Raw genomic sequence first — 55,537 nt, 5'->3', positions numbered from 1 at the left:
TGTCGATCAACGCCGATTCGATGGACATGGATGCGCAATCTTGGCAGAGCTGTTTGACTTGCATGCATGGCTTTTGGACTGTTGTGCAAAAGGCGCTGGGCCATCGATTGTGTGGTCTGGGGCAGTTGTGTCTCGTTGTTGACCACAATGTGTACCAAGCCCATTTCCAATGCGTTATGGGCATCAAAGGTTTCGGCACTGATCATGTAACGTCGAGCATGTCGTTGTCCCAAACTTCGGCAGACATACGGCCCAATGGTGGCAGGAATCAACCCCAATTTTACTTCACTCAAACAGAAACGGCTTTCCGCGGTGGCGATGGCGATATCGCAACAACAAATCAACCCAAGCGCACCACCAAAAGCCGCACCTTGAACACTGGCGATGGTAGGAGCAGGGAAGTGGTCGAGGGTTTGCATCAACTTGGCCAAGCGTTTTGCATCTTCAAGATTAGTTGCTTCGTCTTGCTCTGCCATGGCACGCATCCAGTTGAGATCGGCTCCTGCTGAAAAGTGTGGCCCGTTGGCGTTGAGAATCAAAACCCGCAACTGAGCGTTTGAAGCGAAGGTCTCCAGTGCTTCAATCAATGCGCGGATCAGCTCGGCATCAAAGGCATTGTGCTTTTCAAGCCGATTAAGGGTTAACGTGGCAACCCCTTGCTCATCCATACTGGCCAATAACGCCTGACTAACCATGGGTTAACTCTCCAATTTGTCACTATTTACATGTTACATGCGGAAAATACCAAACTCACTGTCACCAATCGGCGCATTCAAGCTTGCGCGTAATGCACGACCAACGATGGCGCGAGTCTCGACGGGATCGATGATGCCGTCATCCCACATTCGCGCACTGGCGTAATAGGGATTACCTTGGCTTTCGTAGAGTTCAAGAATCGACTGACGATAATCGTGTTCATCTTGCTCTGGCCAGTGTTCCCCTTGGCGTGCTTTTACGTCACGACGCACTTGTGTGAGCACCCCTGCCGCTTGCTCGCCGCCCATGACCGAAATACGGGCGTTGGGCCACATCCACAACATAGTGGGGTCATACGCCCTACCACACATGCCGTAATTGCCTGCACCATAGGAGCCGCCGATGATCACGGTAAATTTAGGCACATCGGCGCACGCCACCGCCATCACGAGTTTGGCACCGTGCTTCGCAATGCCCTCTGCTTCGACTTTTTTTCCCACCATAAAGCCAGTGATGTTCTGTAAAAAGAGTAGTGGAATTTTGCGTTTTGCGCACAACTCGATGAAATGTGCGCCTTTTTGCGCCGATTCAGAGAAAAGAATGCCGTTGTTGGCCACAATTCCGATCGGGAAACCCAGTAAGTTCGCAAAACCACACACTAAAGAAGGGCCGTACATCGCTTTAAATTCGTCAAAGTCGGAGTCATCAACCATTCTGGCAATCACTTCACGAACATCAAAGGAGAGCCGCAAGTTCGCATTGACAATGCCGTAGATCTCATCGGCAGGGTAACGTGGTTCAAGAGCGGGTTTCGGCGCGCGTGGTAGAGAGGGGGCGTTGCAACTTTCGATGGCTTGGCGAGCCAGTTGCAGGGCGTGTTGCTCATCCAGGGCGTAATAATCCGCCACGCCCGATTTTTTGCAATGCACGTCTGCGCCGCCCAGCTCTTCTTCGCTGACAATCTCACCTGTTGCGGCCTTGACCAGCGGTGGGCCACCTAAAAATATCGTGCCTTGTTGGCGAACAATGATGGACACATCCGCCATGGCGGGGATGTAAGCGCCACCCGCGGTGCATGGGCCAAGGACAACGGCAATTTGAGGAATGCCAGCGGCCGACATGCGAGCTTGATTGTAGAAAATTCGCCCAAAGTGATCTTTGTCGGGAAAGACTTCCGCTTGGTGAGGCAGGTTCGCCCCGCCGGAGTCCACTAGATAGACGCAAGGCAACTGACATTTCATCGCGATCTCTTGCGCTCGGAGGTGTTTTTTTACCGTGAGTGGGAAATAGGTGCCGCCTTTGACCGATGGATCGTTGGCGATCACCATGCATTCGATGCCCTGAATCTGACCAATGCCCGCCACCACGCCCGCACAGGCGATGGGTTCGTCATAGACATTCCACGCGGCAAATTGGCCGATTTCAAGTAGTGAGGTGTTCTCGTCAAGCAGCTTTACGATCCGCTCACGAACCGGTAACTTGCCTTTTTCTCGCTGACGCTGCTGCGCTTTGCTGCCCCCTCCTTGCTTCACTAAATTGATATTCGCCTTCATCCGATGCACAAGCTCGGCAAGGGTTTTGTAGTTCGACTGGTAGAGCGCGTCTTCTTTGCGAGCTTTGGTTGGTAAAACAGCCATCTTCTTTCCTTAGCGGGCGTCACTTCGCCTCGCTGAAATTAGCGAGATTCATTAAACAGCTCTCTGCCGATGAGCATGCGGCGGATTTCCGAAGTCCCGGCGCCGATTTCGTAAAGCTTGGCGTCGCGCAGCAGGCGGCCGGTGGGGAATTCGTTGACGTAACCATTGCCGCCAAGCAGTTGAATGGCATCCAGCGCCATTCGAGTGGCCAATTCGGCGCTGTAAAGGATCACGCCCGCAGCGTCTTTGCGTGTCACTTCTCCGCGATCGCATGCGGCCGCGACGGTATAGACGTAACTGCGCGCCGCGTTCATTTGGGTATACATGTCCGCCAATTTGCCTTGCACTAATTGGAACTCGCCAATCGGCTGGCCAAACTGCTTACGATCGTGAATATATGGAATCACCGCATCCAAACAGCTGCGCATAATACCGAGAGGCCCTCCGGCCAACACCACGCGTTCGTAGTCCAAACCACTCATTAATACCTGCACGCCGTGGTTCAGTTCACCCAACACGTTCTCTTTGGGAACAAGGCAATCTTCGAACACCAGTTCGCTGGTGTTTGAGCCGCGCATGCCCAATTTGTCGAGCTTCTGAGCGGAGTGAAACCCCGGGAAAGCGCGTTCAATAATAAACGCAGTAATGCCATGAGCCTCCGCTTTGGGATGGGTTTTGGCGTACACCACCAATGTGTGCGCGTCGGGACCGTTGGTGATCCACATTTTGCTGCCGTTGAGCACGAAATGATCGCCTTTCTCTTTTGCTTTCAACTGCATGCTCACCACATCTGAGCCGGAGTTGGCCTCGCTCATGGCGAGCGCGCCAATGTGCTCGCCATTGATCAATGCGGGAAGGTATTTGGCTTTTTGCTGCGCGTTGCCGTTACGGTAGATTTGGTTAATGCACAAGTTGGAGTGGGCACCGTAGCTAAGTGCGACTGAAGCGGAGGCGCGACTGATCTCTTCCATCGCAACGACGTGAGCGAGATAACCCATCTCTGCGCCGCCATATTCTTCACTGACTGTGACGCCGTGCAATCCCATTGCACCCAGCTTAGTCCACAAATGCTCGGGGAAGTGGTTGGCGCGATCAATGTCTGCCGCCAGTGGCGCAATATGTTCGTTAGCAAAGGCATTGACCTGCTCTCTGAGCAGATCGATGGTTTCGCCAAGTCCGAAATTGAGGGGTTGAAACCTATCTTTCATAGCGCCTCCTGAGCAGCCATGTGGGCGTTCCTACAACTTAATTTCTGTTTGGTTGGGGCATATCGTCATGCCCGCTTAGCGTTTTGCTCGATCTCAATCAGGGCTTGTTGGCAGCGCTGTTTGGCTGCATCAAGCTCGCTCATAACCACGCTAATGTCATCGAGCTGCCGCTGCAAAATCGCTTGTTTCTCATCAATAATATTGAGCATTTTGACCAATTGAGTTTCGCTTTGGCGTAAATCATACAGTTCAAACAGTTCACGTATTTCCGCCAATGAAAAGCCGAGTCTTTTCCCTCGCAAAATCAATTTCAGCCGCGTTTTATCACGGCGCTGATAGATTCGGGTGTTGCCTTTGCGCTCCGGTTGCAACAAGCCAACGTCCTCATAGAAACGGATACTGCGCGTCGTGATGTCGAACTCTTTTGCCAGTTCGCTGATTTTAAACGTTTCCATTTCAGACCCCCTTAGAGGTATTTACGCGATGTTGAGGAGCCACTGCAGGTACGCGAGGTGTTCATGAAAATTGCCAATGTTAAAAAAATGCTTCTTTACGTTTACGTAAATGTTAGTGCTATGCTTACGTAAACGTCAAGAAAGCCGCCAGAGCGAATTTGAGTAAAACGTGTTTCTCGCGGCAGGGAGCAAATATGGCGAAATCGATTTGGATAGTGGCAGCAAAACGTACCCCGATAGGGCGATTCCAAGGGGCGTTGTCCACGCTGAGTGCACCGCAATTAGGCGCTGCCGCGATTCACGCAGCAATGGATGCCGTTTCGTTGTCCGCGCAACAAGTGGATGAAGTGTATATGGGGTGCGTATTGCCCGCAGGGTGTGGTCAAGCCCCTGCACGGCAAGCGGTGCTGAAAGCCGAATTGGGTTATTCCACCCCTTGTACCACAGTCAATAAAGTGTGTGGCTCTGGGATGAAAGCGGTGATGTTGGCCTATGATCAGCTCAAAGCGGGTGATAAGTGCTGCATGATTGCAGGGGGTATGGAGAGCATGACCAACGCCCCTTACCTATTGAAAGAGTCGCGCAGCGGTATGCGAATGGGGCATAAAACCACCTTCGACCATATGTTTCTGGATGGATTGCAAGATGCCTATGAAGGCCATTTGATGGGCGTTTATGCGCAGCAAATCGCTGACAAACTCAATTACACTCGAGATCAGATGGATGCTTGGGCCATTCAATCGGCTCAGCGTGCGCTTCAGGCGCAGCAAGAGGCACAGTTCAAAGAGGAAATTACCCCAATTTTTCTCGAAGGGCGCAGCAGCATGACGCTGGCTCATGATGAGCATCCAACCACTATTCAGTTCGACAAAATTCCCAAACTAAAATCTGCGTTTGCCGAAGCCGGTACGGTGACCGCCGCCAATTCCAGCGCAATTGCGGATGGCGCAGCGGCGCTGATATTGGCCGACGGTGATTGGGCCGAGAAGCAAGGCTTAACGCCACTGGCGATCATTCGCGGCCACGCAAGCCATGCTCGCTTGCCTGCCGAGTTTACCGTCGCGCCGGTTTACGCGATTGAGCAACTGCTAAGCCAGCTCGATTGGGGAATCGACGAGGTGGATTTGTGGGAGATCAACGAAGCGTTTGCCGTCGTGACACAAATTGCCATCCAGCAGCTCGGCTTGGCCGCAGACAAAGTCAACATCAAAGGGGGCGCCTGTGCGTTAGGCCACCCTATTGGTGCCAGTGGTGCCCGAATTCTAGTCACTTTGATTCACAGCTTGCGTCAGTTACAAGCGTTGGGTACCAATGGTGACGCTAAGTGCCGTCGCAGCGTCAAAGGTGTGGCTGCACTGTGCATTGGGGGCGGAGAGGCCACCGCGATTGGCATCGAAATTCCGGTTTAGTAAAGCGCTAAGCAGCGATGAAAAAAGTGAGAAGGAAAGCCAACATGACCCAATCAGTACCTCTTTTTATCCAAGGTTCGTTTGTTGAATCTCAGAGCAACGAATGGATTGATGTGACCAACCCCGCCACCGGCGAGGTGATTGCGCGTCTTCCTTGCGCCACGCCAGCAGAAATGACCAGTGCAATTGCCACTGCCAGTGAAGCATTCCAATCGTGGAAAGAGGTCGCGGTTTCAGAGCGGGCCAGATTGATGTTGCGTTATCAGCACTTGCTCAAAGAAAATCACGAGGCACTGGCGCAATTGCTCTCTCAAGAAACGGGCAAAACCCTTGCCGATGCCAAAGGCGATGTGTGGCGAGGGATAGAAGTGGTGGAACAAGCGGCCAATATTGCCAGCAATATGATGGGAGAGACGGTGGAAAATGTGGCCACTGATATCGACAGCTACTCGCTCATCCAACCGTTGGGCGTGTGCTGTGGTATTACGCCGTTTAATTTTCCTGCCATGATCCCGTTGTGGATGTTTCCAATTGCGATTGCCAGTGGCAATACGTTTGTACTGAAACCTTCTGAACAGGTGCCGCTGACGTCGGTGCGCTTAGCGCAACTGTTTGCCGATGCTGGTGCGCCGGATGGGGTGTTGCAGATCGTGCATGGGGGTAAAGCGCAGGTCGACTTTCTTCTCACGCATCCTGATGTGCGTGCCGTTTCGTTTGTTGGCTCGGTGCCGACCGCGCGATACATCTACCAAACCGCCACGCAAAACTTCAAGCGTGTGCAGGCGTTTGCTGGGGCGAAAAACCATATGGTGGTGATGGCTGACGCCAATAAAGCACAGGTACTCAGTAACTTAGTTGGTGCCTCGGTCGGGGCCGCAGGGCAACGCTGTATGGCGATCTCCGTGGCGGTGTTGGTCGGCGATGCCAAACATTGGGTGGCGGATCTCAAAGCGGAGTTGGCCAAAGTCAAACCCGGTGCGTGGGACGATGCCAACGCCGGTTACGGACCGTTGATCAGCGCTACCGCTAAGCAGCGAGTATTGGGCTTGATTGCGGAAGGCAAAGCGCAAGGCGCGGTGTGTGAGCTCGATGGCAGTCAGTGCCAAGTGGCGGGATACCCCAACGGCAACTGGGTTGGCCCAACGTTGTTTAGTGGCGTTACCACCGAGATGAGCATCTATCAGCAAGAGATCTTTGGTCCGGTGCTGGTGTGTCTGGAAGTGGATAGCTTGGAAGAGGCGATTGCACTGATTAACCGCAATCCGTATGGCAATGGCACCTCGATTTTCACCGCCAATGGCGCGGCGGCGAGAAAATTCCAACATCAGATTCAAGTGGGGCAAGTGGGCATCAATGTGCCAATCCCAGTACCACTGCCTTTCTTCTCATTTACCGGCTGGCGTGGCAGTTTTTACGGTGATTTGCATGCTTACGGCAAGCAGGCGGTGCGTTTTTATACCGAGACCAAAACGGTGACCGCGCGTTGGTTTGAAGAAGATCTGCCTAGCGGGCCAAATATGACCATTCAACTGCGTTAGCGCCCAATGAACGCCTTGAGGAATGAGGAAAAGAAAGATGGATTTTGAACTCAATGAAGACCAACGCGCCTTTGCTGACACCGCAGCGCAGTTCGCCCAAGAGAAATTAATGCCCAATGCGGCAGTGTGGGATGAGACGCAGTTTTTCCCTGTTGAAGTGCTCAAAGAGGCCGGAGAGCTTGGTTTTCTCAGCCTATATGCACCGGAAGAACAGGGTGGATTGGGCATGAGTCGGTTAGATGCGGCGATCATTTTTGAACAATTGTCGATGGGGTGCACGTCCACCACCGCCTTTATGACTATTCATAACATGGTCAACTGGATGGTGGGCAGTTTTGCCACGCAGGAAGTGAAATCGCTTTACTGCCAAGGGCTTAACTCAGGTACTTTGCTTGGCTCCTATTGTTTGACCGAGCCCAACTCGGGCTCTGACGCTGCATCATTGAAAACCACCGCCGTGCGCCAAGGAGATGAATATCGGATTAATGGCGCGAAAGCGTTTATTTCAGGGGCGGGTGAAACGCAAATGTTGGTTGTGATGGCGCGCACAGGAGGGGAAGGGGCTAAAGGGGTCTCAGCGTTTGTGGTTCCGGCGGATGCACAAGGAGTCAGCTATGGACGAAAAGAACCGAAAATGGGCTGGAATAGTCAGCCAACCCGTTCTATTACTTTTGATAACGTGCGAATTCCGCTCAATCACCGTTTAGGCGAAGAAGGCGAAGGTTTTCACTTCGCCATGAAAGGGCTTGATGGCGGTCGTATTAACATCGCGACCTGCTCGGTAGGGACCGCGCAACAGGCGCTGAACTTGGCCACGCAATATGTTCAAGAGCGAAAACAATTTGGCCACACGCTCGCCGAGTTCCAGACAGTGCAATTTCGTTTGGCGGATATGGCGACAGAGTTGGTTGCCGCAAGACAACTGGTGCGTTTTGCAGCCAGCAAACTGGATAAGGGCGACCCGGATGCGACAGCGTATTGTGCGATGGCCAAACGCTTTGCCACGGATGTCGGATTTAAGGTCTGCGATGATGCGCTGCAACTGCATGGCGGCTATGGCTATATCAAGGAGTACCCTTTGGAGCGATTTTTCCGCGATGTACGCGTGCACCAAATTTTGGAAGGCACCAATGAAATTATGCGTTTGATTGTGGCTCGTCGTTTGTTGTCACAGCAATCCAATCTGCTCTAGCGGCTAGGAATCTAAGGAGAAAAGGAATGTCTGAGATAATTCCACCGAGTGAAAATGGGATTTCACTCTCCCTCAATGGCCATGTGGCGACGATCACCATGGTCAATCCTCCTGCCAATACATGGACGGCAAACTCTCTGATAGAGCTAAAAAAGACGGTGTTAGCACTGAATGACAACAAGGCGATTTACGCCTTAGTGCTGACAGGGGACGGTGAAAAGTTTTTCTCAGCAGGGGCCGATCTTAAATTATTCGCTTCGGGAGACAAGGGCGTCGCGGTGGACATGGCGCGTATTTTCGGTGAAGCGTTCGAGACACTTTCTGCTTTTCGCGGCGTTTCTATAGCGGCCATTAACGGTTATGCCATGGGCGGTGGGCTCGAAGTTGCGCTGGCTTGTGATATTCGCATTGCCGAAGAGCAGGCGGCGCTCGCCTTACCAGAGGCGAAAGTGGGGCTGCTGCCTTGTGCGGGGGGTACACAAAATTTAACGGCCTTGGTCGGCGAAGGGTGGGCCAAGCGCATCATCTTATGTGGTGAGCAAGTGAGTGCGGAAAAAGCGCTGAGCATCGGATTGGTCGAAGAAGTGGTGGTCAAAGGGGAAGCGCTGAGCGCAGCACAAGCGTTGGCGCAGCAAGTGGCCAATCAGTCCCCCAGTTCGGTATCGGCTTGTAAAAAGCTGATTCAGAATACGCGCCAAGCGCCACTGTCGATGGGGCTGATACGTGAGCGCGAACTGTTCATTCAGTTGTTCGATACGCAAGATCAGCAAGAAGGGGTGCAAGCGTTCCTCGAGAAACGCGCACCACAATGGAAGAATCAGTAGTCACGCTGAATAGGAGGCACTATGACAGGCCGAGTCAGCTTTGAAGAATACCCTTGTAGCGAAGGCGATTATCGCATCGCCGTTGCCACACTCGAAAATACATCAGCCCTCAATGCGCTGAGCGAAGAGATGTTGGCTGCATTAAAAACCTCACTGGAAAAATGGCACGAAGACGAGCAAATCATTTGTGTGATCCTCAAAGGGGCGGGTGAAAAAGCATTCTGTGCGGGTGGCGATGTAAGAGCCATGCATCACGTGATGAGCAGCGAAAGCAAAGCGACGGCTCGCGCCTTTCTGACCGACTATTTCACTTTGGAATACCAGTGTGACTACCTTATCCATACGTACACCAAGCCAATCATTGGCTGGGGGGCGGGCATTGTGATGGGGGGTGGCATGGGGCTGTATATGGGCACTAGCCACAAAGTCGTGACACCGCACTCGCGTTTGGCGATGCCGGAAATCAGCATCGGTCTATACCCAGATGTGGGTGGTACTTGGTTCCTCAATCGTCTCGATCCGGGGATTGGCCTGTTTCTCGCGTTGACGGGCGTCATGGTTAACGCCAGCGATGCGTTGAAGATTCACTTTGCCGATCATTTACTGCTGCCAGAAGAACTGGATGTGCTGATGGATCAACTGCAACACGCGCATTGGTCGAGCGCAGAGGATCACTACGAAGTGGTGACCGAGCTTTTGGAAAACTTGGCGGAGCACGCGTTGAAGCATCGCCCTGCGTATCAATTGATGCCTTTTTTCGATCAGATCCAACATGCGATGGAAGGAGAAAGTATCACGCAAGTGGTAGAGAACCTCCTCGCCTTGCAAAGCGACAGTGATTGGTTGAAAAAAGCGCAAGATAACTTGGCGCAAGGTAGCCCAATTACCGCACACATTTGCTATCGCCAAGCGCGAGACTATCACGAATTGTCACTGGCGGATTGCTTTCGTCTTGAGCTTGGCATCTCGGTACAGTGTGGGTTGCTTGGTGAGTTTCAAGAAGGGGTCCGAGCGCGTCTGGTCGACAAAGATGGCCAACCGAATTGGCTTTACCCAACCGTGGCTGATGTGGACAGCAGCGTCATTGACGCGCTGTTTACCTCATTGTGGTCGGAAGACGCTCACCCACTGGCGCGACTGGGGAAATATTAGTCGCTCGTAACGCACAAAGCACCTCACTCAAAGCCTTGCTAATCAGGCATTGTAAACAGGCTGAGAATGCAGCACGCGTAGAGTGAAAGCCAAGGGCAAGAACATGGAGAACGTTATGCAAAACATCGGCTTTATCGGACTAGGTAATATGGGCGCGCCAATGGCGGAAAATCTGCTTAAAGCAGGCCATCAGGTCAAGGTGTTTGATCTCAACAAAGCCGCTTGTGAGAAGCTGGCACAGCAAGGAGCGAGCGTGTGCGCAAACCTTGAAGAGCTTGCCCAAGGCGTGAGTTGCATCATCACCATGTTGCCCGCAGGTGAGCATGTTCGCAGTGTCTATCTTGGCACCCACCAAGGCGACAAAGGACTGTTGGATCTGGTGGCCGAAAACAGCTTACTCATCGACTCATCGACCATTGATCCGCAATCGGCTCGATTGGTTGGGGAAGAGGCGGCCAAACGAGGTTTGGATTTTGTGGATGCGCCAGTTTCCGGTGGTGTCGCGGGTGCTCATGCGGCCACGTTGACCTTTATCGTTGGCGGCTCTAACAACGCGTTTGCTCGCGCCGAAACCATTCTCAAAGATATGGGTAAAAATATCTTCCACGCAGGCCAAGCGGGTGATGGGCAGATGGGCAAAATCTGCAACAACCTGATGCTGGGCATCCTCATGTCTGGGACGTGTGAGGCGTTAAACCTCGGCATTGATAACGGTCTCGATCCGACTGTGCTTTCCAACATCATGCTGCAAAGCTCTGGGCGAAACTGGGCATTGGAGCTTTACAATCCGTGTCCGGGCGTGATGGAAAACGCCCCCGCCAGCCGCGGTTATCAGCCCGGCTTTATGAGTAAACTAATGCTCAAAGATCTCGGTTTGGGATTGGATGCCGCAGCGAAGAGCCAATCTTCGGTGCCGATGGGGGCGTTGGCACGCAATCTCTACGCGTTTCACAACGCTGCAGGAAATGAGGAGTTGGATTTCTCGAGCCTATTTGAATTTTATGCCAAGAATAACAATGAGTAAGTGGGTTAAAAGAACGGTGATTTGTTTTATCGATTGAGGGAATCAAAATGCATCTAAAAGAGAGTGTGATTGCGATTACAGGGGCTGGGCAAGGGTTAGGACAAATGATGGCGGTGACCCTTGCACACGCAGGCGCTGAGCTGGCGTTGCTGGATTTAAACGAAGAAGGGCTACGTCATACTCAGGATCAATGCCACATGCTCGGCACCAAAGCGCTGATTTATCCAATGAACGTGACGGATGAAGGGGAAGTGGAACGTACCTTTGAGCAGATCGTCGAAGATTTTGGACAGCTTGATGGGCTGGTCAACAACGCGGGAATATTGCGCGATGGCATGTTAGTGAAAGTGCAAGACGGCAACATCAGCAAAATGTCACTGGAGCAGTTTAACTCGGTGATCAAAGTCAACCTCACTGGCACGTTTTTGTGCGGGCGTGAAGCGGCGGTCAAAATGATTGAAACCGGACGCAAAGGGGTCATCATCAACATTTCCAGCGTGTCCCGCGCGGGCAATATTGGTCAAACCAACTATTCGGCATCGAAAGCCGCGGTGGCGACGTTGGCCACCACTTGGGCCAAAGAGCTAGCACGTTACGGCATACGCGCTGCGGCCATCGCGCCCGGTGTGATTCACACCGCCATGGCGGATCAGATGAAACCCGAGGCGATCGCCAGACTAGAGAAAATGATCCCCGTGGGGCGAATGGGTGAAGCCAGCGAAATTGCACACACGGTGAAGTTTATTTTCGAAAACGAATACATTACAGGACGAGTGCTGGAAGTGGATGGCGGAATTCGGATGTAGCCAAAGTCGAGCGTTACGGCTAAATATCGATATGATTCACTTCGTTAACTTCGGCGATTTTCTCTCCGTCCCAGATCATTTCCAATAAATAGCTCTGGACGATGTCGTCGATAGGCTTCGGAGTGAACAATGCCGAAAAAAACACCCCAAGAGAAAACTTAGGGTGTAGGTGAGAGTTGATTGTCTAGGCGAGAGGCTATTCGCCCACTTGCTGCTTCCAAAGCTTAGCGTATAAGCCTTGCTGGGCAACTAACTCATCATGTGTACCACTTTCGGCTACTTGGCCTTTATCGAGCACAAAAATATTGTCGGCATGACGAATGGTGTTGAGTCGATGCGCAATACTGATCACCGTTCGGCCACGGCAAATTTCGTCCATATTGCTCATGATTGCCGCTTCAGAGTTGTAGTCTAGCGCGGAGGTTGCTTCATCGAGCAGCAAGATTCTCGGGTCCACCAGTAGGGCTCTTGCCAAAGCAATACGCTGTCTTTGACCACCAGACAGTGCCGCGCCTTTTTCACCCACTGGCTGGTTAAAACCGTGAGGAAGCCCTTCAATAAATTCTAACGCGCCTGCTAACTGAGCGGCGTGGCGAATATCTTCGTCGCTGGCTTGTGGTTTACACAAACGAATGTTGTCCGCCACACTGCCGGAAAAGAGGATACTCTCTTGCAATACCACGCTCATGTTGCGACGCAGAGAAACGGGGTCGGCAATCGCGAGATCCATTCCATCGACCAAAACTTGTCCATGTTGTGGAACGTATAAGCGCTGTAGCAAACGAGTGAGCGTGCTTTTTCCTGAGCCTGAAGGTCCAGTGACACCGATAAACTGCCCAGGTTGAATCTTGAGGGACAAATTGGCCAGCACTTCTGGTGCATCCTCGTGATAGCGAAAACGAATGTTACTAAACTCAATGCCGCCTTCAAGCTCGGGGACTGAGGCTAAACCTTGTTTACTGTTCTCTCTTGGTTCATCGAGAATATCGCCCACGCGTCTTAAGGCGATGAGCGTGTGCTGAAAATCTTGCCAAATTTGTGCCAGTCGTAAGACAGGTTGCGTTACATGGCCAGCAAGCATGTTGAATGCGACTAATTGACCGGGTGTGATCTCCCCTTTAAGTACTGCGCTCACGCCCCACCAAAGCAGTAGCGCGGCGGTGAGCTTCTGCACCAAAGCGATGGCTTGCCCGGCAACCAACCCCAATTTTTGCGCGTCAAAGCTTCGGTTTAATTGTTGGCTCAGAATACGTTGCCACTGTTCAAGAAAGCGATGTTCTGTGGCCGTGGTTTTGATGGTTTCAATGCCAGTCACAGCCTCGGTCAAAAACGTGGTTGCGTTAGCGTCGGACTCGTACTCCGATTCCACTTTTTTGCGGATCAGCGGCCCTGCAATGAGCCACAGTACAAAGTAAATCACCAAGGAGCCAATCACCAACCAAGTGAGCGTACTGGCGTAATGAAACATCACGGCAAGGAAGACGGTGACAAAAATCAGATCAAGCAGCAGCATCAATGTCGAACCCGTCAAAAACTGACGGATCTGCGCCATTTCACGTACCCGGGCAATGATTTGGCCGGTTTGACGTTGCTTAAAATAGGTTAATGGCAGGCCGACTAAGTGGCGATAAAGCCGACCTGAAAGCTCGGCATTTACTTGGCTGGCAAGGTGGCCAAATACCGTGTTTCGTAAGTAGCTGTATGCTGGCTCGGCAACGGCCAATGCCAACATCGCCAGCGCCAGCACGTGCAAGCTGGATAAACTGCGCCCAACCAGCACCTTGTCGATGACATTTTCAAACAACATTGGGCTAACGAGTGCAAACACCTGTAACGCGATGGCGTAAAGAAACACATCACGCAGTTGGCTCTTTTGCCGCAGAATCGAAGGCGCAAACCAGCTCAGACCAAATTTGACCTCTTTGCTAGTGAGCTGCTCATCGGCGAGCAGCATAACTTTGTGCTCTCGCTGAGATGGGTTTGTCGACAAAGCTTGTGTTTGCAACTGTTGTGTCGAGGGATCATAAAATGTCCAACCCCCTTCGCTGACTTGGGTAATCACTTTCCAGCCATGGTCATGCTCGATAAGGGCGGGAAGTGGCAAAGTATCGAGCGCTTGAGTATACAGCGTGGTGAGTTGGCTTTTGAGGCCAAGATAGTCTGCCGCTTCTCTCATCTCCATGTCACTCAGGTAGGCATGACTTACCCCTAATGCATGCCTAAGCTGCGAGCTGGACGATTTTTTATGGAATTGTTGGCCAGCGTAAACCACGGCTTCGATTCCCCAGTTATTACGTATGGTTTCTTCTGTTCGCGCTTGCCCTACGGTGTCGATATGCTCATTGGCTGATAACGTAGCAGTCATCTCTATCTCTCCCTCAATGCTTCAGCTTGGTACTCGCGAATTGGGCTGAGTAGGTAGTCGATAACGCGTCGTTTATCGGTCTTAATTTCAGCAACGACAGACATGCCAGGAGTGAGCTCAACCGTTTGACCATCGATGACGATATTGTTTTTCTTTAGTTGTACTTGAGCCGGGAAAACCAGCCCAAGCTGTTCGTCGGTGGTGGAATCGCGTGAAACACTCAGCAGTTCAGCGTCGATTGTTCCGTATCGAGTGTAGGGAAAAGCATCCACTTTCACGGTCACGGATTGGCCGGGGTAAATAAACCCCACGTCTTTATTGAGGATCTGAACTTCTGCCAGCTGTACGCTGTTTTCCGGTACGATGATCATTAAATTTTGCGCTGGTTGCAGCACTGCTCCAAGGGTATAGACGCTGAGTTGCTGCACGGTGCCATCCACTGGTGAGCGAATGATTTCCAACTGCTCACGCTCACGCACTTTAGAGAGCTCTTGGTTCAACGCGGCCAGCTGCAATTTGGCTTGTCGGCGTTTTTCCAACCACTCTCTTTGCTTTTGTGCTTTAAAGCCACTTAGTCTCTCTTCAAGGCTGCGATATTGGGATTTCAGAACCTGTAACTCAGCGCGTTGCTGGCTAACTTGTCGCTGCGCTTCGAGCAGTTCTTTCTCTTGTTCTAGATACTCGACGTGGCTAATGACTTTAACCTGATTGAGCGTTTTGCGCGCTTCGAGCCTTTGGCTGATGTTCTCTGTCAACTGAACCAAGGCGTTGATGTCACTTTGGCGAGCGGCTTGAGAGGTTTTATTCACCTGCATTTCCGCGTGAATACTGGCTAGTGTGGAATTAAATTCGCGCTGTTCGCTGAGATAGTTTTCAGTGATCAACGCTTGTTGCTCTGCTGGTAAGGCCGTAAACATTGGGTCCTGAACCAAAGGTTGGTCGTTGATTAAAGTGCGGTAACGAATCAGTTCATTGGTTTGAAACTCGGATTGAGTGATCAAACGCGTGATGTCTTGATTCACCCCAAGCGTATCCAAGGTCAGCAAGGGGGCGCCTTTTTCCACACGCTGGCCATCCTTCACATGAATGCTCATGACGCGGCTTTGCTCGTAAGATTGGATAACTTGTGAGCGACCAGAAACCACAAGACGGCCTGTGGCGGTGGCTTGTACGTCCAGTTTCCCCCAATACGCCCAAAGCAGCGCAGCCAGTACGCCAATACTCAGTGTTATAGCGGTTAACCGTGCAAAGGGTGATGGCGGTTTTTGAGCCAAAGCAAGATGCGCAGGCAGGAATTCATAATGGTGTTCGGCGCTTTGGCGAGGTTGCCCTTTGCCCAAGAAACGCTTAATGATGCTGATCATGCGGTGGTTTCCTCTTGTTTGAGCTCTTGCTGAAGCTGCCATAACTGTTTGTATTGTTTGCCATGGGTAAGTAATTGCTGATGCGAACCTTGTTCAACAATTGCGCCTTGATGAAGCACAATGATGCGATCGCAATCTCGCACGGTAGACAAGCGATGAGCGATAGTGATCACGGTGCGGCCTTGGGCGATGTTGGCCATGTTGGATTGAATTAACGCCTGAGATTCATCGTCCAGGGCGCTGGTGGCTTCGTCCAAAATCAATACTTTTGGATCCGACAGCAGTGTGCGTGCAATCGCGAGTCGCTGCCTTTGGCCGCCAGAGAGAGATTGCCCGCCTTCCGCTAAAATGGTGTCGTAACCCATTGGCAACTTTAAGATAAATTCGTGCGCGCCAGAGAGCTTCGCCGCTTCAATAATCTCTTCTAAGCTTGCTTCCGGCTTCGATTGGGCGATGTTCTCACTCACACTTTTGTTAAATAAGAAGTTTTCTTGTAGTACTACACCCACTTGTTGCCTCAACTGTTGAATGTGGATGTGGTTAAGTGGGATGCCATCAATCGTGATGCTGCCTTGCTCTGGACTATAAAGTCGCAACAGCAAGCGAGCCAAGGTGCTTTTTCCTGAACCTGACGTGCCGACGACGCCCAATGTTTCACCCGCTCGTATCTCCAACGACAAATCGTTGATGGTGGGGGGAATATCCGGTTGGTAACGAAAGAGGATATTTTTAAAAGAAACGGCCCCTTGCAGTGTGACGATGTCACTTCCGGTGTGTTGTTCTACTGGCAGGTTGAGCATATCCCCGAGTTTTTCGACGGCGACGCGGGTTTGGATAAATTGCCCCCACAATTCGACCATGCGCGCTAGCGGCTGGGCGATGTGATTGGTCATCATATTGAAAGCGATCAATTGACCGATGGTCATCTCAAGAGAGAGCACTTCCGTCGCCCCAAGCCACAAGATCGCGACACTGGTGATTTTTTGCAACAACTGAACTAGGTGGTTTGAGCGATTATTGAGCTGTTGAACATCGTAACCGGTTGAGACCATTTTTTCGGTTTGTTCATCCCAGCGACGAATAAAGCGCGGCTCAACCGCCAAACTTTTCAGGGTTTCACTGCCTGCCACCGTTTCGGTAAGAAAGGATGTGTTTGCCGCAGCATGTGAAAACTGCTTTTCAATCGCCGCCTGCATTCTTGGTGTTAACCACCAAGCAAGAAGGGCGTAACACGGTATTGTGGCGATGAAAAGCCAAGTGAGTGGGCCGGAAAGTAAGCTCATGACATACAGGAAGACGAACATAAACAGCAGTTCGACCGTTAGAGTAAACATGGAGCCAGTTAAAAACTCACGCACGGTGTCGAGTTCTCGCACACGTGTGACAATCGCCCCGACTTGGCGGGACTTAAAAAACATCAACGGTAGACCAAACAGATGCTTAACCAGTTTTAGTCCGAGTTGTATGTCAATGCGATTGGCCGTGTGGGCATACTGATATTCACGTAGACCACGAAGTACCACTTCGATCACCCCAGTAACGACGAGGCCAAACACCAGCACATCCAGTGTTGACCAAGCTTGGTGAACCAGTACTTTGTCCATCACCACTTGGAAAAAAAGAGGCGAAATAAGCGCGAGGATCTGCAGAACAAAAGAGAACAACAGAATCTCACTCAAGACTCGTTTATGTTGCAGAAACTCGGGAATGAACCAAGTGATGTCAAAGCGAGATTGTGCTTGTTTTATTTCTAGAGATTTTTTGTTCCAAGTCGAGTTAAGTTCGTGATAAGAGACCACTTCCGGACTTTCTTTATTAGGTCTTTGTATTAAACACTTGTCTTTATTAGCTTTTGCTAGAATAAATGGCGTGCCTTGTGAATCAAATAAAATGGCAGGTGTTTTTATTTTATCTATGTTTTTAAATTGTGAATGTTTTGTGGTTATTTTTACTTTGTTTTCTTTTTTTATTTTTTCGAGTTCTTCTTTGTAATTATTAGTTTTTGTTAAATTAGCATTTTCTTTAAATTGTTCTCTATTGCCGCTGATGATACTTAAATAAAAGTGAATACATATCAGCGTCAACCCTTCATTGTTGGACATAATTAAATTACTTAGCCGATGTTTATTGCAGCGTTTTTGAAGGGGCGGAATCCTATCACCGCTTGTTAACACGATCAATCATCAATTGCGGACGATTTTGCTCGTTTATTGGTCTTTGTTGTGTGTTTATTGCACAGATTTGATTCAAATGAATGATGCATGTCACGTTAATAGGTAATCACGGTGATTGTTACATGAATATGGTATTGAGTGAATAATGGACGATAAAAATAGAATAATTGCTCTAATATAATCAATTTAAGTCTATTGATGACCACTGTTTTACGATGTAATATTTCGACACAAAATAAAAATTAAAATTATTATTCATGGCTGAATTCTTATATTCTGCCTTTTAATTGAGCTTGCAGGCGAGAGTGATTCCTTTTAAAAGGAACGATTTTCGTCTTATCTATATAAAATAAGTAGGGGAAATTTATGACTGAGAAGTTTGTTCAAACAGTATCTAGCGTTAACTACAATAAAGGTGTTTTTTCTCTTTATTTCGTCGGTCAGGATCAAAAAAACATGGCGAACGGCGTCATGGCTGAAAGCGATAATGATCTTGAACTTAAGCAAGTTGTCCATATGCCTGCCTCTGGTTTTATGTATATGGTATCGATGATTAAGAACATGCTAGAAGATCCAAGAATGGAAGCTGAATTCGACAAGCTTGTTGCAGCCGGTTTTCTACCAGCAGGTGATGCTGCGGTAAATCAAGCGGAAGAATCACCAGCGGAAACTCTCGTGGAAGAGAAAGCCGCTCCGAAAAAACGCACTTCCCAAGCAAAAAAATAACAGCATATTGGTTGATATAGGGCAGATGTCTATTACACATCAACCAGCAAATCTCACATTAGCGCAAATGCAACAGATGATAGGTGGTGTCATGCTGCTCAGCCAGCACTCGCCCCTTCATCGCCGATACGTGGTTGCAGAATGGCAGCAGCGTATTTTGCCAGCTTTTGAGCTAAACCAGTTTTGCTACTACGAAGATGAGCACGGACGCCCAATTGCATTTTGTAATTGGGCGTTTGTCTCTGAGCAGATCCGAGATGAGCTGTTATCTGGAGTGCGTGAAATAACTCCATCCGACTGGCGTTCAGGCCAGCATATCTACATTCCAGAGATGATTGCTCCATTCGGGCATGGCAGAGAGGTCGTTAACGATCTTCGTCGCCGTGTATTTTTACCGTGGAAAGGGCAGAAAGTCTGCACTGTCCGCGGCAAAGTGGATGCTCAAAATGACCGCTGTATCAGAAAGATACAGTGGTTTTCTATTTAACTCCTAAAGAAGAGTTTGGCTTATGGGAAAACCATTTTGGAGAAGTGTTGAATACTTCTTCACAGGGAACTATTCCGCCGACGATGGCAACAACAGTATTGTTGCCATCGGTTTTGGTGGAGAAATCCATGCCTACGGTGGTGATGATCATGTCACTGTCGGATCGATTGGTGCAACGGTTTATACCGGCAGCGGCAACGATACGGTCGTAGGCGGTTCGGCATATCTAAGAGTGGAAGACACCACAGGGCACCTTTCTGTCAAAGGTGCTGCTGGGTATGCAGACATTAACAAAAGTGGCGATGGCAATGTGTCATTCGCCGGCGCCGCTGGCGGTGTGTCGATTGATCACCTAGGTAATCATGGTGATGTCAATTATGGCGGCGCAGCGGCTTATAATGGCATTACCCGCAAAGGTTTGAGCGGCAACGTCACCTTTAAAGGCGCTGGCGGTTATAATGCCCTTTGGCATGAAACCAACCAAGGTAATCTCTCTTTTGCTGGTGCAGGTGCGGGCAATAAACTAGACCGTACTTGGTTTAACCGCTATCAAGATTCTCGTGGTGATGTGACGTTTGATGGCGCTGGTGCGGCAAACAGCATCAGTTCACGTGTTGAAACTGGCAACATTACTTTCCGTGGTGCTGGTGCTGACAACCATTTGGTCCGTAAAGGCAAAGTAGGCGATGTTACCTTGCAAGGTGCGGGGGCATCAAACCGCATTGAGCGTACACGCCAAGCGGAAGATGTTTACGCGCAAACACGCGGTAACATTCGCTTTGAAGGTGTCGGTGGTTACAACAGCCTTTACTCCGATGTGGCACACGGTGACATCCATTTCTCCGGTGGTGGTGCTTATAACACCATTACACGAAAAGGCAGTGGCAGTAGCTTTGATGCACAAGGTATGGAATATGCCAAAGCGGAAGAGATCGTTCTCACCGCGGCGCAGATGCACGGCTTGTCGATTGATAACGGCAACAAGTTCCATGCGGTTACCGCTGTAAAGTCAGAGCGAGAGCCAAATACTTATCTGTTTGCTATCGCAGATGGTACTTACACCAAAATCAACAAAGTTCGTCTCTATAACGATCCAGAAACGGGCAAACTCAAATACTACTCTGAGGCTTGGTTTAAGCGCGGCAATCATTTAGCTGAGCTTGCTCGTTCCGATGTCTCTTCTGCTGGTGGTTTTGAAGTTAATCCAATCAATGGTGGTTACACCCTTGCTAATATTGCCGTTGAGCATCAGCAATCAGTGACGGTTCATGCCGTTGAAAAAAATCTGACTGAATATGAGTGGGTGACCTACGCCAATGGCACACTGATTGATGCGAAAGATGTGGCATTGTCAGAGGCGAAAATGGGCGGTCACGCCATCTCGACAGATGGGACGGCAGTCGATGTTCAAGCGGTGAAATCAAACCGCAAACCAAACACTTATGTTTACGCAAAAGTGCTTGGACCTTACACAAAAATTGTGGTGGTTGAACTTGCTAATGATCCCAAAACAGGGGCGCTTAAGTATCAAGCTCGCTCTTGGTACAAAGAAGGCAATCATACCGCAGACCTCGCCAATGAAGATATTTCGTCTGCAAACGGATATCACTCGATGGGCAAAGGTGGCTATTCACTCAGCGATCTGCATTACAGCGTAAACGCGGTAAGAAGCACCAGTGAAACCGTGGCCGATATCGACGAGTACACCGATCAAACCTTGTTTAAGCCAGCGACCGATAGCGGTGAAAGCTCTGGTGATGTGCATTTCAATGGTGCGGGTGGCGGCAACGTCATTAAGTCCAATGTGACTCGCGGCAATGTCTACTTTAATGGTGGCGGTATCGCTAACGTCATCCTCCACAGTTCGCAATTCGGTAATACCGAGTTCAACGGTGGTGGCGCAGCAAACGTGATTGTCAAAAGTGGCGAGGAAGGGGATCTTACCTTCCGCGGTTCGGGTTTGGCGAACGTGTTGGTTCACCAAAGTAAGCAAGGCAAGATGGATGTTTACGCGGGCGGCGCGGTAAACGTATTGGTTCGTATTGGCGATGGTCAATACCTTGCGCATTTGCTGGCTTACGGCAACATTTCCGTGCACAAAGGCAATGGTAACAGCCGTGTCGTCATGCTCGGGGGTTACAACACCCATACCCAAATTGGCTCTGGCAACGGCTTGTGGTTAGCGGCGGGCGGCTTCAACGTGATGACGCAAGTGGGCAAAGGTAATGTGGCATCGGTACTGGCTGGCGGCGCGAACGTGCTCACCAAAGTGGGTGACGGCGATCTAACCGCAGGTATGTTGGGCGGCGCAAACGTGATTACCCACATCAGCGGCGACAACGAAACCTCGAACACCACAGCGGTAGCCTTAGGCGGTGCCAACATTCTCACCAAAAAAGGCAAAGGGAATGCCCTTGCGGTGATGGGCGGTGGCGCAAACGTGCTGACGCATGTGGGCGATGGCACAACAACAGGCGTAATGGTCGGCGGTGCGAACATCCTCACCAAAGTGGGTAACGGTGACACAACAGGCATTATGCTTGGTGTGGGTAACGTACTCACGCATGTTGGTGATGGCCAAACTCTTGGTGTAATGGGCGCGGCGGGTAACATCTTCACCAAAGTGGGTGATGGAACCTCTATTGCGGTCATGATTGGTGCCGGCAACATCTTTACCCATGTGGGCGAAGGGAATGCTTGGGCGCTGATGGGCGGTTTGGGTAACGTCTTTACAAAAGTCGGCAACGGTGATGCGCTAGCCTTAATGGTGGCAGAAGCCAACGTCTTCACTCACATTGGTGATGGCATGTCGGTGGCACTGATGTTAGCCAAAGGCAACGTTGCGACAAAAGTGGGTAACGGAACCACACTGGCTGCAATGGTTGGTAACGCCAATATCTTCACTCACGTAGGCAGTGGCAGCACGTTTGCTGCAATGATCGGTCAAGCCAACATCATGACTAAAGTGGGCGATGATCTCACTGCGGCTCTGATGGTCGGTAAAGCCAACATCTACACCCATGTCGGTGATGGAACCAGCCTAGGAATATTCGCAGGCGAAGTGAACGTGATGACTAAGGTCGGTAACGGCACAACCTTAGCGGCGATGTTCGGTAAAGCCAACATCATGACACATGTCGGCGATGGTCTAACGGGCGTGTTAGCGCTGGGCGAAGCCAATATTGTTACCAAAGTGGGTGATGATTTCATGGGTGTTGTGGCGGCAGCAAAAGCCAACGTTGTGACTCATGTGGGAGACGCAACAACCGCGGCTGTCTTGGCTGGTAAAGGCAATATCCTAACCAAAGTGGGCGAAGGCACCACGGTAGGGTTGTTGATTTCCGATATCGGCAACGTGATGACTCATGTCGGAGATGGCACGACCATTGGTATTGCCAAGGGCAAGGCAAACATCATTACCAAAGTCGGCGATGGTTTGGGCGTCAACGTCGCTTGGGGGCAAGCAAACGTCTTTACCCAAGTGGGCGACGGTGATCGCTATAACTTTGCCAAAGGTGAAGCCAACGTCATCACCAAAGTGGGAGATGGCCAAGAAGTCTCCGTGGTGCAAGGTAAAGCCAACATCATTACTCATGTGGGCAATGGCGACGACTACACCGGAGCTTGGGGCAAAGCGAACGTCATTACTAAAGTGGGTAATGGCCGTAACGTGGTGCTGGCAAAAGGTGAAGCCAATATCGTGACCCAAGTAGGTGATGGTGACAGCTTTAACGCACTTTGGAGCAAAGGCAACATTGTCACCAAAGTGGGTGATGGTATGCAGGTGACGGCAGCAAAAGGCAAAGCCAATATCACCACCACCGTCGGTGATGGCTTGAGCGTGACAGCCGCCTATGGTGATGCCAACATCAATACCAAAGTCGGTGATGGTGTATCCGTTAACGTTGCTTGGGGCAAATATAACATCAACACCAAAGTGGGTGATGGCTTGAATGTTGCCGTGATGAAAGGCAAAGCGAACGCCAATATTCATATTGGTGATGGCCTAGGCATTAACGCTTCTTACGCACAAAATAACGTCGCAATCAAAATCGGCAATGGTGATTTCTACAGCTTGGCCGTTGCGTCAAGCAACACCAGCAGCAACAAGCTCTCGGCACTGTTTGATAATATCAAGCAAACCGTACTTGGTGTCGGTGGTAGCCAAGCGATAAACTACTTGGTTCAAGGTGATGAAGCATCGTCATCCGGTACGCAAAAAGGCCGTGGTGCGATTGCAACACCTGAAATCACTAAGTTGGATGGTTTCCAAATGGATGCCATTGAAGAAGTGGGCTCGGACTTGGGTGATAGCCTCACGGGCAGTGTCACTAAGGTAGATACCCCAGATCTCAACAAGATGCAAAATGCGCTCGACGTTGACGGCTCTTCTGATCAAACTCAAGCTCCGAATCTCATTGTGAATGGTGATTTTGAGCAAGGTGATCAAGGGTGGAAATCGACACACGGTGTTGAAGCTTCTCATTCGGGCAACGTCTATGGCGTGAATGGTGAAGGGCACGGCGCACGTGTGACGGAACTGGATACCTACACCAACACCAGTCTCTATCAAGATCTGACCGATCTTACGGAAGGCGAAGTCATTGGTGTGAGCTTTGATTTTGCAAAACGTGCAGGTCTATCGAATAACGAAGGCATTGAAGTTCTTTGGAACGGCGAAGTCGTCTTCTCATCGTCTGGTGACGCCTCTGCTTGGCAGCAAAAAACCTTAAAACTGACCGCACATGCCGGCAGTAACCGAATCGAATTCAAAGGCACAGGCCAAAATGATGGACTGGGCTATATCCTAGATAATGTCGTGGCGAAATCGGAATCGTCGCAACAAGCCAATGCAGTGAGTGAGCACGCGACACAAAATCAAGCGTCGCAGAATGCCCTATCAGATAAAGAGCGCGCAGAAGCGGATCGCCAACGTCTTGAACAAGAAAAGCAGAAACAGCTCGATGCTGTCGCGGGTTCACAAAGTCAGTTGGAGTCGACCGACCAAAAAGCCTTAGAAAATAACGGTCAAGCTCAACGTGATGCGGTGAAAGAAGAGTCGGAAGCCGTGACCGCCGAGTTGACAAAACTGGCGCAAGGTCTCGACGTGCTTGATGGCCAAGCAACGCATACTGGTGAGTCAGGCGACCAATGGCGCAACGATTTTGCCGGTGGTCTGCTCGATGGCGTTCAACGCCAGCTCGACGACGCCAAGCAGCTCGCCAATGACAAGATTGCTGCAGCGAAGCAGACGCAGTCTGACAATAACAGCAAAGTTAAAGAGTCCGTTGCGAAGTCTGAAGCGGGTGTCGCAAAAGGTGAGCAAAATCGAGCAGGCGCAGAGCAAGACATTGCTGATGCTAAAGCCGATGCAGAAACACGCAAAGCCGATGCTGTGGCGAAAAGTAACGATGCGAAACAGGCCGAATCTGACGCACACAGCGCAGCAAACGACGCGCAATCGCGTGGTGATCGTGATGCGATGAATGCCGAAAATAAAGCCAACCAAGCGCAAAACGATGCAAAAGGGACGAAGCAAAATGAAGGCGATCGCCCTGACCGCGAAGGCGTGACTGGCAGCGGCCTTTCGGGTAACGCTCATCGCGTAGAAGGCGCTGGCGAAACGGGCAGCCATGTCACCAATGACAGCCAAACAAACGCCGATGGTCGATTCAGTGAAGGTCTAAGCGAACAAGAGCAAGAAGCGCTGGAAGGTGCGACAAACGCAGTGAACCGTCTGCAAATTTACGCAGGTATTCGCGGAAAGAACAGCGGTAGCACAATCAGCTCAATGTTCACCGAAACAAACTCCGACAGCATTGTGGTGCCAACCGCTGCGTCTCAGGATGTGGTCCGACAAGAGATCCGCATTTCAGGGGTGAACTTAGAGGGGTTAAGTGGTGGACAAGGAAGTCAAACGACAGGGCAACATAGTTCAAAAAGTGTTCCAGGGTTTCAAAGTCATTTTGCTTCGACATCAATTGGTATAGAAAACGAACTATCTGGTCTAGTTGTGGTTCTGCCTAAGAATTCAGCGCAGACGTTTGGGTATGTGCATGATTCACAGGGTAACCCATTGTTCATGTTAACCAAAGATATGAATCAAGGCGGTTACAGCAATCCAGCTGGTATTACGGATATCAATGGACTGAACAATTGGCAGACGCACACAATTGAATTGGTTACGTATCCTAGTGAAACCAGTGATACGACGGCGATTGAAAGTCGTAAAGAAGCGATGCTTTGGTTAGCGAAAGAGTTTACAGGCCACATCAACCAGTCAAACCACCAAAGCTTGCCTCAATTGGTGAGTGAGGATGGGCGCTTTACGCTGGTTATATCGAATTCGAAGCATCTCATCGCGGCTGGTAACGGCACTGCAATCGAAGCTCAAGGGCAGACAATCGGGATGACCCCTAGTGGACAACAAGCCACGATGGCCATTAGTGCGAAAGAATTTGGTTCAAGTTCGTCACTGGAGGTCCGACTTCTAGAATCGGCACCTTGGTATCAGTCGGAACTTCGAGATGAGTTTTTAGCCAACTCTAATGAGCACAAGCTAGATGATCCAGAAGCAGCGCAAAACGTGTATGCCTATCTCACATCGGTGTATTCAAAAACGGCCGATCTAGCCAAAGAGTACGGTATCTACATCAATGATTGGGATCCTGCATCTGAGGGTTTCTCTCCAAACGCTCAAGGGTTAACCGATCCGAAAGTAAAAAATGCTTGGGAGATTTTGCCTAGAACTAAGCCTGTCAAAATGCTGGAGCTTCTAAGTGCAGATGATTCACGATACGTGAGACAACAAATCATTGAGAAGCTGAAAGGTTCACATTCAGAAAGTCTTGCTAAGAATGTATTTGAATACTTCCAGTATGGCGGTGAAGTGGCAGGGCATGGTATCAACAACGCCACAACAGGAAGTGCGCAGCAGCCTGAACCTGCGATCTTGTTTGAGTTCCGCAGTGTGCCAAGTGTTTTAAGTGAATTTGTGCCGAAAACAGAATCCACGGCAAAAGTTGATGTGAAAGCACTCGATCATTTTGATTCTGCAAGCCGTAAAGCCATCATTGTTGAAGTGAATGCTCTGGTTAGTGGTAGTGATGATTTCGATGCTTGGTATCAGGAGTATCGGGCAAGTAAGGGCCAGCCGCCAGTTAAAAATCCTAAATCCAGTGCTTCTGCGAATCACAAAGCCGAATGGTTGATGACGCAGTATGCTGATAAATGGGCGAAAATTACCGCGCCTTATATCGAAAGCAATGAGACGCTCACCTCCACCAAGCTAGCTTCTAACGATAAAGAAGAATTACATGCTTTGGGTGAAACGTCGAATCTAGAACACAACAAGCAGCAAGAAAACGTCATCATTAACAACATGTTAAATGACATACTGCCATTCTATTCACTTCGTACTGAGCGCAACCTCTTAGTGCAAGAAGGCGAAGAAGGTTTTGAAGTTCGCTCGTGGCCGGGAACCGATGGAAAGAGCAAGACCATTCTGCTTGATAATCCAGAAGATGCAGCTCAACAAAAATCCATTGAGCGCTTTATCTTGGCAAACTTTGACAACTTCGAGCAGATGCCAGATGAGCTGTTCTTAGTGGATAACAAGGTGCTCTCGCATCACGATGGCCGCACGCGAATTTTAGCGCAAAAAGAAGACGGTGCTTGGACGTACAATGCCAATGTAGAACTGATGTCTGTGACTGAGCTGCTCGATGCTGCTCATGTAAGCGGTAAAGTTCGCGGTGAAAGTTACCAACAAGTGATCGACGCTCTGACTGAGTATCATGCGAGTACGGCTGAACACGCAGACTATGAACTGGCATCTGTGGAAAAACTGCTCAACCTACGTAAACAGGTTGAAGGCTATGTGCTTGGGCATCCGGATTCTGGCCGTGTGCAAGCAATGAACGCACTGTTAAATCAGGTGAATTCCCGTCTAGAAGCCGTCTCTGTGCTTGTGGTCTCTGAGCAAAGCATCAAAGCTCATGATAGCTTTAGCCATCTGTATGACCAGCTTGATAACGCCAACTTGAAAGAGAGTAAACATCTGTATCTGGATGGAAACGGCGATTTTGTCACTAAGGGTAAAGGCAATCTTGCCAATATCGACAAGCTAGGCGGTAGCGATGCTGTACTTGAAAAAGTAAAAGCAGCCGTAAGTCATGAATATGGTCAAGTCGTTGCCGATACGATCTTCGCAGGGCTTTCTGCAAACGATCTGGCAAAAGATGGTAAAGGCATTGATATCGCTGGTTTAAACAAAGTACACCAAGCGATTGAACAGCACATGTCGCCAGTGAGCGCAACCATGTACATCTGGAAGCCGAGTGATCACAGCACACTAGGTCATGCCGCATTGCAAATTGGCCAAGGTCGTACGCAGCTTGAAGGTCAAGCCGCAGCAGACTTCAACAAGCAGAATTATGTGAGTTGGTGGCCACTAGGTAGCAAGTCATCCAATATTCGCAATATCTTCAACGTTGCAACAGAAGATCAGCCTGATATTAAATTGCGTTGGAGCGATTTCAGCCAACCAGCTCATCAAAATGACACACTTGAGCACGATATGGCATCGGAAGAAAACGACGGCTTTGGTTTGAATGATGGTGAAACTAAGCTGAAACGCTTTGTCGAGAAGCTCAACGCCGCGAAAGGTATCGATGCTTCATACAAAGACGCTTCTGAAGGTTATGCGAGTGTACTATTGGGCAATCCGGATATGCTTGCATCGACAGGCATTCCAGCGCATGTTTTCCAGCCATTCGTCGACCAATGGAATGACACCAGCTACGACATGATGGACGTAGCAAACCGTTTTGCTGAAGAGCTACAGAAACAAGCTCAGGCAAGCGGTGACCCAGCCCTTGTGGAAAAACGTATCGACAACGTGGTTCGTCTGTTTGCTGAAAGAGCGCTAGAAGAAATCGAAGCCTTTAAGGCCAGCCAAGCAGATGAAGGCCGAGTGTTCCGCATTAACCTTGAAGGGTTGGATGTGGCTGCGATGCAAGCTGAATGGAACCGTCTAAGCAACGATCCGGATGCTCGCTATCAGTTGTTGACCAAAAACTGCTCAAGTACAGTCGCAAAAGTGTTGAAAGCGGGTGGCGCTGACAAACTTATTGGCCACACATGGCGACCTAAGTTTGGTGTTTGGACGCCGACAGAGCTTTTCAACTTTGGTCAGGCGCTGCAGGAAGCTCAGCTTGAAATTGCCGCGAAGAAGCAAAGTCATCAAGTCACTGATGCCTTGTCAGGTAACAAGGTCAAGGTCGTGGTTGATTTAGCGCAAATCTTTACGGTGCAAGAGCTGAAAGAAAGAGCAAAAGTTTTTGCTAAACCGATTGGCGCATCCTACCAAGGTATTCTCGATCAACTCGACCTTGTGCATCAGGCTAAAGGCCGCGATCAAATCGCAGCGAGCTTTGAGCTTAATAAGAAGATTAATGCCTACATCGCTGAACATCCAACTTCGGGGCGGAATCAAGCGCTAACGCAGTTGAAAGAGCAGGTCACCAGTGCGTTGTTTATCGGTAAGATGCAAATTGCCCAAGCGGGTATTGATGCAATCGCACAAACAAGACCGGAGCTTGCCGCTCGTATATTTATGGTCGCGATTGAAGAAGCCAACGGTAAACACGTAGGTTTGACGGATATGATGGTTCGTTGGGCCAATGAAGACCCATACTTGGCACCGAAGCATGGTTACAAAGGCGAAACGCCAAGTGACCTTGGTTTTGATGCGAAGTACCACGTAGATCTAAGTGAGCATTACGCTGATTTCAAACAGTGGCTAGAAACGTCTCAGTCGAACGGGTTGTTGAGTAAAGCGACGTTGGATGAATCCACTAAAACAGTTCATCTTGGCTATAGCTATCAAGAACTGCAGGATTTGACGGGTGTGGAATCGGTGCAAATGGCATTCTACTTCCTGAAAGAAGCGGCGAAGAAAGCGGATCCGATTTCTGGTGATTCAGCTGAAATGATACTGCTGAAGAAATTTGCAGATCAAAGCTACCTATCTCAACTTGATTCCGACCGAATGGATCAAATTGAAGGTATCTACCGCAGTAGCCATGAGACGGACGTTGACGCTTGGGATCGTCGTTACTCTGGTAAAGGCTACGATGAACTGACGAATAAGCTTGCTAGCGCAACGGGTGTTGACGAGCAGCTTTCGGTTCTTCTGGATGATCGTAAAGGCCTCTTAATTGGTGAAGTGCATGGCAGCGACGTTAACGGCCTGCGCTTTGTTAATGAACAGATGGATGCACTGAAAAAGCAGGGAGTCACTGTTATTGGCCTTGAGCATTTACGCTCAGACCTTGCGCAACCGCTGATTGATCGCTACCTAGCTACGGGTGTGATGTCGAGTGAATTAAGCGCAATGCTGAAAACAAAGCATCTCGATGTCGCTCTGTTTGAAAACGCACGTGCTAACGGTATGCGCATTGTCGCGCTGGATGCAAACAGCTCTGCACGTCCAAACGTTCAGGGAACAGAACATGGTCTGATGTACCGTGCTGGTGCTGCGAACAACATTGCGGTGGAAGTATTGCAAAATCTGCCTGATGGCGAAAAGTTCGTTGCTATTTACGGTAAAGCGCATTTGCAGTCTCACAAAGGGATTGAAGGGTTCGTTCCTGGTATCACGCACCGCCTCGATCTTCCTGCGCTTAAAGTCAGTGACTCGAACCAGTTCACAGTTGAACAAGACGATGTGAGTCTACGTGTTGTCTACGATGATGTTGCTAACAAACCGAAGATCACGTTCAAGGACAGTTTGAGTGGCGCAAATACCGCTCTTCACAATCAAAATGTGAATGATTGGGAACGTGTTGTCGTGACTCCGACAGCAGACGGTGGTGAAACCCGTTTTGATGGTCAAATCATCGTGCAAATGGAGAACGATGCTGTTGCTGCAAAAGCGGCTGCGAACCTTGCGGGTAAGCACCCAGAAAGCAGTGTGGTGGTGCAGCTCGATTCTGATGGTAACTATCGCGTGGTGTATGGTGAACCATCAAAACTGGATGGAAAGCTACGCTGGCAGTTAGTGGGTCATGGTCGTGATGACTCAGAAAGTAACAACACGCGTTTAAGTGGCTACAGTGCCGATGAGCTGGCAGTGAAACTGGCCAAGTTCCAGCAGTCGTTTAATCAAGCGGAAAATGTCAGCAGCAAGCCCGATCATATCAGTATTGTTGGCTGCTCTTTGGTGAGTGACGACAAGCAAAAAGGCTTTGGTCATCAGTTTATCAATGCGATGGATGCGAATGGTCTTCGTCTTGATGTCTCTGTCCGCAGTTCTGAACTGGCTGTAGACGAAACGGGGCGTAAGCATACCAAGGATGCGAATGGCAATTGGGTTCAAAAGGCCGAAAGCAACAAAGTGTCGCTAAGCTGGAACGAGCAAGGTGACGTTGTTGCCAAGGATGAGCGTATTCGCAATGGTATTGCGGAAGGCGACATCGACTTATCTCGCATTGGTATCAGCGACGTTGACGAGCCTGCTCGTGGTGCGATTGGTGACAACAAAGATGTGTTTGATGCGCCAGAAAAACGCAAAGCGGAGACAGAGACCTCATCTTCTTCTGCAAACAACAAGCTCAGCTACTCAGGTAATATTCAAGTCAACGTGGGTGATGGTGAGTTTACCGCAGTGAACTGGGGCACATCGAATGTGGGTATCAAAGTCGGCACGGGTGGCTTTAAGTCGTTGGCCTTTGGTGACAATAACGTCATGATTCACATCGGCAATGGTGAGAGCAAGCACAGCTTCGATATTGGTGGTTATCAGGCACTAGAAGGTGCGCAAATGTTCATCGGTAATCGCAACGTGAGCTTCAACAAAGGTCGAAGCAATGATCTGATTGTGATGATGGATAAGTCAATTCCGACTCCGCCATTGGTCAACCCGTTTGACGGTGCCGCTCGTATTTCGGGTGTGCTACAAAGCATTGCCACTTCGGGTGAGGGCAAAGATTGGCTCGCGGCTCAAGAACAGCAATGGACATTGTCTGGTGCGAAAAAGTTCGTCAAAGATATGTCTGGTTTGGATCAGAGCAGCAGTGTTGATTACACCAGCTTGGTTGAACTGGACTCGCAGAATGAGCGCAGTAGCCGTGGCTTGAAGCACGATGCAGAAGCAGCTCTGAATAAGCAGTACAATCAATGGCTAAGCGGCAACGGTAATAATGACACCAGCAAGCTCAGCCGCGCAGATAAGCTGCGTCAAGCCAATGAGAAGCTTGCGTTTAACTTTGCCGTGGGTGGTCAAGGTGCGGATATCCAAGTGACGACAGGTAACTGGAACTTCATGTTTGGTGACAACATCCAGTCTATTTTGGATACCAACCTAGGTTCATTGTTTGGCCTCATGACACAGCAGTTCTCTGCCACGGGTCAGGCAAAAACAACCTTCACCTACACGCCAGAAGATTTGCCTCGTCAGCTTAAGAATAAGCTATTAGGTCAGTTAGCTGGCGTGGGTGCAGAGACCACGCTGGCGGATATTTTTGGCGTGGATTACACCGCGTCAGGTCACATTGTTTCGCGTAATGGTGAAGCTGTTGATGGCGTGGCGATTCTCAAAGAGATGTTGGAGGTCATTGGTGAGTTCAGTGGTGACCAACTGCAAGCCTTTGTTGACCCTGCTAAGTTACTGGATAGCTTGAAAGCGGGTATCAAAACGGGGGCAGATGGCATTAAGTCTTTTGCTGAAACTCATGGACTGAAAGAGAAAGCGCCAGAAGAGGAAGAGAGCAAGCCTTCGGTTTCTTACAATGGTGAGATCTTGAACAGTACGCAAGGTGCGACTGTGGCTGATGGCAGCACTGAAACAACAGAAACACCAGATCGTGCCTTCGGCTTTAACTCACTAAACCTGCCTAACTTGTTTGCCACTATTTTTAGTCAAGACAAGCAGAAAGAGATGAAATCGCTGGTGGCAAATCTCAAAGAGAATCTCACCGCTGATCTGTTGAACATGAAAGAGAAAACGTTTGATTTCCTTCGTAACAGTGGTCATCTCCAAGGTGATGGCGATATCAACCTCTCCCTAGGAAACTACAACTTCAACTGGGGTGGTGATGGTAAAGATCTCGGTGCGTATCTAGGAGACAACAACAACTTCTGGGGTGGACGAGGCGATGATGTGTTCTACGCAACAGGCACGTCAAACATCTTCACGGGCGGCGAAGGCAATGACATGGGCGTTCTGATGGGACGTGAAAACATGATGTTTGGTGGTGATGGCAACGACACGGCAGTGGTTGCAGGACGCATTAACCATGTCTTCCTTGGTGCCGGTGATGACCAGTCGTTTGTCTTTGGTGAAGGCGGTGAGATTGACACCGGCTCAGGCCGTGACTACGTGGTGACGTCTGGCAACTTCAACCGTGTGGATACGGGTGACGATCAAGACTACTCCGTGACGATTGGCAACAACAACCAAGTAGAGCTAGGCGCTGGCGATGACTTTGCCAATGTCTTCGGTAACTACAACCGTATCAATGCAAGCGCTGGCAACGATGTTGTGAAGCTAATGGGCTATCACGCGGTGTTGAATGGCGGTGAGGGCGAGGATCATCTTATCGCAGCGGCCATTTCTAAGTTCAGTCAATTCAACGGTGGCGAAGGGCGCGATCTGATGGTGTTGGGTGGTTATCAAAATACGTTCAAAGGTGGCACGGATGTGGACAGCTTTGTGGTGAGCGGTGATGTTATCGACAACCTTGTTGAAGACATTCGCAGCGAAGATAACATTGTCTTCAATGGCATTGATTGGCAGAAGCTGTGGTTCGAACGCAGCGGATACGACCTGAAGTTGTCTATTCTTCGTGACCCGGCAAGCGACAGTGACCAAGCGAAGTTTGAGCATATTGGCTCGGTGACGTTCAGTGATTACTTTAACGGTAATCGAGCGCAGGTGATCATCGCAATGGGTGACAAAGACGCGACGGGTGAACGTGAGTACACCACCTTGTCTGAGAGTGCAATTGATGCGCTGGTACAAGCCATGAGTGGCTTTGACCCTCAGGCAGGTGACAATGGATTCATCGATAACCTAGACAGCAAATCTCGCGTGGCGATTACCACTGCGTGGGCAGACGTTGTCCATAAAAAGGGTATAACGGTGTAATATTCACCTTCCATTAATATCAAAGCCGCCTGAATAAAGGCGGCTTTTTTATGGTAGCAACGTTATCTCATTTGTGGTGTTCAGCAAGAAACGAGCATAGAGCTTTAGTTGTTATGCCATTCTCTCTAATCAATCCTTTTTACCTGTGTCATTTCACATAGAAACGCGGATTGCTGGTGCCCCAAATGGTGTAAAGCTCCGGAAAAATCACCTCGGCGTTTTCTTCCATTTCACCGACAGAGATGTGCTGATTTTTTTCAGCGCCAAAGAGCGTCACCTCGTCGCCGGGCAGTACGCCTTTGATATTGGACACATCCACCATCGTAGTATTCATTGAAGCAACACCCACCACATTGGCGCGTTGGCCGTTGATCAGCACTTGCGCTTTATTGCCCATTTTTCGTGGGTAGCCATCGGAATAGCCGACTGTGAGGTTTGCCATCACCGCATCATTTGCTGTGGTAAATGTGCTGTCGTAACCCACGGTGCTGCCTGCCGGAAGCGAATGAAGTGAAGCAATGCGAGTCTTAAACGCCACAATAGAAGGGTATTCAGGGTTGGTCGGGAGATCGCCATAGAGCACGCCACCTGGACGAACCATATCCAACTGCGCTTCAGGGACATTTAACGCGGTGTAGGAATTGGCCACATGTAGGGTGATCTCTTCGCGTTTTAGCCCGGCGCTTTCCATTAACCATTGTGCATGTTGGTTAAAGCTCTTTAGCTTTGATCGTACGTCTTCTGCATTGTAATTCGGGAAATGGGTCATGATACCAACCACGGCAACGGAAGGGTGCGTTGCAATGGCGACCGCTTCTTTTTGTCCACGTTCGGTACTCATATCAATACCATTACGGCCCATGCCACCGTCATTGAGCGCAAGATGAACTTTAATGGTTTTGTTGTACTTTTCTGCCAAGCTTGCCAACTCACGAGCTTGTTGCTCACTGCCAATCAACTCTTCGATATCAAGAGAGAGAGCCTGTTCAATTTCACTCGTGCTAGCGGAGCGCACGCGGATTAACTCACCTTCAAATCCACTTTCTCGGACTAATTTCGCCTCCGCATTACTGGCGATAGCCACGCAGGGAATTTGTTGTTCAAGAATGGTTGGCATCAAACCACGAATTCCGTTGCCATAAGCGTCGGCTTTCATCACCGCGCAAATTTTGGTTTGTGGGGCAATGTGCGATTTAAATTGTTCAATGTTGTTTTTAAATTGGCCGAGGCTGATTTCGAGCCAAGCATTGGACCCGGCGATTTGGCTGGTTTGGTGAACCGTGTTGTCGAGTAAGAGAGGTGCGCTGTAAGAGAAAGCCGGAGTGAGACTGGCGCTAGCGATGGCAATGGATAGAAGGGTCTTTTTAAAGTTCATGTTATTTCCCTAAGAAAAACCCCAGCACTCAGGCCGGGGTGGTTGTATTAATTCAATTTGAAACGACTCATGACGTCTTGCAGCGAGACAGAAAGTTGAGTCAATTCACGGCACGCTTGCGCGGTTTGCTGCGACCCTTGCGCGACTTCTTGTGAAGCCATGTGAATGTTCTCTATATTGCGGCTGAGTTCTTCCGCAACGGAATCTTGTTGTCCACATGCGGTGGCAATTTGCGCGCCCATGTCTGCGATGTTCGCGATGGACTTTTCAATCGAGCCCATTAACTCTTGTGCGTTGTTACCTTGCTCAACACAAGCACCAATACTGGTTCTTGAATCTTCGGTTGCGTGTTTGGCTTGTTTTGCCAAATCCTGCAGTTTCTCGATGATCGACGTGATTTCACCGGTTGAATCTTGAGTACGGCCTGCCAAGGTTCTCACTTCATCGGCAACAACCGCAAAGCCGCGGCCAGATTCGCCAGCGCGCGCTGCTTCAATGGCTGCATTCAGTGCCAAGAGGTTTGTTTGGTCAGCAATACCACGAATCACATCCACCACAACGTTGATCTGGTTCGATTGGGCTTCAAGCTCGGCCACCGTGTCACCCGCTTTGGCAATGATGTCGGCCACCTCTTCGATCGACACTACCATTTGATGCGTCTCTTTCGCGCCATCTTGAGTACGGCGATTCGCGTCGTACGCTTGCGATGCAGAGTCTTCGGTATTGCGAGCTACGTCTGCCACTGCCGCTTTCATTTCAGTCATGGCGGTTGCAACTAACGTTACCTGCATTTGTTGATCTTTCATGCCAGAAGCGGACATTTCAGAAATCTGTGTCATCTCTTCTACTGCACTGCTCAATTGGGTTACAGCGGCAATCACGTTGTCGATCACTTGGCGCAAATCGTCTTGCATCTTAATGGTGGCGTCTGCCAGCTCACCCAACTCATCGTTACCGATCGCGTTACGGTCAAGATCTTGTGACAGATCACCACGTGCAATGGCGTTCGCCTGACGAACAACGATATTCAGTGGCCCACAAATGATACGAGTTAATAGCAGCGTCATGATCACCATCACAGCAAAGATAGCGATGTTGCTGATAACCGCAGTGGTGTTTAGGCCGTTAACAGACGACAGAATTTGATTCTTGTTGCTGTCCATTGCGCCTTTGAGAATCATCACCAACTTGTTCACTTCCGTCTCGATCGATTCAAAGGTCGACAGTGAGTTGGTGAGAATTGGATAAGCGGTGTCTTTGTCGCCAGCCAGCAATGCGTCGTTAAACTTACTCATGGTGTTGAGGTAACCATTCCAAAGTGACATTAAACGGTTGTAGGTTTGCTCTTCTTCACCTGGCCAGATGCTTTTTCCATACGCGGCGAGTTCCGTTTCGATCTCTCGACGGATGCTTTCGTTACGTGTAATAGTCTGCCTGATTTGGTTCTCGTCGTTCATTGCGAACACAGCAAATTGAGTACGACGCCAATATGAGATTTTATCTCGTACAGCATCCACTCTTTCCATCGCGGGTAGTGTATCTTCGGTGTAGTTTAATAGCTCGGACTTTACCGTATTGAGCTCTGTGGATAAAAAGATCCCGAACGCGATATTGATGACGGCTATGATTGAAAATGCTGCTGCGATTTTCTTGCCGATTGATAGATTTTTAATAAACATGAATGAGTTACCTTCTATGCTTGGTATCAATTATTGCCATTGCAATCTACATCCATATATTTAAAAGTGTGATTTCCTACCAAAATTTCGCGTAATTTATCATTTTTATCATTAGTTGGCGATATTTATTTTGAGCTCTAAATGAAACTTGGTGTTTATCACTTAATATTTGAATGATTGCTAGAGAAATCGGTTTGATTTCACATACCGCTTTAGCTTCAATTTGACTTATTGACATAAGCATAGAAAGCAAAGTGCGCTTCATCCAATCGAAGTGTGTTTAATTTTTGATTCGAAGCGGCTTCCGCTTCGAGCTTGGTACTTTCTAAGCAGGTATTTTCCAAGCAAGGTATTTTCCACCGATGCAATTTTTTAAGCCGAGTATTGTGTGGCAACTCAATTTACATATTCTGGTAGTTCGGTCCACCACCGCCTTCTGGCGGTGTCCACGTAATGTTCCCTGACGGATCTTTGATGTCGCAGGTTTTACAGTGTAAACAGTTGGCGGCATTTATTTGCAAATAGGGGCCGCTTTCGCCTTCAATAATCTCATACACACCAGCGGGGCAATAACGTTGTGCAGGCTCATCGTACAAATTCAGATGGCGCTTGAGTGCTGTGTCGAGATCGTTCACCATCAGGTGGCAGGGCTGATTTTCCTCATGTTGAGTGGCGGAAAGATAAAGTGATGAGGGTTTGTCAAAGCTCAATACACCATCCGCTTTTGGGTACGCAATGGGAGTGACAACGGCGCACTCATCCAAACAAAGGTGATCGGCTCTATCATCCACAATATGCCAACTGGGGGCTTGGCCGGTGAGAGGATACCAAAGATTTTGTTCAAAGGTATTCAGAGCCCCACCAACGAGCGGCCCATAGCGATGTAGGGCGGCAGAGAAGTTTTTCGTCTGCGCGAGCTCATCAAAAAGCCAAGAGTGTTCAAATTCACTTTGATAGTCCGCTTCAGTATTTTGCTCGGGCGATTGCCACGCTTTGAAAATGGCCTCAGCGGCGAGCATGCCCGATTTCATCGCTGTATGGCAGCCCTTAATTTTGCCACTATTGAGGGTGCCTGCATCGCAGCCAATCAGCAACCCTCCGGCAAACTGCTGTCTGGGCAGTGAATGCAGCCCGCCCTTGGTGATGGCTCTAGCACCGTAAGCGACGCGCTCCGCGCCTTGCAATAGCGGGGCGATAGCGGGGTGATGCTTCATACGTTGGAATTCTTCAAATGGACTGAGATAGGGGTTGCTGTAGTTCAGGTCGGTGATCAAACCAACGCAAACTTGATGGTTATCCATATGGTATAGAAACCCACCCCCTTGGCTATCAGTGTCACTTAAAGGCCAGCCAGCGAAGTGGGTGACGTGGCCTGCTTGATAGGCTGGGTTTTCCTGAGGCAGTTGCCAAATTTCCTTGATCCCCAAAGCGTAGTGTTGTGGTGGCTTACCTTGGTCGAGAGCGAAGTGCTCAATCAGCTGTTTACCCAAATGACCACGCGCACCTTCAGCAAATACGGTAAAGCGCGCTTTTAGCTCGATGCCTGCTTCAAATCCTGCTTTAGGCTGAGATTGCTTGTCCAGACCCATGTCGGTGGTAACGACTCCCGTGACAATGTCACTTTTATTGATCACCGCCTCTTTGGCAGGAAAGCCAGCAAAGACCTCTACACCAAGAGCTTCTGCTTGTTTGGCCAACCAGCGGCAGAGATTACCCAAACTGATCACATAGTTGTCACTGCTGTTGTGAAGTGATTTAGGTACCAGAAAGGCAGGCACTTCAATGTGGTTATGCGCGGTAGTGAGATAAAGCAAGCGATCTTGTGTGATGGGCGTGTCGACTGGTGCCCCTTGATCCTGCCAATCGGGAAAGAGCTCTGCCAATGCACGAGTTTCAAACAAGGCACCAGAGAGGATATGCGCGCCCACTTCTGAGCCCTTTTCTAACACACAAATGGAGAGGGTTTGATTGGAGGCTTGGGCGAGTTGCGCCAAGCGACAAGCGGCTGACAGACCGGCTGGCCCCGCTCCAACAATCACGACATCGAATTCCATGCATTCTCTTTCCATAATGTAAACCTGCCGCTACAGAGTCGTTCATTGGCTTAAATATAGTCCAGTTGACGTAAACGTAAACTTTACTAAGCTGAAATTACCATGTTGCACAAATGTTAACTCAATGAATCTTCGGACAGTTATTTGACGATATTGAAGTAAAGATGTTGGCTAAATAGCTTTTATTTCAAATGGTTGGTGATGTCCATTAAGGAGGCTGCGTGAAAGTATTGGTGGGTATCAAACGCGTGATCGACCCTTATCTCAAAGCGCGTGTAAAAGCGGACGGTTCTGGCGTTGAAATGGCCAATGTGAAAATGACGCTCAATCCGTTTTGCGAAATCGCGGTAGAAGAGGCCGTGCGCCTCAAAGAAGCGGGCCATGCAGAGGAAGTGATCGTTGTCTCCATTGGTGACGAAAGCTGCCAAGAGCAATTAAGAGCCGCGTTGGCGCTGGGGGCGGATAGAGCGATTCATGTCGATCTCTCTTCTGTGGTGGAGAATGCGCAAAATGTGTTGGTGGTAGAACCGCTCACGGTGGCAAAAATTCTCCATCGTCTGATGGAGCAAGAATCGGTTGGATTAGTGCTGCTGGGAAAACAGTCTGTCGACAGTGATAATAACCAAGTGCCGCAAATGCTGGCGGCATTGAGCCAAAGACCTTGCGCAACGTTTGCTTCCAAAGTCGTTGTTTCGGGTGAGCAGGTCAACGTGACGAGGGAAGTCGATGGCGGGTTGGAGGCGTTGCGATTAGTACTTCCTGCCATCATCAGTACGGATCTGCGCCTAAACGAGCCAAGATATGCTTCTTTACCCAACATTATGAAAGCCAAGCAAAAACCATTGGATGTGATCACTCCGCAGCAGCTCTCCATTGAGATTAAATCGCATCAGCAATTACTGACGGTGAGCACGCCAACAGAGCGCCAAGCCGGAGAGCGGGTGGCGAATGTGGATCAGCTCATCGAAAAATTGAGAAACGACGCCAAGGTGCTGTAATGCCAGCCGTGACAATGGAGAGAGTAAAGTGATGGAAATAAATGACGTAAAAGTGCTGTTTCTGACTGAGCATAATGACCGGAATATTTGTCCTGAAAGCTTACGAGCCATGAGCGCAGCGTTGCAACTGCAACCTAAGGGCATTACGGCGCTGATCATCGGCCATCAATGCGATGCCGTGATCGAACATGCGCAGCGTATCCAAGGAATCGCAGAGATCATAGTGCTGGATTCGCCAGCCTATCACCATCGTTTGGCAGAGAGCATGGTGCCTGTGATGGCGCAGTTGAGTGAGCCTTATACGCACGTGCTCGCAGCGGCAACCACCTTTGGTAAAAATATACTGCCTGGTGTCGCGGCACTGCGTGATGTTGGTCAGTTGTCCGATGTGGTGGCGATTGAATCGGACGATACCTTTGTTCGGCCAATTTATGCGGGGAATGCGCTGGCCACGGTTAAATCACTCGATGGAGTCAAAATGCTTTCCATTAGAAGCTCTGCGTTTGAAGCCTTATCTGACAAAGGCTTAGGTGAAAATAGCAGCAATCAGGTGCCGGTTGTGCGACTCGACAAGGTCGTGGCCGCCGAAAACAGCGAGTTTGTCGGTTTGGAGAAGGTAGAAAGTGAGCGGCCAGATTTGCCCAACGCGAGAGTCGTGGTGTCTGGCGGCCGTGGCTTAGGCAGCAAAGAGCAGTTTGCTATGGTGGAACAATTGGCCGATAAGTTAGGCGCTGCGGTGGGGGCTTCGCGAGCAGCGGTCGATGCGGGTTATGTGTCGAATGATCTGCAAGTGGGGCAAACTGGGAAAATCGTTGCACCGGAGCTGTATATTGCGATTGGCATTTCAGGCGCGATACAGCATCTTGCTGGCATGAAGGAGTCGAAAGTCATTGTCGCGATAAACAAAGACCCAGACGCACCAATATTTCAAGTGGCGGACTACGGTTTGGTGGGCGATCTGTTTGACATCCTGCCGGAACTGTTAGAAAAGGTGTAGAAAGACGCCGAGGTTTTTGAGATGCCCAGTTTGTCGAAACGTAGGGGATTTGTCAGGCTTCGTCGCCGATTCTTGCGTGTTTAACTTTGCATTTTCATCATCGATTCTCACCAAGCAATCTTAAGGGCTTCCTAGTGGAAGCCCTTAATTCATTAGCTTTTATGCACTGCCTGAGCAACAAGCTACACACTGGGCTTTCTTAAATGCTCTGCCAACGCCTTAGTAAAGCGCGCCGCTTCACCACCCGTACAAGCACGATGGTCAAAGGTGATCGACAAAGGCATTGCTTTGACGGCCACGGCTTTTCCTTCCCGAAGCACCACTTTCTCAATGATTCGACCCGCCCCCACAATCGCCACTTGCGGTGGCGACACCACAGGCGTGGCATAAATTCCGGCGATGGCACCAAAATTCGATAGGGTGATCGTAGCGTGTTGCAACTGCTCACGGCCAATTTTACGCTCGCGAATTCCCGAAACGGTTTGATTGATCCAAGTACGAATGTCGTCGGGTGAAAACTCATCGGCATGTCGCATCACAGGCACATACAAACCGTGGGCACTGTCCACGGCCACACCAATATTCACGGTATGATGCACACAGCGAGTGACGGTATCAGCATCAAACCATGCGTTTAATGCTGGTTCTTGCTGGCAGGCGTAAACGACCGCTTGAACCAAACGAACGGTAATGTCTTCTTGACTGCTCCAATGTTCTAATAGTGCTTCCTCGGTAATGGTGACTGCAGCCACTTGCAGATGAGATTCGGTCATCGTGGTCATCATGGTGCGTCGTGCGCCTTTGAGCACTTCCGTACCGGGGCGTTGTTTACCCGCTTCGTCGTAGACATCGTGATCCATAATCAACCCGGATGGGCCAGTACCAGACACCATATCCAAATTCACCCCGAGTTTTTGCGCCAGCAAACGAGCCGATGGTAAGGCAGTCACCCGTTTCTCTGTGGTGTGGTTTTGGTTGCCACCGATCCAAAAATCGTCCACTTTCACCTGATGCATCTGATTGGACACATGGCCCACCACCGTGGCGGCATCTTCGCGTTGTTGCACTTTTTTGTCTTGGCTAGTGGCGGCTTCGCCGTCTTCGATTTCCAGCAACGGCGCACCTATGTTAACGACATCGCCTTCGTTACCATGCCGAGTGACAACAGTTCCGGCCCAAGGGGCTGGCACATCAACCGTTGCCTTGGCGGTTTCCACGGTGAGGATCACTTGGTCGACTTCTACTTTGTCACCGACGCTGACGTGCCACTTAATAATTTCTGACTCAGCGAGCCCTTCGCCAAGATCCGGTAGGATAAAGGTTTTCATTTCCAGCCCTCCATAAGCTCACGAGCGGCGAGCACAATATCTTGCTCTTGAATCATGAAGTAATCCTCATTGCGGTAGTAAGGCATGATGGTATCCATACCCGTTACGCGTTTAGGTGGTGCTTTCAGCAAGCACATTGCCTGCTCAGCGACGCGGGCAATGATCTCACCACCGACGCCACCGCTGCGACTGGCCTCGTGCACCACCAATAAACGTCCGGTTTTTTCTAAAGATTGGAAAATGGTTGCCATATCAAGTGGCTTGATACTGGCTAAATCGATCACTTCCGCTTCAATGCCTTGTGAGGAGATCGTTTGAGCGGCTTGCAGAGATTCCACCACGCACGCGCCCCATGTCACTAAGGTTACATCGCGGCCTTTACGCAAGGTGAAACAGCTATCAAGTGGTAGAGCTTCGCCGTTATCCACCACCTCCGATTTAACGGTGCGGTAAATGCGTTTGGGTTCAAAGAACATCACAGGATCATCACTGCGGATGGCGGCGAGCAGAAGTCCGTAAGCGCGCTGAGGCGAAGAAGGAATCACCACCTTAAAGCCGGGAATATGGGCAAAGAGCGCTTCGATACTTTCAGAGTGGTGCTCTGGGGCGTGAATACCGCCGCCAAAAGGGGCGCGAAACACCGCAGGGCAGGTGAGTCGTCCTCGAGTGCGATTTCGCATTCTCGCCGCATGACAAATCAGGTGTTCCATCGCTGGAAACACAAAGCCTTGAAACTGAAATTCGGCAACTGGCCTCATTCCTTGTGTCGCCATACCCACCGCTACGCCACCAATTAACGCTTCGGCCAGCGGCGAGTCCATCACGCGCTTTAGGCCAAATTTCTGTTTGAGACCGACGGTTGCGCGAAACACGCCGCCGTTGTCCCCCACATCTTCACCAAGCACCACGACGTTTGCATCGCGTTCCATCTCGTGATGAAGGGCGAGGTTGACTGCTTCAACTAGGGTAAGTTCAGCCATGCTTGCCTCCCTGCATGCGCATTGCTTTATTAATTAACATGTCTCGTTGAGCATGGAGCTCGGTCGGCAGCGAGGCGTAGAGATAATCAAAGGCACTTTCGGGGGCTTGTGGCGGAAGCGAAAGATAATGTGCAACGGCTTGCTCCACTTGTTGTTTGCAATGGGCTAACCATTGTTGCTCGAGCTCTTCATTCCACAGCCCTTGAGCGGTTAAATAGGCTTGAAGACGTTTGATGGGTTCATACTGCCATGCTTGTTTTAACTCATCGGCGCTGCGATATCGGCTTGCATCGTCGGCAGTGGTGTGATCACTCAGACGATAGCTGATGGCTTCAATCAATGTCGCGCCTTTGCCTTTCCTTGCTCTGTCCAAAGCGTTGTTAACGGCATCGTAAACAGCGACTACGTCATTGCCATCCACGGTGATTCCGGGAATGCCAGCTCCTTTGGCTTTCTCTGACAGCAAATCTGCCGCACATTGCAACTGACGAGGAACGGAGATCGCCCACTGGTTGTTGTTAACGACAAACACTAAAGGTAAATGCCATACGCCCGCGCAGTTAATGGATTCCAAAAAATCGCCTTTGGAGGTTGCCCCATCGCCACAGGTCACCAAAGCGGCGTCATGATTACCTTGAATTTTGAGCGCGGAGGCAACGCCAACGGCGTGCGTGCATTGGGTGGCAATGGGAACACAGAAGGGTAAATCAGCGCAGTGTAAGTGACTTTCTTCGGGACAAAAATCGCTGCCGCGTTCATCTCCGCCCCAATATTGCAGGTTTTTCTCCATGCCAATACCACGAACCCACATGGCGGGCATGTCTCGATAGTAAGGAATGAATACGTCAGAAGGTTTGAGCGCGTGACCAATGCCAACCCCAAATGCTTCAGAGCCAAGGTGGGATGGGTAGGTGCCAAGTTTCCCCGTTCTTTGTAGCGCCACCGCTTTATTGTCGTACGCTCTGGTGATGAGCATGTCGCGGTAAAATTGGACAAGACGCTCCCCGCTAGCCCAAGAAGGGAGCGGGCTTTGCACATTCCCTTCATAGTCGAGGGATCGGTGCATTGGCAGTGCCTGAATATTCATCTCAAGCTCCTTTTGATTAGCCTACCGCCATAGGAGATAAGCTGACACAAGAATGAAAGAGAATGTCCAATTCACATCACATGAGATGCGCTAGATATGCGCAATTTCTTAAAATTGTCTCCTGTGAAAACGAAAGTGGCTATTTGATGCTTCTGCATTTACCAACTTCCACAGTGATCCATCTTGGGACATCCGATTTACTGTAAGTGTAATCAAAATGTTAAATTTCGCTAAGATTAGATTGTTTTCAAGCAGTAAACTCTGCCTTACACCGCTGAGAATTAGGACAATGTTTCAGCTTTGGCATTTGGGCTTGTTAAAATTTGAAGGAAATAACTAGGGTCTGTTGACCTTTTGCGGTTAAATTTTGTTCGAGAAAAAAGTGTTTTAATCGCGGCGAGAGGTTTGTCGCCTAGTCATTCTAAGCAAAACACCTCTCAACAAAGAGTAAAACGCTTTTATCCGAACCCTTCGGGCAGCGTTTGTGACTCCTTTTTGCTGCGTTATCGGCTTATCAGGTAGGGCAGCTACATTTCAAAGCCTCTGCCTTGCACAAAGAACCCACAAACTGCTGCAAAAATCAGCTCAAAAGGTCAACAGACCCTATGGTTGACAGAAAACATCTCAGAATATTCGTGAAAAAAGATGAGCGTTATTTATCTGTGGAAGAAAGAAAAACGCCTTCCGTTGGGAAGGCGCATTATCGATATCGGCTTGTGTAATGCTTACTGAGCGAAGCTCAATAGATGCTGTTTAACGGCATCAGATGTGAAGGCATTGTTGACACTGATGGTGTAGATATCGAAGTATTCCGCTTCTGTCAGCTTAAACGCCTCAACGACTTTACGCACTTCGTCGGTCATCGTGGTGTTCGACACGGTACGGTTGTCGGTGTTGATCGTCACGGCAATACCGTCTTTGTAGAACGCTTTAATTGGATGTTCACTCAAGCTGTTGACAGCCTTGGTCTGAACGTTACTGCTAGGGCAGGTTTCCAGAGCCACTTCTTCCCCTTTAACAAGCTGGTAAGCTTCTGGGTGGTTGTGGATGAAGATGCCGTGGCCAACACGCTCTGCGCCAAGCAAAGAAATCGCGTCATAGACATTTTGTCCTGCACCTTGCTCACCTGCATGAATAGTGATGCGGTAACCCAACTCTTTTGCATATTGTGCGTAAGGAACAAACTCGTGACAGAATCCAGGAACTTCAGAGCCAGCGAGGTCAAAAGCCACAATACCATCATTAAGGTGTTTTGCGCCTGCCTCTAAAACCGCTTTAATTTGGTCTTTTGGCATGGTGCGTAGAATAGACAAAATGTAGTTACCGTGGATGTCGTATTGCGCTTCTGCACGTTTCATTCCACGAACCACGCTGTCCATGATCTCTTCAAGGCTCAAGCCTTTTACTTGGTGTAAAAGTGGGCCAAAGCGAACTTCTAAATATTTGACGTTCTCGTTTGCAGCGTCTTCGAACAGCTCAAATGAAATTCTCTCTAGCGCTTCTGCCGTTTGCATGACCATACCTGGCAACTCAAAGCGTTTCAGATACTCATCCAAATTTGGGCAAGTTTCTGGTGCAACCATCATCTCTTTGATCACGTTGATGTCACGTGATGGCAGGGTGAGGTTCTGTTCGTCAGCAAGGTCAATAATTGTCTGCGGGCGTACGCTACCATCTAGGTGGCAGTGCAAATCGATCTTCGGCAGGTCAAAGTAATTCATGAGTCTTCTCTTTATAAAATTTCGGATAAAGCGACAGACTTCATAATCAAGAGTTTAAGGCTCTTGGTAGAAACTCCCAAACCATATCATTAGGATTATATGAAGCGTTGATCGCCGAAAGTCTAGCACCTGTTTTTCGCCTCAGCAATGTGACAAAAGGGGCTTTTTCATAGGGAAGTTCGATTTTTTTGATAGACTCTATCGATATCTGTTGATTGGAAACGCTCAACAAACCGCTAGAATGAAACAAATTATTTCAAAAGGTTACTCTGTATGTTTCACGCCCATGTTTATTACCCCCTGATTCGTCGTCAAGATGCGTTGAAGATCCATCAGCAGATCCGCAATGAACGCCAAGATGTCACAGCGATATTTCCGCTGGTCGATCGTCTCGTTGGCCCGCATAAGATGCCGATGTTTGAACTGCACTTTCACGATAATCAACACGGTTTGATTGAATGGTTAGATGCACATCGCGGCGATCTGTCCGTATTGATTCATCCGGTCAGTGACGAGCATTTGCTCGACCACACTGAACGCGCTCACTGGCTAGGCAAAGAACTTGGTATTTTTGAAGAAACGCTAAGCGATTGAAACTCATCATGCTGTTTTTGTGCTTTTGCTCCTCTTTCTCCGTTGAATTTGTGCTAAACCTAGAGTGTGAGTAACAAAAATGGAGAGGGTGACAAATGGACTTGTTTGCAGACCATCGTGCAGAAAATCAACCTCAAGAGCCTACACAGAGCCTTCGCCTATGTAAGCCATGGAAAGTTTTGCTGGTGGATGATGATGAACAAATGCATCAGGTCACTCGATTAGCGCTTAGTGGTTTTCAGTTCCAAGAGAGAAAGTTGGAACTTATTTCTGCGCTATCAGGACAAGAGGCTCGGCAGATTTTACAGCAGCAAACGGATATTGCCGTTGCTTTTGTCGATGTGGTGATGGAAACCGAGCATGCGGGCCTCGAGTTGGTTAAGTTCATTCGCGAGCAACTAAAGAACCGCTTGATTCGCCTCGTGCTCAGGACGGGGCAAGCAGGCCAGGCACCGGAAGATATCGTCATCAAGGAATATGAGATTGATGACTATAAAGAGAAAACCGAGCTCACCACGCAAAAATTGAAAACGGTTCTCTATTCCATGTTGCGTGCCTATCGCGACCTTTGTTTGATTGAAGAACAAAAAGAGGGCTTGAGTAAGGTGATTCAATCTTCTGCTTATGTGCAAAATACCACCTCTCTGCAGAACTACGCTTCAGCCGTGCTAGAACAGCTCACTTCATTACTCAAGTTAGAAAAATCCGCTTTTTATTGCATTGTTAAACCCGACCCTAATGGCGAGGTTTGCCGAGCCATGACGCTGGCAGCGACGGGTTCTTATGTTGATCTCTACTCAGAGTGTGCGTTTGAAAAACTGCCAGAGTTGGTGGCAGAACGCTGTCAACAAGTGTTGGAGAGCCGTCAAACCACACACTTTGGCGATGCGTTTGTGTTGTATAGCCACGATGAACAGGGCGTGGACAATTTACTCTATGTGAATCTCAACAAGCAGTTGTCTGAGTTAGATCGACAACTGCTTGAAATCTATATGCAAAATATTGGGCTCACCTTTGAAAATCTTAATTTGTTGCTTGATGTCCGAGAGACCTCCAAGGAACTGGTCTACAACCTTGCCAATGCGGTGGAAGCGCGCAGTAAAGAAACCGGTGCGCACGTACAACGCGTTTCGTTGATTTCAGAGAAACTGGCGCAGTTGTACGGACTCAGTGATTTCGAAGTCAATTTGATCAAGCACGCCTCACCGTTGCATGATGTGGGCAAAGTGGCGATTCCTGACAGCATTCTTCACAAGCCCGGTAAGCTGGATGCGCAAGAGTGGGAAATCATGAAAAAGCACGTCGAATATGGCGTCAACATCTTGAGTAAATCCAAACGACGCCTCTTCGCCATTGCGAAAGAAATCGCTGGGACACATCACGAAAAGTGGGACGGTTCAGGGTATCCGATGGGGCTGAAAGGAGAGTCGATCCCGATCAGTGGCCGAATTACGGGCTTGGCGGATGTGTTTGATGCGTTAGGGGCAAAACGCAGCTACAAAGAACCATGGTCTGACGAACAAATTCGCCAAGAAATCGAAGCGCAAAAAGGCAAACATTTCGATCCCCGATTAGTGGATTTGTTGTTCGAAAATTGGCAAGCGTTTATCGATATTCGTATTCAGCATCCTGACTAGCGAGTCCTTTGGGTATCCTTTCTTCTTTCTCAGCTCTTGCTTTTTTTCTGCGAACCCCGTGCTATTTAGCTCGGGGTTCTTGTTATTGAAATCAGGCACTTTTCTGAGCAAGCTCTATCTGCATTGGCAGTTCTTTGGGCAGTGTAATCACAAAATGCACACCTTGGTTTGGCTCTGAATGAAAAGAGAGGTCACCTTTGAGCTTTTGTTTGACTAAATTAAACACCAGATTTAAGCCTAATCCAGAACCACCTTTTCCTCGTTTACTGGTATAAAACGGCTCGAAAATCTTTTGATGTAACGACTCTTCAACGCCGGAGCCGTTGTCTTGATACTCCAATATGACGTTTTGTTCTTGTTCAGAAATGCGGACAAGAATCTCGGGGTTTGGTTGAGTACTGAAGGCGTGATTGACACTGTTGAGGACAAGATTTGAGACGATTTGAGTGAGAATACCGGGCAAACTGTTCATGACCACATCCTCTGGCGACTCCACGACGGGAGCCACAGGCACCTTGCGTGTTTCGGGATGCAGGCTGGCCATTAACGCATCAAGCACTTGTTTGACATTGAACTCGCTGCGGCTTTCAGAGATTTGATCGACCGCCGTTTGTTTGAAATCTCGGATCAGTTTCGCTGCACGGTTAAGGTTGTTTTCCAGCATTTGGCTGCTGTCAGAAATTCTCTGCATGACGTCGGCAAATTGCGTGCTGGTTAAAGTTTGATTGGAAAACGCTTGATTGAGTTCAATGGAGGCATCTCGAATAATCGAAGAGGCGGTCACGGCGATACCAAGTGGGGTGTTGACTTCGTGTGCAACACCAGCAACAAGCCCGCCCAATGCTGCCAGTTTTTCTGATTCCACTAGCTGTTCTTGTGTGGCTTTGAGCTGTTCCATGCTTTGCTTTAAGTCGAGGGTTCTTACCGCCACTTCATGCTCAAGGTTTTGGTTGAGTTGTTGCAGTTCGATCTGTGTGAGTTTGAGGTCCGTAATATTAATCGTGGTACCACGAAAACCGAGAAATTTGTTTTCTTCATATTTCGCTATGGCTTGAAAAAGAAAATGGTAAGTAATGCAGTTTAAGGTGATGCTCTCTTCACACATGGAAAAGTCGTTACGTTTAAGCATGTAACTGGTGAGATTTTTGGCATCAGATAAGGCTTCAATTTCAATCAGTAACGGCTTTTCTAAAGGTTCAATACCCAACTGTTCCATCATGGCTTCTGAACAATATATCAGCCTGCCCAGCTCGTCGGTTTCCCATAACCAATCTGAGGAGACGTGGGTGAAATCCGCCAGCCGCTCTTGTTCCTGTTTGATATTACGATACAAGGTGGTGACATTGCCAGTGATTCGGTTGGTCTCTTCGCCTAACCAATCGAGCTCGTCATCGTTCTCCATGATCCATTGGTAATGCGCTAGTTGAAGCGGTTCAGAAGGATGACGTGGATTGTAACGACGGAGATACTGAGCGATTTCGAAGATCCGACGATTCACGCTGGCGTGAAAGATCATCAATATGATATAGCAAACAAAGGCCGTTTTTAACGCGTTGAGTGTGAGGGTTACGAGGAATTGTTTCAGCAAATAGTGATAAATTTCTTGCGCGTCAGATTCAACATAGATGGTACCTATGGTCTCCATCATATTGCCGTCCATGGCATTGTGGTAGGTCAGTGGGTAGGTATCGGCAATGGCTCCCTGTTCTGCACGTTTTCCTGCGCTGAAGGTGTAGTCTTCCGATTTGATTTCAAGGTAGTCAATTTTCGGTAGGTTCACTAAACCATCGAGTCGTTCTTGCAAGAGCACCAAATCGAATGACCACAACGACGCCGACAGCAGCCCTGCATGAACATTTTGAATTTCGTAGTGACGTTGTTCAACATCATTAAACTCCTTGTCGTAATCCCAGTAGAGCTGGAGCAGGGTGGTAAGCAAGGTAAAAAGACCACTCAACAATATCATGATGAGAATGATTCGACGGCCTATTCGGCTAAACAGCGGATTATTGATACTTTCTTCATAATTGTGTTTACGGCTCATAGCATCCCAGCTTTTCTTGGTCCTAATAGCTTCATTATAGACACCCATGCTGAACTCGATTGAAATAAGCGTAATTCGAGGAGTTTGACTACACTCAGTTCATGACGTCATCGAGAGGCCGCCATATGAGAGCCGTTTTAGCGTTGATAATACTGAGTTGGATCTGTGTTCCTTCTTTCGCTTATAGTGCAAAAGTGCTTATTATTGAGAGCTATCATGCTCAGTATGAGTGGGATGAAAGCTATTTGTATGGGATTCGGCAAGAGGTCGGTGAGCGCGCTCAGATAGCCACTTTTGAAATGAACACTAAGCGAGTCCCCAAAGAGCAATACGCCGCAATGGCGGAAAAAGCGTTTGCGAAGTACCAGGCTATGAAGCCAGATGTTGTCGTACTGGGTGACGATAATGCGCTGAGTTATCTCTATCCGTATCTGTACGATGAACCTATTTCCATGGTGTTTCTTGGTATTAATTCCAACCCTCGTAAGCTGTTTGCGGACTATCCTGGACAAGCCAAAGTGACCGGCATTTTAGAGTTGCCTCTGTTTGTGAAAAACGTTGGGGAAATCAAGCGGATTCTTGGCCGCTCACCATTGAAAATTTGGGTATTGTTTGACTCTGGCGTGACCTCTGCCATTGCAGGGGAATATATTGAAAGCCAATATCAGATGATTAAAAAGAGTTTGGGGGTCGAAGTGGCGATTTATCTTGTCGATACTCAGGCTCATTGGCAAGAGATGGTAAGACGAGCAAAAGAGGAAAGCGTCGACGCGATTTTAGTTGGGCTGTATCACACGCTCGTGGATGAGGAGGGGAACAGTGTTCCTTCTGATGAGATCTTATTTTGGACTAATCAACATTCGGAAGTACCTTTGTTTGGTTTTTGGGACTTTTCGGTTGGCAAAGGAAAAACGGCAGGTGGCGTAGTATTGTTTGGTGAAGTTCAAGGTCGACATGTTGGTCGAATTATCAATCAACTGATTGATGGTAAATCGGCTGACGCGATTCCCATTCAAATCGGTAATCAGGGAAGGCCTCTGTACAGTGATTCGGAAATGCGCCGCTGGAATTTACTCCCCCCCAAAGGATGGGAGGGAATTGAGTAGTTAAATCGCGAGATGGTTGTTTAGGCGATTTCGACCAATTTGTTAACCAGTTTCTCGATCCCTGATGCAGCTTCGACAATGGAACCTGCAAGCATATAAGCTGGGGTGGAAAGCACCTTATGTTGCGGATCGAAATGCATCTCTTCGACTGAGCACTCGACGTGCTTACCGCCCATTTGACTAAATGCCGCCGCGGTTGCGACATCGTTGCCAATGGTGCCTTCAACGCCTGAAGCGTAGACCATAGGGATAATGGTTGGTGCAATGCACAAGTAACCTGCTGGTTTGCCTGCTTGGGCAAAGTCGCGACAGGCTTTGGCGACACTTTCATTTACTTGGCATTCAGCGCCAGAAATAGCGAAATTGGTTAGGTTTTTTGCTGCGCCAAATCCGCCCGGCAAAAGCAGCGCATCGTAATCATCGACCCTTAGTTTACTGACATCGTCGATATTGCCACGTGCGATACGGGCAGACTCCACCAAAACGTTTCTGGATTCGTCCATCTCTTCACCGGTTTTATGATTGATCACATGCAGTTGTTGGATGTTTGGCGCATAGCAGTGCCAACTTGCACCTGCTTTCTCAATCGCATAGAGAGCTAGAACTGCCTCGTGAATTTCGCTGCCATCAAACACACCACAGCCACTGAGTATCACCGCTACTTTTTTCATTTCTTACCTTCCTTTTGACGGAGTTCCGTTTGCTCAGCTTAACCAACTTTGCCTGTGAGTGGAAAAGTGCGATACCGATTCTGTGCGGCTATTCAATGTCAACCTTGCGACTTTCGTGCTCGCTTTCTTGTCGAGGTTCGTCGCTGTGCTGCAGGGAGGTTTCTTGTTCTTGATGCTCCGACTCCTCTTCTTGGTAATGACGGACAACGAAGGGGGTAAGCATGACACTAGACGGAAGAAAACGTTTCATAGTAACTCCTAACTGACGGGATCGTTTTGTTTATATCGAGTTTGGTGGTGTTTGTTTTTGAACTAGGTCAGTTTTGCAGTAAGCTCTTCGTTTGATATGCCGTTGCTGCGCTAGGGATCACAGATAATGACAACAACCCATCGTTACACCTTATTTGGTTTGCTCGCCATTTTATTTTGGAGCTGTTTACTGGCCATGACGCGTATGGTCGCGGAATATTTTGGCCCGTTGGGTGGGGCGGCTCTTCTCTACAGCTTGAGTGCGATTTTGTTGGTGATGGTGCTTGGCATTCCAAAGTTGAGCTATTTCCCCAAATGCTACCTTCTGGTTGGTGGCGCCTTGTTTGTCAGCTATGAAATTCTCCTAGCACTGGCGTTGGGTTATGCCGATAGTCGAATGCAATCTATTCAAGTTTCAATCGTCAATTATCTTTGGCCAGCTTTGACGGTGTTGTTTGCGGTGTGGGGAAGTGCCAAGAAAACCAGCTTGTGGCTCTATCCTGCGGTTCTACTAGCCTTTATTGGCGTAGCGTGGACGGTCAGCGGTGATGATGGTGTATCACTGACAATGATTCAGGCGAATGTGATGGCCAATCCTTTGGTGTTTATCATGGCTTTTGCTGGGGCAATCATCTGGGCGATTTATTGCAATGTGACGCAAAGAGCGCGCTGCAAACATAACGCAATCACGCTGTTTTTTATCGCCACGGCAATAACCTTATGGGTGAAATGGTGGCTCTCTGGTTCTGTTCCCTCGTTGCATTTTGAGTGGCAAGGTGTCGGGGTTCTGTTTGTTGCCTCGGCATTGATGGCGGGAGGATATGCGTTGTGGAATGTCGCGATCGTTGGCGGGAATATGGTTCTGCTTGCGACAATGTCTTACTTTACGCCAATTCTTTCTTCTTTATTGTCTTCGATGATTCTTGCCGTGAGTTTACCCAGCACATTTTGGCAGGGTGTCGCTATGGTAACCATTGGTTCACTGACATGTTGGTGGCTTACCAGAAATAAAAACGCCGTCTAGTAAGACGGCGTCATGTGGAAGAGCTTTGAATTAGAAAGCGACGTTCACATTGAGCTGCAATTTGAACGGATGCTTAGAGAGCTGCTTCTTCAGTTTATTTCGAGTACTTTCCAGTTCTGCCAGGGCCAACGTCTTGTTCTTGACATGCAAGTCAACGTTAACGCGTAATTCTTGCCCGACTTTAGCAACACCTGCAAGTTTAAGATGTTGGGAAGTTTGTTTCTCGATGAACTCGATATCACTGCCGACACTTCGACAAAGTTCTTCGTCTGGGGACATCATGAGCAGCTCGCGCAAAGCTTCTTTCAACATTCCCATTGGTACTTTGATGAAGTAAAACGACATTGCCAGCATCATGACTGGATCCGCATAGGCTGCAAATTCAGCATATGGGCTATACGTCACGGCGATGGACATGATAAATCCAATCGTAACAACGGCACTAAGCAACGCATCCATTTGCCACTGTTTTACTTCAGCAGCAATGAGGCCAGAGGAGTATTGGCGACTTTTTCTCGAGATATACCACCAGACATAAGCACAACCAATCACACACGAAGTCTCAAAGAAAATCGCCACAGAGGCATTGACTTCACGACCACCGTTGAATAAATCAAACACGGCGGAATAAAGCGAGTAAGCAACCACCATTAAAATCACTATTGCCTTGATTGCGATAACAATCGGCTCTAAGACAGCTTTACCAAAAGGAAACAAACGTTGAGAAGGTGTGTTGATATAGTAAGACGCTGCCAGCGACAATAAAGTTAACAGTAGGCTGACGAGGGAATACACCCCATCAAACATAATTACCAGTGACCCTGCGAACATGCCAAGTACCAATCCCGCTACTGCAAAGCCCGATGCTGCAAGGGCTGAGAAAGTCAGAATACGGTTTTCGTTCTTAGTTGTCCTGTCACACATAAAATATTCCGGTTGCTAAACACTCTGTTATTGTTTGCGTAACGGCAAAATTTTACAAATGAAAAGTCAGTGAATGAAATGTGTCAACTTGATATGTTTTGATTTTTGTCTTTTAAATTAATTGGTTAGCTATGGAAATGAGCGTCATAAATATTGACGCTCACTGTGCTCGAGTTAGAAATCGAACAAATAGTCGTTGATTTTGTCTGCCAACCACGACATTGCAGGGTGTTCACTCATGCCGCTGTGGGTCAACATACAGTAATCCTCTTGTGTCAAACCATAAGTGTGTTTGATCACGGCCAGTTTTTGTTCACGTAAATAGAGCCTGATGAGAGGTTCAGGCAAAACGCCCCAAGCATCTTCTTGCAAAATCATGTTCAACATATAGTCAAAGCAGGAGAAGCCGATGTGTTTAAGTGAAAAAGGGCGCAATTCGGGATTGTCTTTCTCGTTAAGATAAACCATGAGTGCTTGCATTTGCGCACGGAGATCTTCGTCCGAGACTCGGCGCATTTTGGTCAATGGATGATCAATGCGACACACTGACATCATGCGTATTTTGCCTAAAGGACTGTAGGTGATTTTAGGGCTATCAACGCGTTCATAGTCAACACCAAATGCAAAGTCGACTTGGCCTGTTTCAACCAAGTTTGCTAAATCTCCGCTTGAAGCCAGCACAATATTAAAAGCCGTTGACGGGTACTGTTTACTCAGTTGGTGCGAAAACTCCTGCCAAATTTCATCGGGTAATGAATCGTCTCTGGCAATCCACATCTCGGCATTAAAGACCCCAGAGACATCTGCGCAGGTTTGCTTGATGCGCTGTGCGGTAACGAGCAAGTTTTCACAGTCTTTGAAGATAGCTTTACCGGCTTCAGAGAGGGTAAGTTGGTTGCCTGAGCGTACAAAGAGATCAATATCTAGTTCTTTTTCCAGCGATTTTATCGACATACTCAGCTTGGTTCTGTTGCAGTCGAGATGCCTACCGGCTTCGGAGACGGAGCCCAATTCAGCAATGCTGCAAAATGCTTCGATTTGTGAAAGATTCATGCTCTACTCGAAAAAATGTACTTGGCGATAGCATAGCGAAAATTCATCCTGCATGCTAAGTCACTTTCGGCATAGAGGAATTTCAATAATAACTCTATGACGTAAGGAATATTTTGAGTTAATCTATCCACGTTGCAAGAAGTAATTATGGAGGCCGTGATGGCACACAATTGGGACGAAGCCGCGAAGGAGTGGGAGAGCAATCCAGCAACGGAGCAGTTTTCACAATCTGTGTTCAATCAGTTAAAGGATTTAGTGAGTTTAAATGGCGCTAGAGTCCTTGACTTAGGATGTGGTACTGGCTTGTTAAGCCAAAAAATATCACCATTAGCAAAAGATATTGTCGCTTTGGATTCTTCTGAAGAGATGATTGAAGAGCTTGATAAAAAGCAGTTGCCCAATGTCGAACCCGTGGTCGACGGTTTAACTCGGGGATTGGTGGCGCAACATCCTGCATTCAGAGGGCAATTTGATGTGGTGGTGGCGTCTTCGGTTTGCGCATTCATTGATGATCTAGAAACTGCTTTAGAGGTTTCACATAGCCTACTCAATATTGGCGGTACGTTTATCCATTGGGATTGGGTTACGCAATCGGATGAGGAAGGCTTAACGATGCAAAGAGCAGAAATGCTTTTAAAGCAGGCTGGCTTTGCAGACGTTTCCGTGACGCCCGCTTTCGAAATGCAGTTTGAAGGGGAGACACATTCTGTCTTTGTTGGTCAGGGGAAACGCTTAAGTTAGCCCACCAAGCTTCAAGACGCGACACCAAACTTAATATGCGAATGATGAAAGGCGAGCCAMTASTATTGG

At 48.9% G+C, this 55,537-nt stretch carries 35 protein-coding genes, 2 pseudogenes and 1 riboswitch; of the genes and pseudogenes, 18 read left to right on the top strand and 19 right to left on the bottom strand.

The genetic code is table 11. The annotated features are described in order from the left end of the window. The 4 genes from CIK04_RS19220 to CIK04_RS19205 form a co-directional block, all read right to left on the bottom strand. The coding region (locus CIK04_RS19220) for an enoyl-CoA hydratase-related protein (RefSeq protein ID WP_325205727.1) at positions 1-695 on the bottom strand (695 nt) is incomplete at its 3' end. 33 nt (positions 696-728) lie between these two features. Further along, complete coding sequence (locus CIK04_RS19215) at positions 729-2,333, bottom strand: carboxyl transferase domain-containing protein (RefSeq protein ID WP_097352306.1); 1,605 nt, start codon at positions 2,331-2,333, stop codon at positions 729-731. A 38-nt stretch (positions 2,334-2,371) separates the two neighbouring features. Further along, the gene (locus CIK04_RS19210; RefSeq protein ID WP_097352307.1) at positions 2,372-3,541 is read right to left on the bottom strand and encodes an isovaleryl-CoA dehydrogenase; all 1,170 of its coding nucleotides are present in this window, start codon (positions 3,539-3,541) and stop codon (positions 2,372-2,374) included. A 65-nt stretch (positions 3,542-3,606) separates the two neighbouring features. Continuing rightward, a complete protein-coding gene (locus CIK04_RS19205; protein WP_015728056.1) occupies positions 3,607-3,996 on the bottom strand; it encodes a MerR family DNA-binding transcriptional regulator in 390 nt (129 codons plus the stop codon). Positions 3,997-4,190: 194 nt separating this feature from the next. Here CIK04_RS19205 and CIK04_RS19200 point away from each other — a divergent pair, with 194 nt between their 5' ends. The 7 genes from CIK04_RS19200 (at position 4,191) to CIK04_RS19170 (ending at position 11,941) form a co-directional block, all read left to right on the top strand. After that, positions 4,191-5,405, top strand: a complete 1,215-nt coding sequence (locus CIK04_RS19200; RefSeq protein WP_094866617.1) for a thiolase family protein — start codon at positions 4,191-4,193, stop codon at positions 5,403-5,405. A gap of 44 nt (positions 5,406-5,449) precedes the next feature. Then, positions 5,450-6,943 carry a CoA-acylating methylmalonate-semialdehyde dehydrogenase gene (locus tag CIK04_RS19195; RefSeq protein ID WP_097352308.1) on the top strand — a complete coding sequence of 498 codons (1,494 nt, stop codon included), beginning with the start codon at positions 5,450-5,452 and terminating at the stop codon, positions 6,941-6,943. A 37-nt stretch (positions 6,944-6,980) separates the two neighbouring features. After that, positions 6,981-8,135, top strand: a complete 1,155-nt coding sequence (locus CIK04_RS19190; RefSeq protein WP_097352309.1) for an acyl-CoA dehydrogenase family protein — start codon at positions 6,981-6,983, stop codon at positions 8,133-8,135. A 26-nt stretch (positions 8,136-8,161) separates the two neighbouring features. Further along, positions 8,162-8,959, top strand: coding sequence for an enoyl-CoA hydratase (locus CIK04_RS19185; RefSeq protein WP_097352310.1), 798 nt, complete (start codon positions 8,162-8,164; stop codon positions 8,957-8,959). A 21-nt stretch (positions 8,960-8,980) separates the two neighbouring features. Beyond that, positions 8,981-10,111 (top strand): enoyl-CoA hydratase/isomerase family protein, encoded by a 1,131-nt coding sequence (locus tag CIK04_RS19180; protein ID WP_097352311.1) that lies wholly within the window; start codon positions 8,981-8,983, stop codon positions 10,109-10,111. A gap of 115 nt (positions 10,112-10,226) precedes the next feature. Beyond that, positions 10,227-11,135 carry a 3-hydroxyisobutyrate dehydrogenase gene (mmsB, locus tag CIK04_RS19175; protein WP_039546717.1) on the top strand — a complete coding sequence of 303 codons (909 nt, stop codon included), beginning with the start codon at positions 10,227-10,229 and terminating at the stop codon, positions 11,133-11,135. A gap of 47 nt (positions 11,136-11,182) precedes the next feature. Continuing rightward, the gene (locus CIK04_RS19170; RefSeq protein WP_011081439.1) at positions 11,183-11,941 is read left to right on the top strand and encodes an SDR family oxidoreductase; all 759 of its coding nucleotides are present in this window, start codon (positions 11,183-11,185) and stop codon (positions 11,939-11,941) included. Positions 11,942-12,137: 196 nt separating this feature from the next. Here CIK04_RS19170 and CIK04_RS19160 read toward each other — a convergent pair whose 3' ends face one another. From CIK04_RS19160 to rtxB, 3 genes are read right to left on the bottom strand one after another with little or no spacing between them, the layout of a single operon-like run. Next, complete coding sequence (locus tag CIK04_RS19160; RefSeq protein WP_097352312.1) at positions 12,138-14,306, bottom strand: type I secretion system permease/ATPase; 2,169 nt, start codon at positions 14,304-14,306, stop codon at positions 12,138-12,140. A gap of 2 nt (positions 14,307-14,308) precedes the next feature. Next, the gene (locus tag CIK04_RS19155) at positions 14,309-15,670 is read right to left on the bottom strand and encodes an HlyD family type I secretion periplasmic adaptor subunit (RefSeq protein WP_176463377.1); all 1,362 of its coding nucleotides are present in this window, start codon (positions 15,668-15,670) and stop codon (positions 14,309-14,311) included. Next, entirely contained in the window at positions 15,667-17,772 is a 2,106-nt protein-coding gene (rtxB, locus tag CIK04_RS19150; protein WP_097352314.1) for an RTX toxin T1SS ABC transporter subunit RtxB, read from the bottom strand. Before rtxB ends, CIK04_RS19155 begins: the two co-directional genes overlap by 4 nt. A 438-nt stretch (positions 17,773-18,210) precedes the next feature. Here rtxB and CIK04_RS19145 point away from each other — a divergent pair, with 438 nt between their 5' ends. From CIK04_RS19145 to CIK04_RS35615, 4 genes and pseudogenes are all read left to right on the top strand, one after another. Then, positions 18,211-18,570, top strand: coding sequence for a hypothetical protein (locus CIK04_RS19145; RefSeq protein WP_011988329.1), 360 nt, complete (start codon positions 18,211-18,213; stop codon positions 18,568-18,570). Between the two features lie 25 nt (positions 18,571-18,595). After that, a complete protein-coding gene (gene rtxC / locus CIK04_RS19140) occupies positions 18,596-19,057 on the top strand; it encodes an RTX toxin-activating lysine-acyltransferase RtxC (RefSeq protein ID WP_097352315.1) in 462 nt (153 codons plus the stop codon). 22 nt (positions 19,058-19,079) lie between these two features. Next, positions 19,080-26,093 (top strand): annotated as a pseudogene (gene rtxA / locus CIK04_RS35620) (MARTX multifunctional-autoprocessing repeats-in-toxin holotoxin RtxA); the annotation flags it as partial. Positions 26,094-26,429: 336 nt separating this feature from the next. Continuing rightward, positions 26,430-33,206 (top strand): annotated as a pseudogene (locus CIK04_RS35615) (C80 family cysteine peptidase); the annotation flags it as partial. A gap of 148 nt (positions 33,207-33,354) precedes the next feature. On the opposite strand, the gene alr reads toward CIK04_RS35615, so the two are convergent. The 3 genes from alr to CIK04_RS19120 all read right to left on the bottom strand — a co-directional run bounded on the left by alr (position 33,355) and on the right by CIK04_RS19120 (position 38,329). Then, on the bottom strand, positions 33,355-34,581 hold the full coding sequence (gene alr / locus CIK04_RS19130; protein WP_039446945.1) for an alanine racemase: 1,227 nt from the start codon (positions 34,579-34,581) through the stop codon (positions 33,355-33,357). Between the two features lie 47 nt (positions 34,582-34,628). After that, positions 34,629-36,260 carry a methyl-accepting chemotaxis protein gene (locus CIK04_RS19125; protein ID WP_097352317.1) on the bottom strand — a complete coding sequence of 544 codons (1,632 nt, stop codon included), beginning with the start codon at positions 36,258-36,260 and terminating at the stop codon, positions 34,629-34,631. 401 nt (positions 36,261-36,661) lie between these two features. After that, complete coding sequence (locus tag CIK04_RS19120) at positions 36,662-38,329, bottom strand: electron transfer flavoprotein-ubiquinone oxidoreductase (protein ID WP_097352318.1); 1,668 nt, start codon at positions 38,327-38,329, stop codon at positions 36,662-36,664. Between the two features lie 206 nt (positions 38,330-38,535). Between CIK04_RS19120 and CIK04_RS19115 the strand changes: the two genes are divergently transcribed. Continuing rightward, positions 38,536-39,312 (top strand): electron transfer flavoprotein subunit beta/FixA family protein, encoded by a 777-nt coding sequence (locus CIK04_RS19115; protein ID WP_097352319.1) that lies wholly within the window; start codon positions 38,536-38,538, stop codon positions 39,310-39,312. A gap of 31 nt (positions 39,313-39,343) precedes the next feature. Then, positions 39,344-40,309 carry an electron transfer flavoprotein subunit alpha/FixB family protein gene (locus CIK04_RS19110; RefSeq protein ID WP_176463378.1) on the top strand — a complete coding sequence of 322 codons (966 nt, stop codon included), beginning with the start codon at positions 39,344-39,346 and terminating at the stop codon, positions 40,307-40,309. A 182-nt stretch (positions 40,310-40,491) separates the two neighbouring features. Here the strand turns inward: CIK04_RS19110 and CIK04_RS19105 are convergent, their stop codons facing one another. The 4 genes from CIK04_RS19105 to add all read right to left on the bottom strand — a co-directional run bounded on the left by CIK04_RS19105 (position 40,492) and on the right by add (position 45,425). Next, positions 40,492-41,637: a dihydrolipoamide acetyltransferase family protein gene (locus tag CIK04_RS19105; RefSeq protein ID WP_176463376.1), complete on the bottom strand. Its 1,146-nt coding sequence runs from the start codon at positions 41,635-41,637 to the stop codon at positions 40,492-40,494. Continuing rightward, complete coding sequence (locus CIK04_RS19100) at positions 41,634-42,617, bottom strand: alpha-ketoacid dehydrogenase subunit beta (protein WP_097352322.1); 984 nt, start codon at positions 42,615-42,617, stop codon at positions 41,634-41,636. Before CIK04_RS19100 ends, CIK04_RS19105 begins: the two co-directional genes overlap by 4 nt. Next, positions 42,610-43,704 (bottom strand): pyruvate dehydrogenase (acetyl-transferring) E1 component subunit alpha, encoded by a 1,095-nt coding sequence (pdhA, locus tag CIK04_RS19095; RefSeq protein ID WP_097352323.1) that lies wholly within the window; start codon positions 43,702-43,704, stop codon positions 42,610-42,612. Before pdhA ends, CIK04_RS19100 begins: the two co-directional genes overlap by 8 nt. Before the next feature lie 725 nt (positions 43,705-44,429). Continuing rightward, a complete protein-coding gene (gene add / locus CIK04_RS19085; protein WP_038941162.1) occupies positions 44,430-45,425 on the bottom strand; it encodes an adenosine deaminase in 996 nt (331 codons plus the stop codon). A 23-nt stretch (positions 45,426-45,448) separates the two neighbouring features. After that, positions 45,449-45,548, bottom strand: a riboswitch (purine riboswitch). Positions 45,549-45,698: 150 nt separating this feature from the next. Between add and CIK04_RS19080 the strand changes: the two genes are divergently transcribed. Beyond that, a complete protein-coding gene (locus CIK04_RS19080; RefSeq protein ID WP_039546693.1) occupies positions 45,699-46,019 on the top strand; it encodes a DOPA 4,5-dioxygenase family protein in 321 nt (106 codons plus the stop codon). A gap of 95 nt (positions 46,020-46,114) precedes the next feature. After that, on the top strand, positions 46,115-47,656 hold the full coding sequence (locus CIK04_RS19075) for a DUF3369 domain-containing protein (RefSeq protein ID WP_017790978.1): 1,542 nt from the start codon (positions 46,115-46,117) through the stop codon (positions 47,654-47,656). A gap of 91 nt (positions 47,657-47,747) precedes the next feature. Here CIK04_RS19075 and CIK04_RS19070 read toward each other — a convergent pair whose 3' ends face one another. After that, positions 47,748-49,748, bottom strand: a complete 2,001-nt coding sequence (locus CIK04_RS19070; protein ID WP_097352324.1) for an ATP-binding protein — start codon at positions 49,746-49,748, stop codon at positions 47,748-47,750. 77 nt (positions 49,749-49,825) lie between these two features. Here CIK04_RS19070 and CIK04_RS19065 point away from each other — a divergent pair, with 77 nt between their 5' ends. After that, on the top strand, positions 49,826-50,806 hold the full coding sequence (locus tag CIK04_RS19065; RefSeq protein WP_097352325.1) for an ABC transporter substrate-binding protein: 981 nt from the start codon (positions 49,826-49,828) through the stop codon (positions 50,804-50,806). A gap of 20 nt (positions 50,807-50,826) precedes the next feature. On the opposite strand, the gene elbB is transcribed toward CIK04_RS19065, so the two are convergent. Both elbB and CIK04_RS32775 read right to left on the bottom strand, forming a co-directional pair. Then, entirely contained in the window at positions 50,827-51,477 is a 651-nt protein-coding gene (gene elbB, locus CIK04_RS19060) for an isoprenoid biosynthesis glyoxalase ElbB (protein WP_038941157.1), read from the bottom strand. 88 nt (positions 51,478-51,565) lie between these two features. Continuing rightward, entirely contained in the window at positions 51,566-51,727 is a 162-nt protein-coding gene (locus CIK04_RS32775; protein ID WP_164997550.1) for a hypothetical protein, read from the bottom strand. A gap of 126 nt (positions 51,728-51,853) precedes the next feature. On the opposite strand from CIK04_RS32775, the gene yddG reads away from it, so the two are divergent. Next, the gene (gene yddG / locus CIK04_RS19055) at positions 51,854-52,750 is read left to right on the top strand and encodes an aromatic amino acid DMT transporter YddG (protein WP_097352326.1); all 897 of its coding nucleotides are present in this window, start codon (positions 51,854-51,856) and stop codon (positions 52,748-52,750) included. Positions 52,751-52,780: 30 nt separating this feature from the next. Here yddG and CIK04_RS19050 read toward each other — a convergent pair whose 3' ends face one another. Then, positions 52,781-53,674, bottom strand: coding sequence for a cation diffusion facilitator family transporter (locus tag CIK04_RS19050; protein ID WP_017422708.1), 894 nt, complete (start codon positions 53,672-53,674; stop codon positions 52,781-52,783). 174 nt (positions 53,675-53,848) lie between these two features. Next, a complete protein-coding gene (locus CIK04_RS19045; RefSeq protein WP_097352327.1) occupies positions 53,849-54,727 on the bottom strand; it encodes a LysR family transcriptional regulator in 879 nt (292 codons plus the stop codon). Between the two features lie 147 nt (positions 54,728-54,874). Here CIK04_RS19045 and CIK04_RS19040 point away from each other — a divergent pair, with 147 nt between their 5' ends. Further along, a complete protein-coding gene (locus tag CIK04_RS19040) occupies positions 54,875-55,468 on the top strand; it encodes a class I SAM-dependent methyltransferase (protein ID WP_097352328.1) in 594 nt (197 codons plus the stop codon). The last annotated feature ends 69 nt before the right edge of the window (positions 55,469-55,537 follow it).

The sequence above is a fragment of the Vibrio sp. 03_296 genome (assembly GCF_002265885.1).
This window is presented reverse-complemented; position numbering and strand designations above follow the sequence as displayed.

What these genes read in the sequence shown, in the direction of transcription:
- yddG (WP_097352326.1), top strand. Translation starts at nt 51,854, where the DNA reads ATGACAACAACCCATCGTTACACCTTATTTGGTTTGCTCGCCATTTTA.
- elbB (WP_038941157.1), bottom strand. Translation starts at nt 51,477, where the DNA reads ATGAAAAAAGTAGCGGTGATACTCAGTGGCTGTGGTGTGTTTGATGGC.
- CIK04_RS19160 (WP_097352312.1), bottom strand. Translation starts at nt 14,306, where the DNA reads ATGACTGCTACGTTATCAGCCAATGAGCATATCGACACCGTAGGGCAA.
- CIK04_RS19070 (WP_097352324.1), bottom strand. Translation starts at nt 49,748, where the DNA reads ATGGGTGTCTATAATGAAGCTATTAGGACCAAGAAAAGCTGGGATGCT.
- pdhA (WP_097352323.1), bottom strand. Translation starts at nt 43,704, where the DNA reads ATGAATATTCAGGCACTGCCAATGCACCGATCCCTCGACTATGAAGGG.
- CIK04_RS19050 (WP_017422708.1), bottom strand. Translation starts at nt 53,674, where the DNA reads ATGTGTGACAGGACAACTAAGAACGAAAACCGTATTCTGACTTTCTCA.
- CIK04_RS19075 (WP_017790978.1), top strand. Translation starts at nt 46,115, where the DNA reads ATGGACTTGTTTGCAGACCATCGTGCAGAAAATCAACCTCAAGAGCCT.
- CIK04_RS19065 (WP_097352325.1), top strand. Translation starts at nt 49,826, where the DNA reads ATGAGAGCCGTTTTAGCGTTGATAATACTGAGTTGGATCTGTGTTCCT.
- CIK04_RS19200 (WP_094866617.1), top strand. Translation starts at nt 4,191, where the DNA reads ATGGCGAAATCGATTTGGATAGTGGCAGCAAAACGTACCCCGATAGGG.
- CIK04_RS19080 (WP_039546693.1), top strand. Translation starts at nt 45,699, where the DNA reads ATGTTTCACGCCCATGTTTATTACCCCCTGATTCGTCGTCAAGATGCG.
- CIK04_RS19110 (WP_176463378.1), top strand. Translation starts at nt 39,344, where the DNA reads ATGGAAATAAATGACGTAAAAGTGCTGTTTCTGACTGAGCATAATGAC.
- rtxB (WP_097352314.1), bottom strand. Translation starts at nt 17,772, where the DNA reads ATGTCCAACAATGAAGGGTTGACGCTGATATGTATTCACTTTTATTTA.
- mmsB (WP_039546717.1), top strand. Translation starts at nt 10,227, where the DNA reads ATGCAAAACATCGGCTTTATCGGACTAGGTAATATGGGCGCGCCAATG.
- CIK04_RS19040 (WP_097352328.1), top strand. Translation starts at nt 54,875, where the DNA reads ATGGAGGCCGTGATGGCACACAATTGGGACGAAGCCGCGAAGGAGTGG.
- CIK04_RS19170 (WP_011081439.1), top strand. Translation starts at nt 11,183, where the DNA reads ATGCATCTAAAAGAGAGTGTGATTGCGATTACAGGGGCTGGGCAAGGG.
- CIK04_RS19155 (WP_176463377.1), bottom strand. Translation starts at nt 15,670, where the DNA reads ATGATCAGCATCATTAAGCGTTTCTTGGGCAAAGGGCAACCTCGCCAA.
- CIK04_RS19105 (WP_176463376.1), bottom strand. Translation starts at nt 41,637, where the DNA reads ATGAAAACCTTTATCCTACCGGATCTTGGCGAAGGGCTCGCTGAGTCA.
- CIK04_RS19100 (WP_097352322.1), bottom strand. Translation starts at nt 42,617, where the DNA reads ATGGCTGAACTTACCCTAGTTGAAGCAGTCAACCTCGCCCTTCATCAC.
- CIK04_RS19045 (WP_097352327.1), bottom strand. Translation starts at nt 54,727, where the DNA reads ATGAATCTTTCACAAATCGAAGCATTTTGCAGCATTGCTGAATTGGGC.
- CIK04_RS19185 (WP_097352310.1), top strand. Translation starts at nt 8,162, where the DNA reads ATGTCTGAGATAATTCCACCGAGTGAAAATGGGATTTCACTCTCCCTC.
- CIK04_RS19205 (WP_015728056.1), bottom strand. Translation starts at nt 3,996, where the DNA reads ATGGAAACGTTTAAAATCAGCGAACTGGCAAAAGAGTTCGACATCACG.
- CIK04_RS19210 (WP_097352307.1), bottom strand. Translation starts at nt 3,541, where the DNA reads ATGAAAGATAGGTTTCAACCCCTCAATTTCGGACTTGGCGAAACCATC.
- CIK04_RS19145 (WP_011988329.1), top strand. Translation starts at nt 18,211, where the DNA reads ATGACTGAGAAGTTTGTTCAAACAGTATCTAGCGTTAACTACAATAAA.
- add (WP_038941162.1), bottom strand. Translation starts at nt 45,425, where the DNA reads ATGAATTACTTTGACCTGCCGAAGATCGATTTGCACTGCCACCTAGAT.
- CIK04_RS19125 (WP_097352317.1), bottom strand. Translation starts at nt 36,260, where the DNA reads ATGTTTATTAAAAATCTATCAATCGGCAAGAAAATCGCAGCAGCATTT.
- rtxC (WP_097352315.1), top strand. Translation starts at nt 18,596, where the DNA reads ATGTCTATTACACATCAACCAGCAAATCTCACATTAGCGCAAATGCAA.
- CIK04_RS19190 (WP_097352309.1), top strand. Translation starts at nt 6,981, where the DNA reads ATGGATTTTGAACTCAATGAAGACCAACGCGCCTTTGCTGACACCGCA.
- CIK04_RS32775 (WP_164997550.1), bottom strand. Translation starts at nt 51,727, where the DNA reads ATGAAACGTTTTCTTCCGTCTAGTGTCATGCTTACCCCCTTCGTTGTC.
- CIK04_RS19180 (WP_097352311.1), top strand. Translation starts at nt 8,981, where the DNA reads ATGACAGGCCGAGTCAGCTTTGAAGAATACCCTTGTAGCGAAGGCGAT.
- CIK04_RS19215 (WP_097352306.1), bottom strand. Translation starts at nt 2,333, where the DNA reads ATGGCTGTTTTACCAACCAAAGCTCGCAAAGAAGACGCGCTCTACCAG.
- CIK04_RS19195 (WP_097352308.1), top strand. Translation starts at nt 5,450, where the DNA reads ATGACCCAATCAGTACCTCTTTTTATCCAAGGTTCGTTTGTTGAATCT.
- CIK04_RS19120 (WP_097352318.1), bottom strand. Translation starts at nt 38,329, where the DNA reads ATGGAAAGAGAATGCATGGAATTCGATGTCGTGATTGTTGGAGCGGGG.
- alr (WP_039446945.1), bottom strand. Translation starts at nt 34,581, where the DNA reads ATGAACTTTAAAAAGACCCTTCTATCCATTGCCATCGCTAGCGCCAGT.